56 protein-coding genes and 2 pseudogenes (1 of these 58 only partly in view) are annotated in these 56,160 nt (G+C 62.4%); 40 read left to right on the forward strand and 18 right to left on the reverse strand.

Annotated elements, in window-relative coordinates; translation table 11 throughout:
- Positions 1-396: ISAs1 family transposase (locus NKH98_RS15460; RefSeq protein ID WP_352899588.1), on the forward strand; the 396-nt coding region annotated here is incomplete at its 5' end.
- Positions 397-563: 167 nt separating this feature from the next.
- Here the strand turns inward: NKH98_RS15460 and NKH98_RS15465 are convergent.
- Positions 564-1,985 carry an MFS transporter gene (locus NKH98_RS15465; protein ID WP_352899591.1) on the reverse strand — a complete coding sequence of 474 codons (1,422 nt, stop codon included), beginning with the start codon at positions 1,983-1,985 and terminating at the stop codon, positions 564-566.
- Between the two features lie 292 nt (positions 1,986-2,277).
- On the opposite strand from NKH98_RS15465, the gene guaB reads away from it, so the two are divergent.
- Together guaB and NKH98_RS15475 are read left to right on the forward strand one after the other, a co-directional pair.
- Complete coding sequence (guaB, locus tag NKH98_RS15470) at positions 2,278-3,780, forward strand: IMP dehydrogenase (RefSeq protein WP_254817518.1); 1,503 nt, start codon at positions 2,278-2,280, stop codon at positions 3,778-3,780.
- Between the two features lie 31 nt (positions 3,781-3,811).
- Positions 3,812-4,351 carry a hypothetical protein gene (locus tag NKH98_RS15475; protein WP_352899798.1) on the forward strand — a complete coding sequence of 180 codons (540 nt, stop codon included), beginning with the start codon at positions 3,812-3,814 and terminating at the stop codon, positions 4,349-4,351.
- Positions 4,352-4,357: 6 nt separating this feature from the next.
- Here the strand turns inward: NKH98_RS15475 and rnd are convergent, their stop codons facing one another.
- Complete coding sequence (gene rnd, locus NKH98_RS15480) at positions 4,358-5,509, reverse strand: ribonuclease D (protein WP_352477130.1); 1,152 nt, start codon at positions 5,507-5,509, stop codon at positions 4,358-4,360.
- A gap of 73 nt (positions 5,510-5,582) precedes the next feature.
- The gene (locus NKH98_RS15485; protein ID WP_352649937.1) at positions 5,583-6,830 is read right to left on the reverse strand and encodes an MFS transporter; all 1,248 of its coding nucleotides are present in this window, start codon (positions 6,828-6,830) and stop codon (positions 5,583-5,585) included.
- A gap of 257 nt (positions 6,831-7,087) precedes the next feature.
- Between NKH98_RS15485 and NKH98_RS15490 the strand changes: the two genes are divergently transcribed.
- From NKH98_RS15490 to aspS, 4 genes are all read left to right on the forward strand, one after another.
- Entirely contained in the window at positions 7,088-8,356 is a 1,269-nt protein-coding gene (locus NKH98_RS15490) for an ABC transporter substrate-binding protein (RefSeq protein ID WP_352899595.1), read from the forward strand.
- 68 nt (positions 8,357-8,424) lie between these two features.
- On the forward strand, positions 8,425-9,297 hold the full coding sequence (locus tag NKH98_RS15495; protein ID WP_352899801.1) for a carbohydrate ABC transporter permease: 873 nt from the start codon (positions 8,425-8,427) through the stop codon (positions 9,295-9,297).
- A 19-nt stretch (positions 9,298-9,316) separates the two neighbouring features.
- Positions 9,317-10,141: a carbohydrate ABC transporter permease gene (locus NKH98_RS15500; RefSeq protein ID WP_352899598.1), complete on the forward strand. Its 825-nt coding sequence runs from the start codon at positions 9,317-9,319 to the stop codon at positions 10,139-10,141.
- Between the two features lie 214 nt (positions 10,142-10,355).
- Positions 10,356-12,146, forward strand: coding sequence for an aspartate--tRNA ligase (gene aspS, locus NKH98_RS15505; RefSeq protein ID WP_352899804.1), 1,791 nt, complete (start codon positions 10,356-10,358; stop codon positions 12,144-12,146).
- 77 nt (positions 12,147-12,223) lie between these two features.
- Here the strand turns inward: aspS and NKH98_RS15510 are convergent, their stop codons facing one another.
- Complete coding sequence (locus tag NKH98_RS15510; protein ID WP_352899601.1) at positions 12,224-13,417, reverse strand: aq_1923 C-terminal domain; 1,194 nt, start codon at positions 13,415-13,417, stop codon at positions 12,224-12,226.
- A gap of 369 nt (positions 13,418-13,786) precedes the next feature.
- On the opposite strand from NKH98_RS15510, the gene parC reads away from it, so the two are divergent.
- Both parC and NKH98_RS15520 read left to right on the forward strand, forming a co-directional pair.
- Complete coding sequence (gene parC, locus NKH98_RS15515; RefSeq protein WP_352899604.1) at positions 13,787-16,039, forward strand: DNA topoisomerase IV subunit A; 2,253 nt, start codon at positions 13,787-13,789, stop codon at positions 16,037-16,039.
- Positions 16,040-16,290: 251 nt separating this feature from the next.
- Complete coding sequence (locus NKH98_RS15520; RefSeq protein ID WP_352506529.1) at positions 16,291-17,511, forward strand: AI-2E family transporter; 1,221 nt, start codon at positions 16,291-16,293, stop codon at positions 17,509-17,511.
- Here the strand turns inward: NKH98_RS15520 and NKH98_RS15525 are convergent.
- From NKH98_RS15525 to NKH98_RS15535, 3 genes are all read right to left on the reverse strand, one after another.
- On the reverse strand, positions 17,499-18,395 hold the full coding sequence (locus NKH98_RS15525; RefSeq protein WP_352899607.1) for a DMT family transporter: 897 nt from the start codon (positions 18,393-18,395) through the stop codon (positions 17,499-17,501). The two genes, NKH98_RS15520 and NKH98_RS15525, sit on opposite strands and share 13 nt — an antisense overlap.
- A gap of 117 nt (positions 18,396-18,512) precedes the next feature.
- Positions 18,513-19,277, reverse strand: coding sequence for an arginyltransferase (locus tag NKH98_RS15530; protein ID WP_023717252.1), 765 nt, complete (start codon positions 19,275-19,277; stop codon positions 18,513-18,515).
- Between the two features lie 138 nt (positions 19,278-19,415).
- Complete coding sequence (locus NKH98_RS15535) at positions 19,416-19,886, reverse strand: RDD family protein (RefSeq protein WP_352649947.1); 471 nt, start codon at positions 19,884-19,886, stop codon at positions 19,416-19,418.
- A 211-nt stretch (positions 19,887-20,097) separates the two neighbouring features.
- Here NKH98_RS15535 and sthA point away from each other — a divergent pair, with 211 nt between their 5' ends.
- Positions 20,098-21,486: a Si-specific NAD(P)(+) transhydrogenase gene (sthA, locus tag NKH98_RS15540; RefSeq protein ID WP_352899611.1), complete on the forward strand. Its 1,389-nt coding sequence runs from the start codon at positions 20,098-20,100 to the stop codon at positions 21,484-21,486.
- A gap of 9 nt (positions 21,487-21,495) precedes the next feature.
- Here sthA and NKH98_RS15545 read toward each other — a convergent pair whose 3' ends face one another.
- On the reverse strand, positions 21,496-22,170 hold the full coding sequence (locus NKH98_RS15545) for an alpha/beta hydrolase (RefSeq protein WP_352899614.1): 675 nt from the start codon (positions 22,168-22,170) through the stop codon (positions 21,496-21,498).
- A gap of 205 nt (positions 22,171-22,375) precedes the next feature.
- Between NKH98_RS15545 and NKH98_RS15550 the strand changes: the two genes are divergently transcribed.
- Positions 22,376-23,551 (forward strand): OpgC family protein, encoded by a 1,176-nt coding sequence (locus tag NKH98_RS15550; RefSeq protein WP_352899617.1) that lies wholly within the window; start codon positions 22,376-22,378, stop codon positions 23,549-23,551.
- A 23-nt stretch (positions 23,552-23,574) separates the two neighbouring features.
- Here the strand turns inward: NKH98_RS15550 and NKH98_RS15555 are convergent, their stop codons facing one another.
- Positions 23,575-24,657, reverse strand: a complete 1,083-nt coding sequence (locus tag NKH98_RS15555; RefSeq protein ID WP_352899620.1) for a LacI family DNA-binding transcriptional regulator — start codon at positions 24,655-24,657, stop codon at positions 23,575-23,577.
- Positions 24,658-24,821: 164 nt separating this feature from the next.
- On the opposite strand from NKH98_RS15555, the gene NKH98_RS15560 reads away from it, so the two are divergent.
- Positions 24,822-24,965 (forward strand): hypothetical protein, encoded by a 144-nt coding sequence (locus tag NKH98_RS15560; protein WP_352899622.1) that lies wholly within the window; start codon positions 24,822-24,824, stop codon positions 24,963-24,965.
- Between the two features lie 62 nt (positions 24,966-25,027).
- A complete protein-coding gene (locus tag NKH98_RS15565) occupies positions 25,028-25,171 on the forward strand; it encodes a hypothetical protein (RefSeq protein ID WP_352649953.1) in 144 nt (47 codons plus the stop codon).
- A gap of 68 nt (positions 25,172-25,239) precedes the next feature.
- On the opposite strand, the pseudogene NKH98_RS15570 reads toward NKH98_RS15565, so the two are convergent.
- Both NKH98_RS15570 and NKH98_RS15575 read right to left on the reverse strand, forming a co-directional pair.
- A pseudogene (locus NKH98_RS15570) lies at positions 25,240-25,610 on the reverse strand (DUF423 domain-containing protein).
- A gap of 53 nt (positions 25,611-25,663) precedes the next feature.
- Positions 25,664-26,923, reverse strand: coding sequence for a multidrug efflux MFS transporter (locus tag NKH98_RS15575; protein ID WP_352899625.1), 1,260 nt, complete (start codon positions 26,921-26,923; stop codon positions 25,664-25,666).
- A gap of 181 nt (positions 26,924-27,104) precedes the next feature.
- On the opposite strand from NKH98_RS15575, the gene NKH98_RS15580 reads away from it, so the two are divergent.
- Positions 27,105-27,767: a GntR family transcriptional regulator gene (locus NKH98_RS15580; RefSeq protein ID WP_352899628.1), complete on the forward strand. Its 663-nt coding sequence runs from the start codon at positions 27,105-27,107 to the stop codon at positions 27,765-27,767.
- A gap of 96 nt (positions 27,768-27,863) precedes the next feature.
- Positions 27,864-28,121 (forward strand): DUF982 domain-containing protein, encoded by a 258-nt coding sequence (locus NKH98_RS15585; protein ID WP_023674477.1) that lies wholly within the window; start codon positions 27,864-27,866, stop codon positions 28,119-28,121.
- A gap of 51 nt (positions 28,122-28,172) precedes the next feature.
- Here NKH98_RS15585 and NKH98_RS15590 read toward each other — a convergent pair whose 3' ends face one another.
- Both NKH98_RS15590 and NKH98_RS15595 read right to left on the reverse strand, forming a co-directional pair.
- Positions 28,173-28,331 carry a hypothetical protein gene (locus NKH98_RS15590; RefSeq protein WP_254817539.1) on the reverse strand — a complete coding sequence of 53 codons (159 nt, stop codon included), beginning with the start codon at positions 28,329-28,331 and terminating at the stop codon, positions 28,173-28,175.
- A 120-nt stretch (positions 28,332-28,451) separates the two neighbouring features.
- Positions 28,452-29,495, reverse strand: a complete 1,044-nt coding sequence (locus tag NKH98_RS15595) for an aldo/keto reductase (protein WP_352899631.1) — start codon at positions 29,493-29,495, stop codon at positions 28,452-28,454.
- A 280-nt stretch (positions 29,496-29,775) separates the two neighbouring features.
- Between NKH98_RS15595 and NKH98_RS15600 the strand changes: the two are divergent.
- Positions 29,776-30,239, forward strand: a pseudogene (locus NKH98_RS15600) (hypothetical protein).
- Positions 30,240-30,284: 45 nt separating this feature from the next.
- On the opposite strand, the gene NKH98_RS15605 reads toward NKH98_RS15600, so the two are convergent.
- The 3 genes from NKH98_RS15605 to NKH98_RS15615 all read right to left on the reverse strand — a co-directional run bounded on the left by NKH98_RS15605 (position 30,285) and on the right by NKH98_RS15615 (position 33,393).
- Positions 30,285-30,932 carry a dihydrofolate reductase family protein gene (locus tag NKH98_RS15605; protein ID WP_352899634.1) on the reverse strand — a complete coding sequence of 216 codons (648 nt, stop codon included), beginning with the start codon at positions 30,930-30,932 and terminating at the stop codon, positions 30,285-30,287.
- A 516-nt stretch (positions 30,933-31,448) separates the two neighbouring features.
- Positions 31,449-32,480 (reverse strand): porphobilinogen synthase, encoded by a 1,032-nt coding sequence (hemB, locus tag NKH98_RS15610; RefSeq protein ID WP_254817543.1) that lies wholly within the window; start codon positions 32,478-32,480, stop codon positions 31,449-31,451.
- Between the two features lie 88 nt (positions 32,481-32,568).
- The gene (locus tag NKH98_RS15615; protein ID WP_352899638.1) at positions 32,569-33,393 is read right to left on the reverse strand and encodes a DUF8605 domain-containing protein; all 825 of its coding nucleotides are present in this window, start codon (positions 33,391-33,393) and stop codon (positions 32,569-32,571) included.
- A gap of 144 nt (positions 33,394-33,537) precedes the next feature.
- On the opposite strand from NKH98_RS15615, the gene NKH98_RS15620 reads away from it, so the two are divergent.
- The 17 genes from NKH98_RS15620 (at position 33,538) to NKH98_RS15700 (ending at position 48,489) form a co-directional block, all read left to right on the forward strand.
- Complete coding sequence (locus NKH98_RS15620) at positions 33,538-34,581, forward strand: enoyl-CoA hydratase/isomerase family protein (protein WP_352899641.1); 1,044 nt, start codon at positions 33,538-33,540, stop codon at positions 34,579-34,581.
- Positions 34,578-35,000: a DUF6163 family protein gene (locus NKH98_RS15625; RefSeq protein WP_352899643.1), complete on the forward strand. Its 423-nt coding sequence runs from the start codon at positions 34,578-34,580 to the stop codon at positions 34,998-35,000. The genes NKH98_RS15620 and NKH98_RS15625 overlap by 4 nt, the downstream gene beginning before the upstream one ends.
- A 202-nt stretch (positions 35,001-35,202) precedes the next feature.
- Positions 35,203-35,718: a transcriptional regulator LdtR gene (gene ldtR, locus NKH98_RS15630; protein WP_023674486.1), complete on the forward strand. Its 516-nt coding sequence runs from the start codon at positions 35,203-35,205 to the stop codon at positions 35,716-35,718.
- 352 nt (positions 35,719-36,070) lie between these two features.
- A complete protein-coding gene (locus NKH98_RS15635) occupies positions 36,071-37,324 on the forward strand; it encodes a L,D-transpeptidase family protein (protein WP_352689388.1) in 1,254 nt (417 codons plus the stop codon).
- 91 nt (positions 37,325-37,415) lie between these two features.
- Complete coding sequence (locus NKH98_RS15640; RefSeq protein ID WP_352899646.1) at positions 37,416-37,646, forward strand: hypothetical protein; 231 nt, start codon at positions 37,416-37,418, stop codon at positions 37,644-37,646.
- A 116-nt stretch (positions 37,647-37,762) separates the two neighbouring features.
- Positions 37,763-39,076, forward strand: coding sequence for a serine hydroxymethyltransferase (glyA, locus tag NKH98_RS15645; protein WP_254817549.1), 1,314 nt, complete (start codon positions 37,763-37,765; stop codon positions 39,074-39,076).
- A 69-nt stretch (positions 39,077-39,145) separates the two neighbouring features.
- Positions 39,146-39,724, forward strand: coding sequence for a hypothetical protein (locus NKH98_RS15650; RefSeq protein WP_352899649.1), 579 nt, complete (start codon positions 39,146-39,148; stop codon positions 39,722-39,724).
- A gap of 153 nt (positions 39,725-39,877) precedes the next feature.
- The gene (gene nrdR, locus NKH98_RS15655) at positions 39,878-40,387 is read left to right on the forward strand and encodes a transcriptional regulator NrdR (protein ID WP_023674492.1); all 510 of its coding nucleotides are present in this window, start codon (positions 39,878-39,880) and stop codon (positions 40,385-40,387) included.
- Between the two features lie 2 nt (positions 40,388-40,389).
- Positions 40,390-41,520 carry a bifunctional diaminohydroxyphosphoribosylaminopyrimidine deaminase/5-amino-6-(5-phosphoribosylamino)uracil reductase RibD gene (gene ribD, locus NKH98_RS15660; RefSeq protein WP_352899652.1) on the forward strand — a complete coding sequence of 377 codons (1,131 nt, stop codon included), beginning with the start codon at positions 40,390-40,392 and terminating at the stop codon, positions 41,518-41,520.
- Between the two features lie 30 nt (positions 41,521-41,550).
- A complete protein-coding gene (locus tag NKH98_RS15665; RefSeq protein WP_352899655.1) occupies positions 41,551-42,168 on the forward strand; it encodes a riboflavin synthase in 618 nt (205 codons plus the stop codon).
- Positions 42,169-42,298: 130 nt separating this feature from the next.
- On the forward strand, positions 42,299-42,793 hold the full coding sequence (gene ribH / locus NKH98_RS15670; RefSeq protein WP_352899658.1) for a 6,7-dimethyl-8-ribityllumazine synthase: 495 nt from the start codon (positions 42,299-42,301) through the stop codon (positions 42,791-42,793).
- A complete protein-coding gene (gene nusB, locus NKH98_RS15675; RefSeq protein WP_352899661.1) occupies positions 42,790-43,290 on the forward strand; it encodes a transcription antitermination factor NusB in 501 nt (166 codons plus the stop codon). Before ribH ends, nusB begins: the two co-directional genes overlap by 4 nt.
- Positions 43,287-44,504 (forward strand): MFS transporter, encoded by a 1,218-nt coding sequence (locus NKH98_RS15680; RefSeq protein WP_352899664.1) that lies wholly within the window; start codon positions 43,287-43,289, stop codon positions 44,502-44,504. The genes nusB and NKH98_RS15680 overlap by 4 nt, the downstream gene beginning before the upstream one ends.
- A 159-nt stretch (positions 44,505-44,663) precedes the next feature.
- The gene (osmF, locus tag NKH98_RS15685) at positions 44,664-45,575 is read left to right on the forward strand and encodes a glycine betaine ABC transporter substrate-binding protein OsmF (RefSeq protein WP_352477167.1); all 912 of its coding nucleotides are present in this window, start codon (positions 44,664-44,666) and stop codon (positions 45,573-45,575) included.
- A gap of 42 nt (positions 45,576-45,617) precedes the next feature.
- On the forward strand, positions 45,618-46,793 hold the full coding sequence (locus NKH98_RS15690; RefSeq protein WP_352899667.1) for an ABC transporter permease: 1,176 nt from the start codon (positions 45,618-45,620) through the stop codon (positions 46,791-46,793).
- The gene (locus NKH98_RS15695; RefSeq protein ID WP_352899671.1) at positions 46,790-47,728 is read left to right on the forward strand and encodes an ABC transporter ATP-binding protein; all 939 of its coding nucleotides are present in this window, start codon (positions 46,790-46,792) and stop codon (positions 47,726-47,728) included. The genes NKH98_RS15690 and NKH98_RS15695 overlap by 4 nt, the downstream gene beginning before the upstream one ends.
- Complete coding sequence (locus NKH98_RS15700) at positions 47,725-48,489, forward strand: ABC transporter permease (RefSeq protein ID WP_352477169.1); 765 nt, start codon at positions 47,725-47,727, stop codon at positions 48,487-48,489. The genes NKH98_RS15695 and NKH98_RS15700 overlap by 4 nt, the downstream gene beginning before the upstream one ends.
- Positions 48,490-48,513: 24 nt before the next feature.
- On the opposite strand, the gene NKH98_RS15705 is transcribed toward NKH98_RS15700, so the two are convergent.
- Positions 48,514-48,747, reverse strand: a complete 234-nt coding sequence (locus tag NKH98_RS15705; RefSeq protein ID WP_352899675.1) for a hypothetical protein — start codon at positions 48,745-48,747, stop codon at positions 48,514-48,516.
- Positions 48,748-48,826: 79 nt separating this feature from the next.
- Between NKH98_RS15705 and NKH98_RS15710 the strand changes: the two genes are divergently transcribed.
- Together NKH98_RS15710 and NKH98_RS15715 are read left to right on the forward strand one after the other, a co-directional pair.
- Positions 48,827-49,327, forward strand: a complete 501-nt coding sequence (locus tag NKH98_RS15710; protein WP_352881040.1) for a DUF2165 family protein — start codon at positions 48,827-48,829, stop codon at positions 49,325-49,327.
- Between the two features lie 253 nt (positions 49,328-49,580).
- A complete protein-coding gene (locus tag NKH98_RS15715) occupies positions 49,581-51,722 on the forward strand; it encodes a sodium-translocating pyrophosphatase (protein WP_352899678.1) in 2,142 nt (713 codons plus the stop codon).
- A gap of 128 nt (positions 51,723-51,850) precedes the next feature.
- Here the strand turns inward: NKH98_RS15715 and NKH98_RS15720 are convergent, their stop codons facing one another.
- Positions 51,851-52,384, reverse strand: a complete 534-nt coding sequence (locus NKH98_RS15720) for an outer membrane protein assembly factor BamE (protein ID WP_352477172.1) — start codon at positions 52,382-52,384, stop codon at positions 51,851-51,853.
- A 114-nt stretch (positions 52,385-52,498) separates the two neighbouring features.
- Here NKH98_RS15720 and NKH98_RS15725 point away from each other — a divergent pair, with 114 nt between their 5' ends.
- The 5 genes from NKH98_RS15725 to NKH98_RS15745 all read left to right on the forward strand — a co-directional run.
- A complete protein-coding gene (locus NKH98_RS15725) occupies positions 52,499-53,038 on the forward strand; it encodes a ubiquinol-cytochrome C chaperone family protein (protein ID WP_254817564.1) in 540 nt (179 codons plus the stop codon).
- A gap of 41 nt (positions 53,039-53,079) precedes the next feature.
- Positions 53,080-53,628 carry a YceD family protein gene (locus NKH98_RS15730; RefSeq protein WP_352899681.1) on the forward strand — a complete coding sequence of 183 codons (549 nt, stop codon included), beginning with the start codon at positions 53,080-53,082 and terminating at the stop codon, positions 53,626-53,628.
- Positions 53,629-53,751: 123 nt separating this feature from the next.
- On the forward strand, positions 53,752-54,822 hold the full coding sequence (gene plsX, locus NKH98_RS15735; RefSeq protein WP_254817566.1) for a phosphate acyltransferase PlsX: 1,071 nt from the start codon (positions 53,752-53,754) through the stop codon (positions 54,820-54,822).
- Positions 54,823-54,831: 9 nt separating this feature from the next.
- Complete coding sequence (locus NKH98_RS15740; protein ID WP_352477176.1) at positions 54,832-55,803, forward strand: beta-ketoacyl-ACP synthase III; 972 nt, start codon at positions 54,832-54,834, stop codon at positions 55,801-55,803.
- 104 nt (positions 55,804-55,907) lie between these two features.
- Positions 55,908-56,160, forward strand: the 5' portion of a protein-coding gene (locus NKH98_RS15745; protein WP_023717292.1) for an integration host factor subunit alpha. The gene runs 71 nt beyond the window's last position; the window shows 253 of its 324 coding nt (coding positions 1-253); it begins with the start codon at positions 55,908-55,910; its stop codon lies off the right edge, out of view.

Here is a 56,160-nt window from a genome sequence, read left to right on the forward strand (position 1 = left end):
AACGAGTGGCGGCAAGCCGAGATCGTGGCGGCGGCCGAGCCGCTGATGCCCGGCCACCTGGCCTTCATCCGCATCACCAGCCGACGCGATCAGGCTAGGCCGTTGATGCGCCTGTTCATGGCCTCCACGCTCATGTCGCCGCAACGGGCGCTCGACCTCACTAGAGCTCATTGGCAGATCGAGAACGGCCTGCATTGGATGCTTGATGTCCATCTCGATGAGGATCTCAGCCGTGCACGCAAGGATAATGCTCCCGCCAACACAGCCCTTCTCAATCGCCTCGCCAGAAACATCCTTCAGGCCGCCGATGCTGCCAAAGTCCCCATCAGCCATCGCATCAAGAAATGCGCCTGGAACGACGACTATCTCATCAATGCCATCACTCATATGCGATAGCCCTGCCCACGAGGGGGAGATTGGCAGCTTCGGCGCGCCGCCTAATCCTGTAACGCTGGAGATTGGCGAAAACCGACGTCACGTCCGATCTCCCCCCTCGTGGGGGAGATGGCCGGCAGGCCAGAGGGGGGCGCTGTCCCTCCGGCGTCCGTAAGCACGAGGAAAGGTCAACTCCCCGGCGGGCTCACCGGCTCCAGGGTCTTTGGCGGTGTCAGCCGGCCATGTCCAGACACGGCATTGCCGGCGTCCGGCGCCAGCCGCATGAACGACAGCGAGGCCGCCGCCGACACCGCCGCCACGATGAAGAAGGCGGTGTGAAAGTCGGCCAGCGTCAACGGGCCGCCATGGATCGTGGTCGACACTTCCAGGATGCCGCCGGCCAGCGCCACACCGAGCGCGATCGCCAACTGCTGGAACACCGCCGTGATCGGCGTCGCCTTGCTGGTGTCGGCGGCCGAAATCTCGGCGTAGGCAAGCGCGTTGATGCCGGTGAAGAACATCGAGCGGATGAAGCCCCCGGCGAGCAGCATGGCGAGGATCAGCCCATAGGGCGTGTCGGGTGTGAACAGGCCGTTGATGGCGATGGACGCGGCAGCGATGATCGAGCCTGAAATCAGCACCCGGCGGAAGCCGGCGACCCTGAAGATCAAGGCGGTAACGAATTTCATGCCTATGGCGCCGATTGCCGAGACGAAGGTGATCATGCCGGACTGGAACGGCGTCAGCCCGAAACCGATCTGGAACATCAGCGGCAAAAGAAAAGGTACGGCACCAATGCCGATGCGGAACAGTCCGCCGCCGAGCACCGACGAGCGGAACACCCGATTGCGAAACAGCTCGAGCGCCAGCAGCGGATTCTTGACGCGGCGCGCGTGCAGCAGGTAAAGCACCGCCGACGCCAGCCCGACGGCTACGGTGACAAAGCCGGCGGCGGGCGGCAGAGCCGGCAAGCTGACCACCGACAGGCCGAACACGATGCCCGATGCCGCCAACCCGCTCAGCACGAAACCGGTGAAATCGAGCGGCGGCGTCTGCGCGGCGTCGGTCTTTGGCAGGAAACGCGTGGCCAGCCAGATCCCGATCAGCCCGATCGGCACGTTGATCAGAAAAATCCAGTGCCAGGAAAAATAGGTCGTGATGAAGCCGCCTACCGGCGGGCCGACCAGCGGGCCGACCAGAGCCGGGACGGTCAGCCACGACATGGCGGCAACGAGTTCGCTTTTCGGCGTCGCGCGTACCAGCACCAGGCGTCCGACCGGCGTCATCATGGCGCCGCCAATGCCTTGCAGGAAGCGTGAGACCACGAAAGCCGGCAGCGAATTGGAAATGGCGCACGCGACCGAACCGACGATGAACACGGCGATCGCGGCACGGAAGACATTCTTGGCGCCGAAGCGGTCGGCCATCCAGCCGCTGATCGGAATGAAGATCGCCAGCGACACCAGATAGGCGGTCAGCGCCAGCTTGAGCGCGATCGGGCTGCTGTGGATGTCGATGGCGATCGCCGGCAACGATGTCGCAATGACGGTCGAATCCATGTTTTCCATGAAGAGAGCGACCGCCAGGATGAGCGGAATGGTGCGGTTCACGATGGATCCGACCTTGAAATGTGCGTCGCGATTGCTTGCCGGCCTTGGGGCCAAACCGATACGTAGGGCGGTTATCATGCCTTGGCCCGGATGTCGCATTAATTTGCCGTCACATTTGTGCGACCGCAAGTCGTGCAGCACCTGCGGCAAATGCAGCTTTGCCACTACACAACCATCGGCTTTTCAACGGCGACGGGACGTGTTACGAGCCAGCGCCAATCCTGAAAGGGAAGAAGACGAGTCGGCGCTGTCCATCAGGGCGAGCGCCTTTCCTGCATTCCGAGGGCTGGCCATGGCAAAAATCATCGAGACGTCCACCGGCGCATTGGCGCTGACCTTTGACGACGTGCTGCTGCAGCCGGGTCATTCCGAGGTCATGCCCGGAGAGACCGACATCCGCACCCGCATCGCCGGCGACATCGACCTCAACGTGCCGATCCTGTCGGCCGCCATGGACACGGTTACCGAGGCGCGGCTCGCCATCGCCATGGCCCAGGCCGGCGGCATCGGTGTCATCCACCGCAATTTCTCCCCGGCCGAACAGGCCGAGCAGGTGCGGCAGGTGAAGAAATTCGAATCCGGCATGGTGGTCAACCCGGTCACCATCGGTCCCGAGGCGACGCTTGCCGATGCGTTGGGCCTGATGCGCACCTACAGCATCTCGGGCATTCCGGTGGTCGAGAACGGCGGCGCCGGCGGCCACACGGTCGGCCGGCTCGTCGGCATCCTGACCAACCGCGACGTCCGCTTCGCGTCCGATCCGGCGCAAAAGGTCTATGAGCTGATGACCCGCGAGAACCTGATCACGGTCAAGGAGAACGTCGATCAGGACGAGGCCAAGCGGCTGCTCCATCAGCACCGCATCGAGAAGCTGGTTGTGGTCGATCGGGACGGCAATTGCGTCGGGCTGATCACGGTCAAGGACATCGAGAAGTCGCAGCTCAACCCGCACGCCACCAAGGATGCGCAGGGGCGCTTGCGCGCCGCCGCCGCCACCAGTGTCGGCGATGACGGTTTCGAGCGGGCCGAGCGCCTCATCGATGCCGGCGTCGACCTTCTGGTGATAGACACCGCGCACGGTCATTCGCAGCGTGTTCTGGATGCCGTGACGCGGGCCAAGAAGCTGTCCAACTCGGTTCGCATCCTGGCCGGCAACGTCGCCACCGCGGAAGGCACCTTGGCGCTTATCGATGCCGGCGCCGACGCGGTCAAGGTCGGCATCGGACCAGGCTCCATCTGCACCACCCGCATCGTCGCCGGCGTCGGCGTACCGCAGCTCTCGGCAATCATGTCGGCAGTCGAGACGGCGCAGAAATCGGGCGTTTCGGTTATTGCCGATGGCGGCATCAAATATTCGGGCGATCTCGCCAAGGCGCTGGCCGCCGGGGCCAGCGCGGCGATGATTGGCTCGCTGCTGGCCGGCACCGACGAGAGCCCCGGCGAGGTCTATCTGCATCAGGGCCGCTCCTTCAAAGCCTATCGCGGCATGGGTTCGGTCGGCGCGATGGCGCGCGGCTCCGCCGATCGTTATTTCCAGGCCGAGGTGCGCGACACGCTGAAACTGGTCCCGGAAGGCATCGAAGGGCAGGTGCCGTACAAAGGACCTGTGTCTGGCGTGCTGCACCAGCTTGCAGGCGGCCTGAAAGCCGCTATGGGTTATGTCGGTGGCCGCGACCTTGCCGATTTCCGCGAGCGCGCCACTTTTGTGCGGATATCCAATGCCGGACTTCGTGAAAGCCACGCCCATGACGTCACGATTACCCGCGAAAGCCCGAATTATCCTGGCGGAGCCTGACCGTCATGCGCCTTGGCGCAATCTGGCGGCAATGATCCTGCGGCTGTCGCGCCACGCGGCCGCACTCTGTGTCGCCACAGTGGCGGTTTTCATCATCATGACGGCGATGGAGTTCCTCTATTTTCGCCGATTGAGCGGCGGTCTGCCGTCGCTCGACATGCGCTATGCCGGTTTCACCCCCGATGAGGGCATGGCCTGGCTAACGGCTCTCGGTCGGCGCGGCAGCGAGATTATCCTCGTCTGGCATTACCTGACCTTCGACCTGCTGTTTCCGGCGCTGCTGTCGCTGACGATCGTCAGCCTGATCCTGGCCACGGGCCGGCGGCTGAAGAATTTCCGTGCACTGCCTGCGCAAACGCAGGCGACATTCGCAGCTGTGCTGGTGCTGCCCTACACGCTTGCCGACTATGCCCAGAACATCGCCGTGGCTCGTCTTTTGTCCGATTTTCTGTCGGCCAATCCGGATTCGCTATCCTTCGCCTCGGCGCTGATCGTCACCAAATTCGCCCTGCTGGCGATACCAGTGACCGTTATTGCGGCTTTTCATCTTGCTGGTCAGAGACAGCGCTGATCGAGACTATACCTCGAACACCGCGATCTTGCGCTTGTCGAACCTGATGGCGAGTTCGCCGCGCACCAGCTTGAGCGCGGCCTCGCCGAAAACGGCACGCCGCCAGCCTTGCAATGCCGGCACGTCGGCTTCCTCGCCCTCGGCAGCGATGCGGTCGATGTCGTCACTGGAGGCGAGTACCTTCGAGGCGACGCCTTCCCTTTCGGCAACGATCCGCAGCAGCACCTTCAGCAACTCCGCCGCGGCGCTCGACCCCTCCGGCGGCTGGAAGCTCTTCGGCAGCTTCGGCATCTCTTCCCTGGGCAGGGCAAGGGCAGCGTTGACTGCTCCAAGCAACGCCGTCGCCGTCGAAGAGCGTTCCCAGCCCTTCGGCGTGGTACGCAGCTTGCTCAGCGCCGCAGCGTCGCGCGGCGCCTGTTGCGCCACTTCGTAGATCGCATCGTCCTTGAGCACCCGGCCGCGTGGCACGTCGCGCTCGCGCGCTTCGCGTTCGCGCCAGGCGGCCACCGCCTGCACGATCGCCAGTTCCTGCGGCTTGCGCAGCCGCATTTTGAGCCGCTTCCAGGCATCCTCGGGATGCGGATCGTAGGTCTCGCGCGAGGTCAGCACGTCCATCTCCTCGTTCAGCCAGTGGGCGCGGTTTTCCCGCACCAGCTCGGCGCTGAGATGCTTGTAGACCTCGATCAGGTGGGTGACGTCGGCGAGCGCGTAGTCGAGCTGCTTTTCGGACAGCGGACGGTGGCGCCAGTCGGTGAAGCGCGAGGACTTGTCGAGCCGCGCGCCGGTGATGCGCTGCACCAGCTGGTCGTAGGAAACGCTGTCGCCGAAGCCGCAGACCATTGCCGCGACCTGGGTGTCGAACACCGGATGCGGCACCAGATCGCCGAGATGCACAATGATTTCGATGTCCTGCCGCGCCGCATGGAAGACTTTGACGATCGCCTCGTTGGCCATCAGCCTGAAGAACGGTTTCAGGTCGATGTCGGGTGACAGCGGATCAATCAGCGCCGTCACCCCGGGCGCTGCCATCTGGATCAGGCACAGGATCGGCCAGAAGGTCGTTTCGCGAATGAATTCGGTATCGACGGTGACGAATTCCGCCTTTTCGAAAGCGGCAATAACGGTCTCGAGTTCTTTCTGAGTGGTGATGACGTGCATCAAATCGCTTTTGGCAAGGGATAGGGTCTCTTTCAATTTCAGCCGCGCGCGCTTTCGTCAAGCGCAAGCACCTCTATCCAGGCTTTGCGGGTTCATCGGGATCGGCATTCCGCTTCGCCAACCGGGCAAAAACCGTAGACGTGCGCAACAGCGCCGTAAAACGGCTGCGATGGGTGGCCGGCACGGCGGAGCGCGCCTGCATCCGGTAAAGGATGACGGCCACGAAGATCGCATAGACGGTGGCGCTGAACACGAACAGCGCGCTCGGCCCGAAAAATTGCATCACCGTCGAGGCTGCGAACGGCCCGCCGATGGCGCCGAAGGAATAAAACAGCATCAAGGCAGCGTTGATCAGCACGAACTCGCCCTTGTCGGCGCGGTCGTTGGAATGCGCCGCCGACAGCGAATAGAGCGGCATGGCGAAGCAGCCGAAGATGAAGACGAGCAGGAAGTTGAGGAACGGGCTGCCGCCTGCCACGAATGCCAGGGCCAGTGCCGCCACCATCGCACAGCACGTCGTCATCAGCAGCACCGAGCGCCGGTCCCAGCGGTCGGAGAGATAGCCGAGCGGGTATTGGATTATAGCGCCGCCGAAAATGCCGACGCTGACGAAGGTGACGACGTCGGCGACAGACATGCCGATCTGCTCGGCATAGACCGGCGACAGGGTACGGAAGGCGCTGTTCGTGACGCCGACGGCGATACAGCCGAAGCAGCCGAGCGGCGAGATCCGCCAGACGCGCGCCAAATCGAGCTTGACCTCTTCGGGCGGGGCAGGATTGGAACGGTCGCCGAGCGACACCGGCACCAGCGAGAGCGTGATCATGATCGACATGATGGCGAAGATGGCAAAGCCGCCGGCGCCGAAGATCGGGATCAGGAACTGGGCGCCCGTCACCGAGCCGATGTCGACCATCCGGTAGATGGCAAGCACCCGCGCCCGGTCGGTGTTGGTGACGCCGGAATTCAGCCAGGCTTCCATGATTGTGAACAAGCCGGCGAAGCAGAACCCGCCGGCAAAGCGCACGGCGCACCACATCACCGGATCGATGACCAGCACCAGAAGCAGCGTCCCCGCCGAGGCGATCGCCGCCAGTGCCGAAAAGGCGCGCACATGGCCGACGGACTTCATGATGCGGGTAACGGCAAGGCAGCCAAGCAAAAAGCCGGCGAAATAGAACGTGCCCATCAGGCCAATCGACGAAGCGGGAAAACCCTCCTGCGCACCACGCAACGCAATCAAGGTGCTCTGCAGGCCGTTGCCGCCGAGCAGGATGCCGGCGGCGATCAGGAGCGGGATCAGCGGGCGGATGGAAGACATGAAGGAAAGCCTGTCGTTGATCCCTTCTTGAACCATCGCCTTCGCCAATACCAGCGGCAATTCCCGGCGGCGTTGGGGCCAGCCGGGGGCTGCCCGCGTGGCGCCGGACCCTCCGTGTTGGAACCAAGGCGTATCTTTGTAGTTCAGTGCTGGTGGGCGAATACGCGTCTTGTGAGCTGCCGGTGTGCGGAGACGGTGTTGGGCATCGATGTAGTTTCTGCTGCCCGGCCTGAAGCTCCAAAGGGAGGTCCGCCATCATGAAATTTCATTCCGCATTTGCGGCATTTGCCGTGGCCGCAGTTCTGGCGGCCGGGCCGGCGCGGGCTGTCGACCTCGCCATGGTGTCCGGCGATACCGGCAACGGCCAGAGAATCCTTCGCGAGATCCTCGATCAATACGAGAAGAAGACCGGCAACAAGGTTAGCGTCGTTCCGCTGCCTCCGTCGGCGACGGACCAGTTTGGCCAATACCGGCTCTGGCTCGCCGCCGGAAGCAGCGACGTCGATGTCTATCAAACGGACATCATCTGGGCCCCCCAGCTTGCAAGGCAGTTCATCGACCTGACCGAAGCGACCAAGGATGTCGTTGGCGCCCAGTTCCCATCGATCATCAAATCGCAGACCGTGGACGGTAAGCTCGTCGCCTTGCCGATATTCACCGACGCTCCGGCGCTCTACTACCGCAAGGATCTCCTCGACAAATACGGCGCCAGGGTCCCGGCCAACTGGGCTGAACTTGCCGATACCGCCAAGCTTGTCATGGACAAGGAGCGCGCGGCCGGCAACAAGGACATGTGGGGTTTCGTTTTCCAGGGCAACGCCTATGAGGGGCTGACCTGCGATGCACTCGAATGGGTGAAGTCGAACGGCGGCGGCCAGATTATCGAGCCGGATGGCACGATCTCCATCAACAATCCGCAAGCAGTTGCGGCGCTGGAAATGGCGAGGAGTTGGGTGGGAACCATCTCGCCGCCCGGCGTTCTGGCCTATCAGGAAGAAGAGTCGCGCGGAGTCTGGCAGACCGGCAACGCCGTCTTCATGCGCAACTGGCCCTACGCCTACGCGCTTGGCAACAGCGAAAGCTCCCCCATAAAAGGCAAGTTCGAGGTGACCACGCTGCCGCCGGGGTCGGGCGAGGGCGCCCGCCCGGCGGCAACGCTTGGCGGCTGGAATCTCGCGGTTTCCAAATATTCGAAGAACCCGGATGCAGCGATCGGGCTGGTCAAATGGATCGCCTCGCCTCAGATGCAGAAGTACCGCGCCTTGAAGGGGGCATATCTGCCGACCATCCAGGCACTCTATGACGATGCCGACATCGCCAGCGCCCAGCCGGTGATTCCGCGCTGGAAGGAAGTCGTCCTCAACGCGGTGCCGCGTCCCTCGGCCCAAGCCAAGAGCAGGTACAATGAGGCATCGAGCGAGTTCTGGACCGCCGTCCACAACACCATTTCCGGCGAGGGCACAGCCGCCAACAACCTTGCCGATCTGGAGTTCTCCTTGACCAGGCTCAAAGGCACCGCCTGGTGACCTCGCCGCGCTCAGGCTCGCTGCTGGCGCGTCAGCGTGCGCGCTCGGCATGGCTGCTGCTTGCCCCGATGCTCATAGTGCTCGCCGCCGTTGCCGGCTGGCCGTTGATGCGCACGATCTATTTCGGCTTCACCGATGCCTCGCTCGCCGACCTCGAAGCCCGCCGCTGGGTTGGCTTCGCCAACTATTTCTCCGTCGTGCAAATGCCGAGCGGCCGCGTCATCTACGACGGGCTGCTCGCCGATCCGGTCTGGTGGCGCGCTGTCTGGAACACCGTGCGCTTCGCGGTGATTTCGGTGACCTGCGAGACGGTGCTCGGCATGATCGTCGCGCTGGTGCTCAACACCAGGTTTCGCGGCCGCGGCATCGTGCGCGCCGCGATTCTAATCCCTTGGGCCATCCCGACGATCGTCTCGGCGAAAATGTGGCAGTGGATGCTCAACGACCAGTTCGGCATCATCAACGACGTCCTGCTCAAGCTCGGCCTGATCAGTACAAAAATCGCCTGGACCGCCAGCGCCCACACGGCGATGGTCGCCGTCCTCGTTGTCGATATCTGGAAAGCGACCCCGTTCATGGCGCTTCTCATTCTCGCCGGCCTGCAGATGCTTCCGCAAGAAATCTACGAGGTCGCCAAGCTCGACGGCGTCGGCGCGTGGAGAGTTTTCTGGAAGATCACCTTGCCGCTCATCCGACCGGCGTTGATGGTGGCCATGATCTTTCGCGGTCTCGATGCCCTGCGCATCTTCGATCTGATCTACGTGCTTACGCCAAACAACATACACACCAAGTCGATGTCGGTGTTTGCCCGCGAGAGCCTGTTTGAGTTCGACAAATTCGCTTCCGGTTCCGCCGCCTCGACGTTGCTCTTCCTTATCCTCGCCCTACTGACCATGCTCGTTCTTTGGCTCGGCCGGATAAGACTGGACAAGGACTATTGATCATGTGGGAGCACTGACCATGTGGATCGTCAAGCGCACGGCTTTCTACCTCCTCGTCGCCGTTATCGTTGTTGTCGCGGTGTTCCCGTTCTACTACGCCATCATCACCAGCCTGAAATCGGGGACGGCGCTCTTCCAGATCGACTATTGGCCGACGGCGATTACCTTTAGCAACTACAGGACCGTGTTCACCGAGGGGACCTTTTTGCGCAATCTCGTGAACTCGCTGTTCATCTCGAGCGCCGTCGTCTTCATTTCGCTGTTCCTCGGCATCACCGCTGCCTATGCGCTGGCGCGCATCCGCTTCAGAGGCCGTTCGGCACTGCTCCTCATCATCCTGTCCGTCTCGATGTTCCCGCAATTGGCGGTGCTTGCCGGGCTTTTCGAGCTAATCCGCATCTTCGGCCTCTACAATTCGCCGTTCGCGCTGATCTTGTCCTACATGATCTTCACCTTGCCGTTCACCGTCTGGGTGCTCACCGCCTTCGTTCGCGACCTGCCCATCGAACTGGAGGAAGCGGCGATCCTCGATGGCGCCACGCCCTGGATCATCATCAGCCGCGTCTTCCTGCCGCTGATGTGGCCGGCGCTGGCGACCACCGGGCTTCTCGCCTTCATCGGTGCTTGGAACGAGTTCCTGTTCGCCCTGACGTTTACCTCCAGCAACGAGCAGCGAACCGTGCCGGTGGCGATAGCGCTGCTCTCCGGCAGCTCGCAGTTCGAGATCCCGTGGGGCAACATCATGGCCGCATCGGTGATCGTCACCGTGCCGCTTGTCGTCCTCGTTCTCATCTTCCAGCGCAAGATCGTCTCCGGCCTCACGGCGGGCGGGGTGAAGGGATGAGTGCATAGTTGAACTGCCGGCACAGAGCAGCGAACTCAGATTGACGCCTCTGGCATAAATTGATGCCGGTGGGATAGGGGCGGGAAGAACGCGAACTCGACCCAGCCGCCGCTTGCCTTGACAAATGCACCCTCTCATGTGCTTTTCGCGCAAATTTTCAGGCTGGGCCATCATGCCTTGGCCGCAACCCAACATCCGGACCTTAAGAATGACAATGCATCGTTACCGCAGCCATACCTGTGCCCAATTGAGGAAGGCCGACGTCGGCTCGACCGTTCGCCTGTCGGGTTGGGTACATCGCGTGCGCGACCATGGCGGCCTGCTGTTCATCGATTTGCGCGACCATTACGGTCTGACCCAGATCGTCGCCGATCCGGATTCGCCTGCCTTCAAGATCGCGGAGACCTTGCGTGGCGAATGGGTCGTCCGCGTCGACGGCGAGGTCAAGGCGCGCCTCGCCGACACCGTGAACCCCAATTTGCCGACCGGCGAGATCGAGATTTTCGCGCGCGAGATCGAAGTGCTGTCGGCGGCCAGGGAATTGCCGCTGCCGGTCTTCGGCGAGCCGGACTATCCGGAGGACATCCGCCTCAAATACCGCTTCCTCGACCTGCGCCGCGACACGCTGCACAAGAACATCGTGGCGCGGACGAAAATCATCGCCGAGATGCGCAAGCTGATGGGCGAGGTCGGCTTCACCGAATTCTCGACGCCAATCCTGACCGCCTCATCGCCGGAAGGCGCGCGCGACTTCCTGGTGCCGTCGCGTATCCACCCCGGCACTTTCTATGCGCTGCCGCAGGCACCGCAGCAGTACAAGCAGCTGATCATGGTGTCCGGCTTCGACCGCTACTTCCAGATTGCGCCGTGCTTCCGTGACGAGGACCCGCGCGCCGACCGTCTGCCGGGTGAATTCTACCAGCTCGACGTGGAGATGAGCTTCGTCGAGCAGGAGGATGTGTTTACCACCATGGAGCCGGTGATCCGGGGGGTGTTCGAGACCTTTGCCGCCGGCAAGCCGGTGACGCAGAAGTTTCCGCGCATTGCCTATGATGTCGCCATGCGCAAATACGGCACCGACAAGCCGGACCTGCGCAACCCGATCGAGATGCAGGCCGTCTCGGATCATTTTCGCGAATCCGGCTTCAAGGTATTCGCCAACATCCTTGCCAACGATCCGAAGGCCGAGGTCTGGGCCATTCCGGCCAAAACCGGCGGGTCTCGCGCCTTCTGCGACCGCATGAACTCATGGGCGCAAGGCGAGGGCCAGCCCGGCCTCGGCTACATCTTCTGGCGCAAGGAGGGCGAGAAGCTCGAAGGCGCCGGGCCGCTGGCCAAGAACATCGGCGAGGAGCGCACCGAGGCGATCCGACAACAACTCGGCCTTGCCGATGGCGATGCCGCCTTCTTCGTCGCCGGCGATCCGAAGAAGTTCGTCTCCTTCGCGGGAGCGGCGCGGAGCCGCGCCGGCGAGGAGCTCAATCTTGTCGACCGCGACCGCTTCGAATTGTGCTGGATCGTCGACTTCCCGTTCTTCGAATGGAACGAGGAGGAGAAGAAGATCGACTTCGCGCACAATCCGTTCTCGATGCCGCAAGGTGGCATCGATGCGCTTAACGGCGAGGATCTGCTCGGAATCAAGGCATTCCAGTACGACATGGTCTGTAATGGTTTCGAGATCGCCTCAGGCGGCATCCGCAACCATCTGCCCGAAACCATGGTCAAGGCGTTCGAGACGATCGGGCTGGACCGCGAGACGGTCGAGGAGCGCTTCGGTGGCCTCTACCGCGCCTTCCAGTATGGCGCGCCGCCGCATGGCGGCATGGCGGCCGGCATCGACCGCGTCGTCATGCTTCTGGTCGGCGCGAGGAACCTGCGCGAAGTGACGATGTTCCCGATGAACCAGCAGGCCTATGATCTGTTGATGAACGCGCCGTCGGAGGCCAGCCCACAGCAGCTTCGCGAATTGTCGCTGCGCGTCGTGGCGACGAAGAAAGAGGTTTAGAAAACGCTCCGAACCGATGCTGCTGATTCATAAAAAAAGCCCGGCATCGCTGCCGGGCTTTTGCTTTGGGATCTCGGTCAGTCTTCGTTTGCCGTAACCGTCACGCCAAGCGTTTTCGGCAGGTCGAGCGGGTTGGACATGGCGCCCGCCATGATCAGCGCGAACGGCACCGCGGCCGGCGGCTCGGCCGAGACCTCGATGCTTTGCGGATCGTCGAGGAACTTGTTGACCGCGGCCGAAACCTGCGCCGTCAGTTCCGGATTGTTGAGCTGCGCCATGCCGAAGGGCACGATCGCCTTGGCCTGGTTGGCGATGTCCTTGCCGGACATGCCTTGCTGCTTGCCGGCATAATCGAGCACCTTTTTGGTCAGCGAATCGTCATCGAAGCGGATCGAGGCGCTGTTGAACGAAAGCTGCTGCAGCAGCCCGAGCATGGCCATACCTTGCGCCGAATTGTCGGCGCCTTCGGGCTGCGCCGCCATCTTTTTCTGCATCTCCTGCAGTGATTTGATGACGTCCAGCGTGTAGCCGCCGAGATCGAAGGTCATGCCGAGCGTACCTGCATTGTCGACCGATATTTCGTATTTCGACAAGTCCATCCTGCCGTCGGTAGGCTGCCAGGTGCCTTCCATCTCCAGATTGCCTGTTATGTTCTGGTAGCCGAGCGCGTTGATGACTTCCTTGGACTTCGGATCTTCGACCAGTGTCAGGTCGGCAGTGAATTTTTCCGTGGTGCCGGAAAACGCCATGGCCTTGCCGTCGGCCGGCGGCGTGATTGCGATGGCAAGCCCGTCCATCGAGAACGCAGTCTTGTCAGCCACTTTGACTGTCATGTTGTCGAGCTCGGCCGATTTGTACATCATCAGCGAGCCCAGCGGACCGGTTGCGCCTTCGGCCGGAACCGTCATGTCGTGGATGACGAAGGGGCTGAGATTGAGCGTGACGCCATCTTCGCTGTGCTCGAACGGCGACGTCGATACGGTCGCGATTTGATAGCCGCCATTGGCTTCGGTCACGCCTTCAAGCTTGACGTCGCCGATCTTGAGCGCCTCCTTTTCGGCCGCCGGTTTGACCGCTACGCCTTGCAGAACCATGCTGGAGGTGTCGCCGGTTACTCCGGTCCAGGAGAGGTCGACACCCTGGGCGGCGAGGGCAGCCTTCAGCCGGTCGGCGATCGCGGTATCCTGCGCGAATGCCGCATTCAGCGGCAGCGTCAGCAAAAAGGTCGAAAAAGCCAGTCTTTTAATAAGTGTCGAGTGTCTGATCGTCATCGAGAGCTCCCCTGAGAGTGTCCTGAAATTCTTTTCAAATCGTCGCGTCGTCACCATTCGGCGACGAACTGGACCGGAAAAAGGCGGGCCTCAGCACAATGATGGAAAATCGCGGCCAAAGGCAAACCCGATCCATCAGGCTTGCGATAGAAGCAGGATGTAACGGGTTGATGTTGGCCGGCGTCGCGACGCTTCCAATTCCTGTTGCATAATGGACGTCGCGCAAAGTGTGCTGCGGTTTTGCGATGACGACATGCATCAAAACAAGGACCTAAAGCGTCGCATGAGGCCGGTCGAACGCGACGCACTTTAGGAGGAGGCATACCGGTGCCTCTTGCCGCGAATCACCCGCTCGGCTAGTGGCAGCCCATGGGAAAAAGGCTTTTGCCGCCCGAGAGTGGCGGCGGCGACAATATCGAGCCCGTCGATCTGAAGAAGGCGCTGGAAGAGCGCTATCTCGCCTATGCGCTGTCGACCATCATGCACCGGGCGCTGCCGGACGTGCGCGACGGATTGAAGCCGGTGCATCGTCGCATCATGCATGCCATGCGCTTGTTACGGCTCAACCCCGACCAGGGTTTTGCCAAATGCGCCCGCATCGTCGGCGAGGTGATGGGCAAATTCCATCCGCATGGCGACCAGTCGATCTACGACGCGTTGGTGCGGTTGGCGCAGGATTTTTCGATGCGCTACCCGCTCGTCGACGGGCAGGGTAATTTTGGCAATATCGACGGCGATAACGCCGCCGCCATGCGCTACACCGAAGCGCGCATGACCGAAGTGTCGACGCTGCTTTTGGAAGGCATCACCGAAGACGCGGTCGATTTCCGCCCGACCTACAACGAGGAAGACGAGGAGCCGGCGGTGCTGCCCGGCGCCTTCCCGAATCTGCTCGCCAACGGCTCGTCCGGCATTGCCGTCGGTATGGCGACCTCGATTCCGCCGCACAATGCGGCCGAGCTTTGCGACGCCGCGCTTCACCTGATCGATCATCCGGATGCGCCCGTCACCAAGCTGATGGACTTCGTCCAGGGGCCGGATTTCCCGACCGGCGGCATCATCGTCGACAGCCGAGCCTCGATCCTCGAAGCCTACGAAACGGGTCGCGGTGGCTTTCGCGTCAGGGCGAAATGGAGCCAGGAGGATCAGGGCAGGGGCACCTGGAACGTTGTCGTCACCGAAATTCCCTATGGCGTCCAGAAGGCCAGGCTGATCGAAAAGATCGCCGAGCTCTTGATGGCACGCAAGCTGCCGCTGCTCGAGGATATCCGCGACGAGAGCGCTGAGGACATCCGCGTCGTGCTGGTGCCGAAGAGCCGCTCGGTCGATCCCGGCATCATGATGGAATCGCTGTTCAAGCTGACCGAGCTCGAAAGCCGCTTTCCGCTCAACATGAACGTGTTGTCGCGCGGCAAGGTGCCGAACGTGCTGTCGCTGAAAGGTGTGCTCAAGGAATGGCTGGAGCACCGCCGCGACGTCTTGATCCGCCGCTCCAAGCACCGCCTCGGCGAGATCGAGAGGCGGCTGGAGATCCTCGCCGGCTATTTGATCGCCTACCTCAACATCGACGAGGTGATCAGGATCATCCGCGAGGAGGACGAGCCCAAGCAGGTGATGATGGCCCGCTGGTCACTCACCGACACCCAGGCTGAAGCCATCCTCAACATGCGGCTGAGGGCGCTGCGCAAGCTCGAGGAATTCGAAATCCGCGAGGAATTCAATGGCCTGACCGGCGAGAAGAAGCAGATCGAGGCACTGCTTGCGTCCGACGCCAAGCAGTGGGCGACGATCAAGTGGGAAGTCGCCAACGTTCGCCAGAAATACGGGCCCGAGACCGACATCGGCAAACGCCGCACCGAGTTCGCCGACGCACCCGAGCATGACCTGACCGATATCGCCCACGCCATGATCGAGCGCGAGCCGGTCACCGTGGTCGTTTCGGAAAAGGGCTGGCTGAGGGCAATGAAAGGTCATCTGACCGACCACTCGGCCCTGACCTTCAAGGAAGGCGACAGCCTCAAGCTCGCCTTCCATGCCCAGACCACCGACAAGGTGCTGGTCTTCACCACCGGCGGCAAGTTCTACACGATCGGCGCCGACCGGCTGCCCGGCGGGCGTGGCCATGGCGAGCCGATCCGCATCATCGTCGACATGGACAACGACCAGGATATCGTCACCGCCTTCGTCCACGATCCCAAGCGCAAGCTGCTGCTGGTGTCGCATGACGGCAACGGTTTCATCGTGCCGGAAGAAGAAGTCGTCGCCAACACCCGCAAGGGCAAGCAGGTGATGAACGTCAAGGCGCCCGACGAAGCCCAGCGCTGCGTGAGCGTCGCGGGCGACCATCTCGCCATTGTCGGCGAGAATCGCAAGATGCTGGTGTTCCCGCTGGCCGAAATCCCGGAGATGGGGCGCGGCAAGGGCGTTCGTCTGCAGAAATACAAAGATGGCGGCGTCCTCGACCTCAAGACTTTCACGCTCGCAAACGGCCTGTCCTGGCAGGATTCGGCAGATCGCACCTTCACCAAATCGCGTGACGAGCTTGCCGAATGGATCGGCGCCCGCGCCTCGGCCGGCCGCATGGTGCCGAAGGGGTTCCCGCGCACAGGGAAATTTGGGTAGGCGCGCTTCTTCCTTCTCCCCTTGTGGGAGAAGGTGGCCTCGCGAAGCGAGGTCGGATGAGGGGTGTTCCAGAAAACACCGACGCCTCACTTCGCTGGAACACCCCTCAACCGTCTCGGCGCTGCGCGCCAATCCACCTTCTCCCACAGGGGGAGAAGGAAGAGGCGCCACTCAAACATTTGGACTATCGTCACGATTGCTGCACTATATCAGTGCATAAGCGACGCTATGGGCCAGGGAGAATTGGGCGCTTGAAGGAAGTCAGGATACAGAAGCCGGAGCGGCAGCAGCGCCTGTTTGGCCTGTCGACGCCGCTCAGGGCCGCTGTCATTCCGCCGCTGTCGGCGGCGCGCTGGCTCCTGGTGCTGATCGTTGCCGCTGGCGTTTACTTCTTCCACGGCTTCCTGTTTCCGGTCCTTGCCGCCCTGGTGATCGCCTTCGCCAGCTGGCCGCTCTATCGACGGCTGCTCGCCGGCGTCGGCGGCAACCGCACCATCGCGGCGACGCTTGCGATCTTGTTCATCCTGACCTTCCTGGTGGTGCCGATCGCGCTTGCCGGCACCTACGCCATCAATGAGGTGCGCGAATGGGTCAACTGGTCGATCGAGACCAACCGCTACGGTGCGCCGACGCCGCACTGGATCGCCACCATGCCCGTGGTGGGCGAATGGCTCAATGAACAATGGACGGTCAACGTTGGCCACCCTGGCGGCATCGGCGAACTGATCCAGCTGATCAGCGGCGCCAATATCGGCAGCATCTACCGCGGCGTGCTTGCCGCCGGCGGCAGCGCCTTCGGCCTTTTGCTGACGCTGCTGTTCATGATGATCGCGCTGTTCTTCGCCTATCGCGACGGCGAGCATTTCGCCGGACAGGTCGATCGCCTCGGCGAACGCATCCTGCCGGCCAGATGGGAACGGATCTCACGCGTGGTGCCGGCGACGATCTCCTCGACGGTGACCGGCATGACCGTTATCGCCATCGGGGAAGGGCTGGTGCTGGGCATCGCTTACTGGTTGGCCGGCGTGCCTTCGCCGGTGACGCTCGGCGCGCTGACCGGCATCATGGCGCTGATCCCCGGCGGCGCGCCCCTGTCCTTCACGCTGGTCTCGATCTATCTCGCCGCCAGCGGCTCGCCGATGGCTGGGCTGGCACTGTTCGTCTGGGGCGCGGTCGAACTCTTCGTCGTCGACAAGACATTGCGCCCAAAGCTGGTCGGCGGGCCGATAAAGCTGCCCTTCCTGCCAACCTTTTTCGGCCTGATCGGCGGCGTCAAGACGATGGGTTTTCTCGGCCTGTTCATAGGCCCGGTGCTGATGGCCCTGCTGGTCGCAATCTGGCGCGAATGGCTGCGCGAAGTGGAACTGACCGATGAGCTCGCTGCCGCCGAACCGGCGGAGCACGATGACGCGCCGCCGCAGATCGAAATTGTCGCCGAACGTGCCGCCGCGAAAAAGAATCAGGCCGGGTGACTGACGGCGAACGTGGCGCGGCGCTTGCGCCCCTCGTGCAACTGCCAGAGCGAATGGCCGATCAAGGTCATGATGAGGATTGCGCCGCCGATCAGGCTGTTGCGCGACGGTGTTTCGGCGAAGATCATCCACACCCAGACCGGCGCCAGCACGGTTTCTAACAGGTAGAACATCGCCACTTCCGGCCCGGAGATGTATTTCGGGCCGTTGGCGAGGCAGAAGAAAGAGATCGGCATGATGACGGCACCGTTGAAGACGATCCACCACGGCGCGTTGACGTGGAAACCCACCTTGGAAACCATCAGGGTGGCGACGGCCAGCGGCAGGACCACTCCGATCAGCGCCGTGAAACCCATATCCTTGCCGCTTGCGCGCGAGATAGTAATGGCCGCGGCGATCATGAAAGCCGAGCATAGCGCCATCAGGTCGCCGAAGAGATGTCCGGTTCCAACGGAATCGCCGACAATGATCGTCACGCCGGCGATCATCAGTGCCAGCGCTGCAAGCGTCAGGGGCCGTGGCCTCTCCTTCAGGAACAGCCATGACAAAAGGGCCGCGAACATGGTTGTGAACGCCAGGATGAAAACGAGGTTGGCGGTCGAGGTGCTGTAGACGCCGGTGATGAAGGCGATCGAGCCGAGCCCGTAGAGGGCGGCAACGATGAGCCCTGACCAGCCCGGGATAAGCTGCGGTGCCTTAGCACTCAGCGAGCGCCAGACGGCCCAGATGATGAGCGTGGCGACGAAGGTCGTGCCGGTGCGCAACAGCAGGATCGTCCATGCCTCGCCATCGGCGAGGCGGATCAGCGGAATGTCGACGGTCAGCGTCAGCCCGCCGATGGCGGTGATCAGAAGGCCTCTCTGGTGCTCGTTGTGGGAAGACATGCGGCAATTCTCGCGTAGGCTTGGAGGCGAAAAATTGACCTGCCCGGTTTTCCAGCCGATCGGCCGGAAGCCCAGCGGGCATCCTCCTCGAAACAATTTAAGAGTGAATACCGAAGTTCAGCGCGAAACCGCTTCGTGATTGTAGCGTTCCCAACCTTTCGGGCCGAGATGCTCCTGCGGCTGGAAGCGCATCTTATAATTCATCTTGCGCGAGCCGTTGACCCAGTAACCCAGGTAGACATGGGGCAGGCCCATCGCCCTGGCGCGGGCGATGTGGTCGAGGATCATGAAGGTGCCGAGCGACCGGTCCTCGAAGTCCGGGTTGAAGTAGGAATAGACCATCGACAGGCCATCGGCCATCTTGTCGGTGAGCGCCACAGCGATCAACTCGCCCTGGCCCTTGCCGGTGATGAAGCTGTCGGGTCCGCGGCGACGGTATTCGATGACCTTGGTGTCGACATGGGTATCCTCGACCATCATGGCGTAGTCGAGCACGGTCATGTCGGACATGCCCCCACGGCGGTGGCGGGCGTCGAGATAGCTGCGGAACAGCGAATACTGCTCGGTGGAGGGCTCGGCGTCGTGCATGGCGCCGACCAGATCCGAATTATGCTGTATGACGCGTTTCATGTTTCGGCTGGCGGTGAATTCCTGCGCCAGGATGCGTACCGACACACAGGCGCGGCAGGTCTCGCAAGCCGGCCTGTAAGCGATGTTCTGCGACCGCCTGAATCCACCCTGCGTCAGCAGATCGTTCATCTCCGGGGCCTTGTCGCCGACCAGGTGTGTGAACACCTTGCGCTCGAACTGGCCCTCGAGATAGGGACATGGCGAGGGCGCGGTCAGAAAGAACTGCGGCGACTGGGTCGGGTGCTGCGTCATCGAGCCTTGGAAACACTCCTGCGAATCGCTCTACCTTTGGCGCGGACGCCGAAAAATTCAACAGGATTGTGAAAGCCTGGTTGATTGGACGTCTTCACATTTGTGCGCAAAGGCTGCGGCCGCGCTTCAAAAGTCTGCTCAGCGGCCGCTGCGGCTGACGACGGTGCCGAGCAGCAGGTCGTGCAGCGTGCGCTTGCGATCGGAAAACAGGCTCACCAGTAGGACCAGCGGCGAAAGGATGACATTGCCGGCCCAAAACAGCACCGAATGCACGACGGCGGTCAGCCCGTCGATGGGGCTGCCGTCGAGTCGGTCGAGCCGGATGCCCATTATCTTCATGCCGGTGGTGGCCTGGTCTTTACTGCCGAGCGTGTTCCAGATGTAGAGGATGGCGACGGCCGGCACGAGAATGGAAAACAGCATCCAGCCGAGGCCGAGCGTCAACAGCCCGAACAGGAACACCAGGATCGCGAATGGAATGGTGAGCAGCGCCACGATGAAATAATCGATGACGAAGGCGAGAATGCGCCGCGTGCGCACGCCCTCATAGGCGCTGATATCTTCGAGCCTGTTGGTGATGATTTCGCCGTCGAGAACGCGAGCGTTCATGTCATTTCCTCGTAATCGAACCCGGGTTAATGCACGGGGCCGCTTGTTGATGAAATGGTGAAGGTTCGCGGCGGAATCAAGATCGAGCCGTCCACCATGTAGATGGTGACGGAGCACTTGGCGCCGTCTGTGACTTGTTGAATTTGTGGGGCGGATAGCGTTAGCTTGCTGCGGCGCAACAAAAAGCGCCAAGCCGAGGGGACGGGGCGACATGGACTACGACATGCTGGTCATCGGCAGCGGCCCATCCGGGCGCCGCGCCGCGGTGCAGTCGGCCAAGCTCGGCAAGTCGGTGCTGGTGGTCGACAGAGGCCGGCGCCTCGGCGGCGTGTCGGTGCATACCGGCACCATCCCGTCGAAGACGTTGCGCGAGACGGTGCTCAACCTCTCAGGCTGGCGCGAGCGCGGCTTTTACGGTCGCGGCTACCGGGTCAAGCAGGACATTTCGGTCGGCGATCTGGTCGAGCGCCTGCACAAGACGCTCGACCATGAGGTCGAGGTGCTGCAGCACCAGTTCATGCGCAACACGGTCAAGAGCGCACGTGCCGCGGCAAAATTCCTCGGCCCCAACAAGGTCAGCCTGACCACCGACACCGGCGACTACAGCGAGGTTGGCTTCGCCCATGCGCTGATCGCGGTCGGCACCCGGCCGCACCGGCCCCGCGACGTGCCGTTCGACAAGACACGGATCTTCGACAGCGACGAGATGCTGGAGCTCGACCGCCTGCCGCGCACGCTGACGGTGATCGGCGCCGGCGTCATCGGGGTCGAATATGCGACGATCTTTTCGGCGCTCGACGTGCCGGTGACGCTGGTCGAGCCGCGCAATACCATGTTGGATTTCGTCGACCGCGAGATCGTCGACGACTTCATCCATCAGATGCGCGACCGCGGCATGACCATCCGATTGGGCAGTGCCGTCAAGGCGATCGCCTCGAAACCCGATCATGCTGAGGTGACGCTGGCCGACGGCCGCACCATACGTTCCGAGATCGTGCTTTATGCCGCGGGACGCACCGGCAATGTCGGCAATTTGGGGCTCGACGCCGTCGGCATCGAGGCCGATTCGCGAGGCCGCATCAAGGTCGATCCACAGACCTTCCAGACAAGCGCGCCGAACATCTATGCCGCCGGCGACGTCATTGGTTTTCCGAGCCTGGCCTCGACTTCGATGGAGCAGGGCAGGGTGGCCGCCTGCCATGCCTTCGGCGTGCCCTTGCCGCCGCCGCCCGAAACCTTTCCCTACGGCATCTACGCCGTGCCGGAAATCTCCACCGTCGGCCAATCCGAGGAGCAGGTGCGCGAGAGTGGTGCAGCCTATGAGGTCGGCGTGGCGCGGTTTCGCGAGACCTCGCGCGGCCACATCATGGGCGTCAACACCGGCTTTCTGAAGCTTCTGTTTTCGATCGAAAAACGCCGTCTGCTCGGCGCCCATATCGTCGGCGAGGGCGCGACCGAGCTCATCCACATCGGCCAGGCGGTGATCAATCTCGGCGGCACTGTCGACTTCTTCGTCAACAACACCTTCAACTATCCGACGCTGGCCGAAGCCTACAAGATCGCCGGGCTGGACGCCTGGAACCGCATGGGGCGAGGCTAGCTTCGAGGCTTATCGATCTGACGCTGCAACGGCGACTGCAGGATCTGCCAGCCATCGCCTGACGATCTCGGCGTCCGGATTGCCGATTTCATGGCCGGAGGCGACGGTGTGGGCCTCGACTTTGGCGCCATGCCGGCTGAGCAGTCCGACCAGCGCGAGTGCGAAGGGCCGGTAAGTCAGGTCGTCGGCGCCGGATAAGATTACCACCCGTGCGTTGCTGAGATCCGCCGGCGGCACCTCGTCCAGAACCGGCATCGGGCGCAGCAAAGCGGCTTGGACGATGAGCCGCAGATGCAGCAGCATCACGCTTGAAACCAGGTTGGCGCCGTTGGAGTAGCCGATAAAGGAGGCTCGGGCGAGATCGAGGTCGTGGCGTTTGGCGGCCTTGGGGATGAAGTCAGCGAAAGCGTCCGCCTCTTTGCGGATGCTGTCCTGCTCGAATCGTATCGGCGAAATCCGCCTGAACCAGCGGAAACCGTCTTCCTGGGCGATCCGGCCACGCACCGCCACCAAGGTGGCGTGCGGCGAGACTTGGCGCCCCAGCGGCACCAGAGTCGTCTCGTCGACACCCGATCCATGCAGCAGAAAGAGGCACTCTCCGGTTGGTGCTGCGGGCCTGTAAACGCGGTAGAAAAATGGCAGGTCACGCCGCAAAAAGTCATCTTCCGGAGGTTTTTCGGACATAGTTGCATCCTTTTGTTTTCACGATGTTTTCATTCGTTTGCCGGCTTCAAAACGGAATATTTTCAAGCTCCGCGAAAGTTGATTGAACCGGGCGCATTTCAGTCCGTTTCTTTGCCGATATAATTCCCGCGGGAGGGATTCGAAGCAGTGTGCGCCGGGTGGTCGCATACCGCGCATGAACAACCAGCTTTAAGGCCTTTTATCGATGACCATGCCAGTTTCGCCGGAACGCGATACGCGTATTGACGTGTTCCGGGCACTCGCCCTCCTGACCATATTCATCGACCACGTGCCGGGCACAGTTTTCGAAACCCTGACCTACAAGAATTTCGGGTTTTCGGATGCGGCCGAGGCCTTCGTGCTGATCTCCGGCATGTCCGTCGCTCTCGCCTACGGCACCAAATTCCAGCCGGGAAACCGGCTGATTGCAACGCTGAAAATGTGGCGCCGCGCCGGCGTGCTCTATGTCACCCACATCGTCACGACGATGGTGGTCATGGCCATCTTCTGCGCAGCGGCGGTGTTTGCGAAACGGCCGGACCTTCTGACGCTGATCAACATCGAGCCGCTCGTCAGGAACCCGCCGCAAGTCCTGGTCGGTATCGTCACGCTCGGCCATCAGCTCGGTTACAACAACATACTGCCGGTCTATGCGGCGCTGCTGTTGATGGCGCCGGCCTTCCTGCTGTTCATCAGCTACAGGCCACTGGCCGCGCTTGCCGTGTCCGCAGCCCTTTGGCTGGTTGCCGGAATCTACCAGATCGCGCCGCCGAACTACCCGGAGCCCGGGTTCTGGTTCCTCAATCCGCTGTCATGGCAATTACTGTTCAATATCGGCATGGCCAGCGTGTTGCATGTGCGGCGCGGCGGCACCATCCCGGTCAATCGGTGGCTGGTCGGCGCGGCGGCCGCCTATGTGCTGACGGCGCTCGTCTGGGTGCATAGCCCGCTGTGGGGGCATGTGTCATGGCTCGACCTGCCGGTGGTGCTGACCGGTTTCGACAAGACGTTCCTGTCGTTGCCGCGGCTGCTGCACATCCTGGCGATGAGCTATCTGGTCGTCGCCTTGCCTTTCGTCTCGAACCTGTTCCGCACCGGCCGCGACAATCCGCTCGCCATATTGGGCAAACGCTCGCTGCCGGTTTTCATTGCCGGCACGGTGATTGCCATGGCGGCGCAGGTGATGAAGCTGATCAACCCGGGCGGCATTGCCTATGACAGTCTGCTGCTCGCCGCCGGCATCGCCATGCAGTTCGCGCTCGCCTTTTATCTGGAGTGGCTGTCCGCAATCGGCTGGTCCGGCAAGGGCAAGCCGGTCCGCAACGAGGCGTTGCCTGTTCGTCCATCCTTTGGCATCGGTCCCATGGCGGCAAATAGATAAGATTTGGTGCCGATCTGCCCCAATCAGCCTGTACTTAGCGGCGGTCCGGACGATTCCCTGACGACAAGTTCGACGTCGAGCGTTTCTCGCCGCACCGTGCCGTCGAAGTCGAGGATTCTTCGCGCTGCCCGGCGGCCGATCTCGGCGATCGGCTGGGCGATGGTGGTGAGCGGAGGCTCGCAAGTTGCGGCTTCAGGCACGCCGTCGAAGCCGACGACGGAAACATCGCGGGGAACCGCGATGCCCCGTGCGTTGAGCCACTCCAATGCCACCATTGCGATCCGGTCCGACATCGCCAGGATGGCGGTCGGCGGTTCCGCCAAGGCGAAGATGGTTTCAAGGCCAGCGCTTGTGCTCGCCTTATCGTTTTCGGTCTCGTAGACTGGCACCTTGGTGGTGTCGACACCAAACCGGGAAAGCTCTTCGAAATAGCCGAGGAGGCGATCACGGGTTCCGGTATAGGACGCCGTCCGGACCTGCTCGGGCGAGACAAGACCGGTGCTGTCGTCGGCGAAGGCCAGCGACAACACGGCGAAGCGGCGATGTCCAAGTTCCGCCAGATGGCGCGCCGCGAGCCGGCCGCCGGCAACATTGTCGATACTGATCGCGGAGACCGTGTCGTCCTGCGAGCCGAGCTCGAGCGCGACGAAGGGGAGCTTTCGTTCGCGCGTCAGCTCAACGAGACGCGGACCGCCCTCGATGCAGAACAGGATGAAGCCGTCCACGAGAGCGCTCTGGATATTCCAGGCAAGTTTTTCCTCGTTGCCAGCCGACACGAGGGCTATCCCCGCGCCGGTGGCGTCGCAGGCTTCCGAGATGCCGGCCATCATCACGCGGGCAAACGGGTCGTCGAAGAAGTAAGACAGCGGCTCGGTTGTGGCGACGCCGATCGCATTGACCTTGCCGGCACGCAGCAGGCGGCCCCTGGGATCCGGGCCGGCGTAGCCCAGGGCGTCGGCCGCCGCCTTGACCCGCTCGCGGACTTCCTCCCGCACGATTTCGGGACGGCTGAAGACATTGGAGGCAGTGCCGTGCGATACGCCGGCGGCCTTGGCGATGTCCGCCAGCCGGATGGGCCTCCTGCCGCCTTCGGTGAGTGATGCCATTTGTTTGTCTCCAGGACTCCTGTCCAACAGTATCGCCGATTACCTAACATCTTCCTTGGATCGATTCAAATTTTTGCTTGACATTTATGGTGTGACGCGTATTCTTGAATCGATCCAAGAGCGGTTTTTATCCGCAGATTGGATCGATACAAGAGGAGAGCACCATGCACCCCGTCAATTATCTGTTCGAGGACATTTACCGGAACGACTGGAGCATCCGCTCGGGCGCGGATGTCCGCAAAGGGCACGACAGGACCGGTCCGTGGATTCGCGACCTGCGTTTCCTCGTCGGGCGCAAGCGGAGCTGATCGGCGGCCTGTTTTTGTGCCTGCGGATTGGATCGATTCAAAAAGCTAGAGGACATTAAGCCATGCATCCGATCAAGCATCTGTTCGAAGACATCTATCGCAATTATTGGGGCATCTCGCCGGCCACCGAACGGCTGGAGCGACGGCGTATAGTCAAGACGCCCAAGCGCGACGGCCAAGTTCGGCCCGAACGTCCGCGAGACTGAGCTGGCAAGACGGAGCTCGTGGATCGAGCGCGGCTGGCGAAGAGCAGCGGCCGCCATTGGTTGCCGCATCAATGGCGGCGCGGGCGTACCAGCGCCGAGGCGGCCATCACGAGCCAGCCGCCGATGAGCAACGTGCCGCCGATCGGCGCCGACATCGGGAACAGCCGCGAGCCAAGGAAGTCGCGGGCCAAAAGATCTCCCGAGAAAAGCAGAAGCCCGACGAGAAGGATGAGGCTTCCGGTTCGCAGGATTCTATTGCCACCGAGCAGCCCGACGGTAAGGAAGACCGGCGCATGCATGAGCAGGAAGGATGCGGCCGTACCACGAAAGCGCCGCCGAGATGTGCCGCCGCCGCCGAAAGAGCCACGCCGGTTGCGCCGCATAGGCCGCCGGCAAAAATCAGAATGCGACTGCCCGCCGTCTGTTCAGCCATGCTCATTTCCACGCCTCCACGATTCCTGGCGACCGCCTGAGATAGTACGGCGAACCGTGTCAGGATTTGCCGGCTTCCGCCAGCATGGCGCGTTCGCGGCGCGACTGGACCAGCCAGTTATAGGCCGCTCCGCCCGCCATCAGCACGGATGTGCCGAGAAACACCGAGCGCATACCGAAATGGCCGCCAACGAAGCCGCCGAGCAACGGTCCGGCGACCTGCCCGACATATTGCGCCGAGATCGACAAGCCCAGCACATTGCCGCCGACGCCATCCGGCACATTGTGGCGGATGACGCTGGTGATGCAGGGCACAAGACCGCCAAGCGCCAGGCCCATCAGGAAACGCAGGCCGACGAGTTGCCAGCCCTGCGTAACGAAGGCCTGCGGGATCAGGAGCAGCGCCGAGACGGCGAGTGCGGCAACGATTACGTTCCAGTGGCCGATACGGTCGGCGAGCTTGCCGAGCCGCGACGCCGACAGGATGGCGCCGAGCGCTGCCGCGGACATGACGATGCCGGAGATCAGCGTGACCTGGCTCTGATCTTCGATGAGCTGTTGGACATAGACGGTGATGATCGGCTCGATCGACATGGTGGCAAAACTCAACAGCATGCCGGTCGCCAGCATGGCGACGACGGGGCGCTTGTCGGGAATCTGCGACCAGCCGCCTCTCGCGTTTTCTTGTGAGGCCGCCTTGACGGCAACCGGGCGAGGGGCCTCCTTGATCAGCAAGGTGGTTGCCAGAAACGCCAGGAAAATGACGCCGCCGGCGAGCAGGAAGGTGGCGCGGATTCCAATCAGCGGCGGCAGCGCGCCGCCGAGCAGCGGACCGACCAGGGCACCGGCGGTTATGCCGGCCGACAGCACGCCCAGCGCCCAGCCGGAGCGATCCTTCGGCGTCTGCATCGCAACCAGGATGGTCGAGCCCGAAGAATAGCCGCCGGCAAAGCCGATCAGTAGGCGCAGGAGCACCAATTGCCAGACGGTCTGCACCATGCCGGTCAGCGACATGCACAGCGCCATGCCGAAACTGGCACGCACCAGCATCAGTTTGCGGCCGTAGCGGTCGCCTAGCCGCCCCCACAGCGGTGCGACCAGCGCGGCAGCAAGGAAGGTTGCGCCGTAGGCAATGCCCGACCACTGGACGATCGCCGCGTGACCCTCGGCGCCCAACTGCTCGACGTAAAGCGGCAGGAAGGGCAACAGCAGCGTCATCGCTACAAGCGTGCTGAACGAGCCGGCAAAACACACGGCGAGATTGCGACGCCAGTGGACGTTGTGCGTGCCTTGCGTGGCGAGGGTGGCGTCTTGCGGCATGTCCTGTCCTCTCCGGCCGGCTTGGATGAAAACTTGTCGTGGATCCCATTTTGGTATACCGGATTGGTATCCCTCATGGACGCAAGGCTGGTCGCTGTCAATGCGGCCCCTGCAAAGTGATCGGCAACAAATGGCCGGTGAACAGAGAGCCAATGAACCGGCTCCAACAAACGGAACGCCAATGTCGCAGATGCAAAACGTCGAAAAGCAGCTTCGCGAGATGATCCTCGGGCTCGAGATCGGTCCGGGCGAGCGGCTGACGGAGCGCTGGGTCGAAAGCCGTTTCGGCGCCTCGCGTACGCCGGTCAGGGCGGCATTGCTGCGGCTCGAGACCGAAGGCCTGATCTGCCGAGACGGCCGCGGCTGGACGGTCTCGCCTATCAATCTTGCTGAGCTCGAGCAGATTGCCGTCTATCGCGAGGCGGTCGAGGTCGCGGCACTCAGAATAACTTGCACCTTGCAGGACAGAAGTGCCGTCGAAATCATCGAGGCGATGCTCGATTCTTGCGACGACAAGATGCCGCGCGAGGAATGGCATCGCGTCGGCATGGATTTTCATATCGAGCTGGCGCGACTGTCCGGCAACGAGTTCCTGTTCAGAGCGGTTCGCGACGCGATGACACGCCTGTCGCGCGCCCGCTGGCTCGAGGTTCGCGACGAGGCAGCACTTGGCCGTGCCTGGGCCGAACACCATGCCATTCTGTCGGCGGTGCGGGCCGGCGATGCCGATAGCGCCGCCCGCCTGCTTTCAGCCCACATCATTGGCAGCCGCGACCGGCTGGTGACCTCGCTGCGCAACGACCGGCGTGGCCTCCGCGCCAGGGGATTTGCCGTCGTCGCTTGAGTGAGGATCGGCTGCCATTGATCACGAAAAGGGCAGATGAGCGAAGAATGCTACTTTCGGTCTCGCTTCGCAAATGCCGATGGCGTAAGAGCGGCGATGGAAAACAACCGATTTGACACACCCGTGACCGTCAAGGGCGCGGCGGGAAGCAATCAGCTCTTGCGTACGGCCCGCGAGGCTTCCGACTACCTCCTCAACAATTGGCCCGGCAAGCGCAGTCCCAAGCACCGCGAAGCGCTGCAGGCCTGTCATGATGCGCTGGCCGGCGACAAGCCGGCCATGAACGCAAGACGGGCCTTCATTGCCGCAGCTCGTGAAGTGAACGTCTTCGTCAGCGACAAGGCGCCCGCCTGAGGCATAGCGGGATTTGACGGAGGCCCGGACCGCCTGACAGGCCGGGTGTCATCACTCGGCCGTTTCGGTTTTGGTTTGGGACTCGCTCTCGCCCTCGGGCTTCGATCGCTCCTTGGCTGCGACCTTGGCAGCCTGCTTTTCCGCCTTCTTGGCAGCCTTCTGCCGGTCGCGTTCCTTGCGCTCCTGACCGTAGTTCGGTGCTCGTGCCATATCGGTTCCTTTCATTGTGCTTGGCCTTTGCCTAGGAGCATTGGGCCGCAAACACAACACCGCAGAGCACGATCGGCTCCATATCTCGGCGCAGTCCGGGAGCCTGGCTTCAGGCTGTTTTCAGGCGCCATCGCGGTCGAGGACGAGATCGGCCGGACCGAACCGGTCCTTTGCGGTGAACTGCTGGTGCCAGTAGGGATAGAGCACGGGCGGCCTGCTGACCGCGTCGAGCCGTGTGCGCTCCTCATCGCCAAGCACCAGGCTTGCAGCGGCGATATTGTCTTTGAAATGCGCTTCGGTTCGTCCGCCGATCACCAACGAGCTGACGGCGGGCCGGCCGAGTAGCCAGGCAAGCGCCACTTGCGCTGCCGACACGCCGTGGTTCTTGCCGATATCGATCAGCGCGTCGACGATCCGCCACAGCCGGTCCTCGTCGCGGATCGGCGGTTCCGACCAGCCGCTGAGCTGGCGGGCGGTCGGCTGGTCACGGTGGTATTTGCCGGACAGCAACCCGCCGGCAAGCGGGCTCCAGACCAGCACGCCGAGCCCCTGGTCGACCGAGATCGGCAACAATTCATACTCGGCCTCGCGCGCTTCCAACGTGTAATGGATCTGCTGGGTGACGAAGCGCGGCTGGTGATGACGGTCACTGATCCCCAGCCCCTTCATCACTTGCCAGCCGGAATAATTGGAACAGCCGACATAACGGACCTTGCCCTGCGTGACCAGAGTGTCGAGCGCGGCGATAGTTTCCTCAAGCGGTGTCAGGCCATCCCACTCGTGCAGGAAATAGACGTCGATGACATCGGTCCTGAGGCGCTTCAGGCTCCTCTCGCATTCGCGGATCAGATGGTAGCGCGACAAGCCTTCATCGTTGGGGCCTTTGCCGATCCGCATGCGCGCCTTGGAGGCGATCAGCACGTCGCCCTTGCGCTTGCCTCCGAGCGCCTCGCCGATGATCTCTTCCGACACGCCGTTCGAATAGACGTTGGCGGTGTCGATGACATTGACGCCGGCATCGATGCAAAGGTCGATCATCCGGCGCGCCTCGTCGAGGTCGGTCTTGCCGACCGCCGAAAACGCGCCGCCGCCACCGAACGTCATGGTGCCCATGGTCAGCGTCGAAACCTTCAGCCCGGAACGGCCGAGAGTGCGGTATTCCATGTCGTATCCTCACGATTTATCGGGAAAGGGCGTTGCAAACGACAGCCCTCAATGAACCGGGCATTTGTAGGATAATTCGTTCCGCTTGTCGCCAGTTCCGCAGGGCAAGCTCGATCACATCTTTCCGATTGAACGCACAGCCAGCGCAGCAGTGGCTGCAATAAAAACCGTCATTGCCGGCCTATACTAATATCGGTTCAGCGCTTTGATTTCCGGCCGCCGGGCCGGGCGGCGGAGCGCCTGACAGCGGCCGGCAAGGGCTGTAAGCGGAGCAGCGCACATGACCGAGATAAAACAGAATTCCCCGGCCAGGGACTGGCTGGAAGCGGAACTCGCCGACACGCTCGACGAAGATTATGAGCTGGAAATCTCGGAGCCGGCGCCGTCGATAGAGATCGCCAAGATGCGCATCCGCCATCGATCGACCGCCCGCAGTATTTTCGCGATCTCATCACGCTGCAATCCGAATTGATCAAGCTGCAGTCCTGGGTCGCCTATCACAAGAAGAAGCTCGTCGTGGTCTTCGAGGGCCGCGACTCGGCGGGCAAGGGTGGCGCCCCGTGGTTCATCGTCGAGGGCAACGACAAGAAGCGGGCACGGCTGAACTGCATCGATCATCTCCTCAAGCAGATGCCTTATGAGGAGGTGCCGCACGAAGAGATCACACTGCCGGAGCGCGTCTTCAATCCCGAATACGAGCGCCAGGTACTGCCGCGCGAACTGTATGTGCCGGAGAAGTACTGACTAAAGCGGCGAGGAGGGCGCTGCTCTGTGGCGCCCTGCGACAAGCTAGGTACGCTCGATGATGACGTGCGTGGCTTTCGGCGTCGCGACCTGCTCGCTGCAGCGATAGCCGAGCTTGGGCATGTCGATGCCGGCAAAAAGGCTCTCGCCAGCGCCCAGCAGGACCGGTGAGATCGCCAGATGCATTTCGTCGATGAGCTTTTCCTTGAGATATTGCCGGATCGTAGAAACGCCACCACCCAACCGTACATCCTTGCCATCAGCCACTGCTTTCGCCTTCTGCAGCGCTGAGTGGATGCCGTCGGTCACGAAATAGAAGGTCGTGCCGCCCTCCATGACGATGGGATCACGCGAATGGTGCGTGAGCACGAAGACCGGCACATGGTAGGGCGGGTTGTCACCCCACCAGCCTTTCCAGCTGTCATCCGGCCATTCGCCGCGGATCGGCCCAAACATGTTGCGGCCGAGGATCCATGCGCCGACGTTTTCGAAGCTGCGTGCGGCGAACGCCTCGTCAGTGTCTGTGGTCCCGCCATCCTTGCCGAGGACCATCTTGCGGAAAGTGCGGGTGCCGAACATCCATCCGTGCAGGGCTTCCCCGCCAACACCCAGCGGGTTCTTCATGTCTTGGTCGGGACCTGCGCCGAAGCCGTCGATCGACAGGGTGAAAGCGCTGACGCGAAGTTTGGACATGAGAGCCTCCTCGATAACCAATTGTGATATGCAAGCAGTTATCGGGTTAGCTTAACTGATTGCATTTTGCAAGCGGTGTTTTTGGATCGCCGGCTAGCGATGAACGGCTGGGCCACAACCGCCAATCTCCCAACGCTGGCGATTGGCCATAACCAACCATCCCGTCGTCATCCTGGGGCGAAGCAAGGAGCGAAGCGACGCGGCGCAGACCCTAGGATCCATGCCGTGACATCGGCCGAAGAACACAGCGGCCCAGAACGACGAACCACGCGAATGGAGATCAAGAAGACCAATCCGGAATGGTTCGAACTTTTTCGGAGAACCGGATGGGTGCGCTCGGTTTTCGATCCGCCGGAGCACTGCCGCCAGGTCACGGCATGGATCCTGGGGTCTCCGCGACGGAGCTTCGCTCCTGCTCGCCCCAGGATGACGAGGGGGAGGGAGGATTCGGCCAATCCCGAAGGTTTACCACAGGCCCCCATCCCATGCACCAAAGTCCCAAAACGATGCGATCACCTATCCCTTCAGCATCGCCGCTACTTCGGGCGCAAAGTAGGTGAGAATCCCGTCGCAGCCGGCGCGCTTGAAGGCGAGCAGCGATTCCAGCATCGCCTTTTCGCCGTCGATCCAGCCATTGGCGGCGGCGGCCTTGATCATCGAATATTCGCCCGAGACCTGATAGGCGAAGGTTGGCATCTGCAACTCGTCCTTCAGCCGGCGGATGATGTCGAGATAGGGCAGGCCGGGCTTGACCATCAGCATGTCGGCGCCTTCGGCTAGATCCTGCTCGGCCTCGCGCACCGCTTCGTCGGAATTGGCGTGGTCGATGTAATAGGTCTTCTTGTCGCCCTTGAGCAGGCCGGCAGTGCCGACCGCCTCACGATAGGGGCCGTAAAAGGCGGATGCGAACTTGGTCGCATAGGACATGATCGCGACATCCTGAAAACCATTGGCGTCGAGCGCATCGCGGATGGCACCGATCCGACCGTCCATCATGTCCGAGGGGGCAATGATGTCGGCCCCCGCCGCCGCCTGGATGACGGCCGCCGCCGACACCTGCTCCACCGTTTCATCATTGACGATAATGCCCTCGCGCAAGATGCCGTCATGGCCATGCGATGTGAACGGGTCCAGCGCCGCGTCGGTGATGATGCCGATCTCCGGCACCGCCCGCTTGATGGCGCGGGTAGCGCGGTTGATGATGTTTTCGGGATCGAGGATGTGCGAACCAGTCTGATCGCGCAGGCCGAGCTCCACATTGGGGAAAGTGGCGATCGCCGGAATGCCAAGCTTGGCCGCGCGCTCAGCCTCCTTGACGGCGAGGTCGAGCGACAGGCGGAACACGCCGGGCATGGCGGCGATCGGTTCGCGCACTTGTCTGCCGTCGACGACGAAGATCGGCCAGATCAGATCGTCGACCGAGAGCCGGTTCTCCTGGACAAGGCGGCGCGACCAATCGGCCTTGCGCATGCGCCGCAGCCGCCGGCTGCCGGTGATCTCGTCGACGCTGCGCGCGCCGGCAGGCTTTGCAGGTGTGAATTTGTTCATCGCCAAAACTCCGGACCGGGCGGCTTTTACCACGAGCCTTCGCTGCTGACCAATGCGACACGATTGTGCCAGCGGTCCTGTTGGGCGGTTATTCTGGTTGACCATTGCCCGACAGGATCTGCGCAGCACCCCGCATGGCGACGCGGAATGCCTCGTCGAAGCTGACACCGCGCACTTGCCACTTATAAGCCTTGCCGTTCATGGCAAGCCGCCAATCGGCGATCCAGCCCAACTCCTTGTCGCTCCAGACCAGGCTGCCGGCGAGCGCCTGATCGGCACCGGCCTTTCGGGCAAGCTGGTCCAGCGTCGCCATATCGGCATGGCGCAGGGCCTGGTCGTCAAGCTTCGAGGCCGACAGCAGCGACGCTTCGGGAAACACAATCCGCATGACCAGCGGACCGGTGGCATTGACGAAGGATTCGTGCATCGCCGCCCTGCGCTGGTCGTCGGCAGTCAGCGCGAAATGCCTTGTGCCTTGCTCCGCCGCCAGAAAAATCGCCAGGCGTGGCCGCTCGGCAAGCCATGGCTTGCTGCCAAGCGCGGCAAGCACCGGATCGATGACGTCGGGCTTGTACAGGCAGGTGAGATCATGCGGCCGGTCGTGCGTGCCTTGTTCGTCATGGACCGGAATGCCTTCAAGGCGGTCGTGGTAGCGGAATTCGGCAACGAAGCTGCCGGCCTTGTCGCGCAGCGCCGCCATCTCAGGTTTTTTTGCCAGCCGCTGATCACCGGAGACACGGACCAGCACCGCATCCAAACATGTCTTGAAACCGAGCTGGCGATTGACCTCGCCCTGGCCGGTGACGATGGTCTGCGACTGGTAGAGACTATCCACGGTTTCGGCCGATACGGGAGGAGTGTTCACAGCGATCAGGCCGACCACAACAACAGCAAGGCGTGGCAACCAAGGCATGGTCCAACCTTCCAGTTCAAAGCGCCAGCATTAGCACCGGCTGCGGCCACGGGCCAGCAGGCGGGATTGGCGCTGCCATTGACGTGCCTATGCGCCACGCATTAGCACTTCACTCCCGGCGGGCGCGGGAGGGATTCTCTGGCGATGGATTTTGGCGGAGGCGACGAGATTCGCTTCGAAAGGTTGGGCAGGGCCGGCGTCGTCACGCTGACGCGGCCGCAGGCGCTCAATGCCGTAACCCACCGCATGGTCAAGGCGCTGGACAAGGCGCTGCGCAGCTGGGAACGCGACGATGGTGTCGACGTCGTCGTCGTCAAGGCCGAGGGAAGGGCATTTTCGGCGGGCGGCGACATCCTCCACATCTACGAAGCCGGCCGGGCTGGAAAACCGCCGGTCGAGTTCTTTGCCGACGAGTACCGGCTGAACGCCCGCATCGCCCGTTTCAACAAACCCTATGTCGCGCTGATCGACGGCATCGTCATGGGCGGCGGCGTCGGCATCTCCTTCCATGGCTCGCAGCGGGTGCTGACCGAGAACGCGCAATTTGCCATGCCAGAGGTCGGCATCGGCTTTTTCCCGGATGTCGGCGCCAGCCATCTGTTGCCGGATCTCGGCGGCAGCTTCGGCATGTATCTGGCGCTGACCGGCAACCGCATCCGCTATGGCGATGCTTTGTGGTCGGGCCTCGCCACCCATACGATCAAGGCGGAGGACCAGGCCGGCTTTCTCGACCGGCTGGCGGCAAGCGGCGACCCGGAATCGGTGCTGCGCGGCTGCTTCGTCCCGGCCAAACGCGAGACAGACAGGCCGACGCTGGAAGCCATCGCTCGGCATTTCGCGCAGCCGTCACTGGCCGATATGGTCGCCAGCCTGGAGCGGGCAGCCATCGCCGACGAGTTCGCGGCAAAGACGCTGGCCACCATCCGCACACGTTCACCGACCAGCCTGCATGTCGCGTGGCGCCAGATCAGCGCCGGGCAGACGTTGTCGATGAACGAGTGCATGAAAATGGAGTTCCGTATCCTCAACCGTATGCTTGTCGGGCACGACTTCTATGAAGGTATCCGCGCCGCCATCATCGATAAAGGCTCGACGCCGCAATGGCGGCCGGCAGGCATCGATGACGTCAGCGCCGCCGACGTCGATGCCTATTTCGCACCGCTCGGCGAACGGGAACTGAAGCTGTGAGCGAGGCCACCTCGAGACGCGTGGTGCTGCAGCCCTCGACGATCGAGGTCATGTTCGCCTGGTTCCAGCGCGTTATCGCCGGCTATTGTCTGCTGTTCGGCATCTTGTACTGGATCCGGCTGATCGGCGTTTACCCCGGTCAGTTGTGGCGGTTCGATCTGATGCCGGTGCACTGGCAGGTGGCGGCAGTGGTGCTGGCGGTGTTTTTTCCATTCGCTGCCGCCGGCCTGTGGATGCTGGCGTCCTGGGGGCCGGTGATCTGGTTCATCTGCGCGGTGACCGAGTGCGTCATGTATGCTGGCTTCCCCGACTTGTTCGGCCGCCGGCCGCTGATCGTCGCCTCGCACCTTGCGGTGGCGCTGCTCTACATAGTGTTCCGCGTGGTTATCTGGATCCAGAAGCGGCAAGCCCGGCGATAGCAATTCCGGCCAGGATCGTTGGCTAAATCTTTAGGTTAATCATCCTTGCTCGGGTGACCGTCCGTTAAGCCTCTTTCGAAACCCCTTACCGGTAAGCTCTTGTTAGCCTTGGCGTTTAAGTCGAATTTTATGAGTATTCGATAGTGTCGCGATCAAGGTGAAGAACAAAAAATCACCGGGCGACAAACGAGAGGCAAAGACAATGATCAATTCGCGTCCGGCGGCGAAGACCGCCAACGTATCCGATGACCGCCGCGAGGCGATCCGTTCGCTGTACATGGAATCGCTGCAGCTGGTCGAGCGGCTGCATCGCCGTCTGCTTGATGTGATCAAGGACGAATTCGACCGCAACGGTCGCTCCGACATCAACGCCATCCAGGCGCTGCTGCTGTTCAACATCGGCAATTCGGAGCTGACTGCTGGCGAACTGCGCTCGCGCGGCTATTATCTCGGCTCGAATGTCTCCTACAATCTAAAGAAGCTGGTCGATCTCGGCTTCATCAACCACCAGCGCTCGCGCATCGACCGCCGTTCGGTCCGTGTCTCGCTGACGCCGAAGGGCAACGAGGTGGCGGAAGTCGTCGCCGGCCTTTACGAACGCCATGTCGGCTCGATCGAGCAGGTCGGCGGCATCAACACGGAAGAGTTCAAGCAGATGAACCGCGCCCTGCAGCGGCTGGATCGGTTCTGGAACGATACCATCGCCTATCGGATGTAATCGCACCCGCCGCAGCAAGATCTGAAGCTGGACCACGGAAGTGCTGCCGCGGAGCAGACCAAAGACCGGTGCCGAAAAGCACCGGTCTTGCCGTTTCGTCAGGCCGGCCGATCCAAATTCGAGCAACAGCCACGTTGCCGCCATATTCGAATGGAACCGAAGATGCGGGTGATGCTGGGCCAAAGCCGTGCATTTGTCCTGTGCTCAAGTCACTTCCATGTGTTTTTACACCCATGTGTTTTTACACCGAAGTGATGCGGGCCATGGTTGGCTAATTGTTAAGAAGCCAACTCTAGAGTGCGGGCGAGACCGCCCGGTGGGTTGAATTGTAGCAAGAATGTCTGGACCATCCATGAGAACCAGCCGCCGTTTCTTCCTTTCAGGAGCCTCCGCGCTCGCAGCCGCAATGGTCGCCGGCCGCGCCAGTGCACAGGATGTGATCGGGGATATCCTGAAATCCTCGGCGCGTGGCAATTGGGACGACCAATTCGATGCGCGTGCCAGCGAAGGCGGCAAGGTTGCCTCGACGCTGCCGATCTTCAGCCTGCAGACGGTATCCTTCACCGAGCAGGCGATCATGCAGTATCAGAATATCGTCGCGCAAGGCGGCTGGGAGCAGGTTCCAGACACCAAGAAGCTGCAGCTTGGCGTCGAGGATCCCGATGTGGTGCCGCTGCGCAGGCGCTTGATGATATCGGGCGATCTGGCGCAGAGCGCCGGGCTCTCGGAAGCGTTCGATTCTTATGTCGACTCGGCGCTCAAGCGCTTCCAGTTGCGTCACGGCTTGCCGGCCGACGGAACCACCGGCAAATATACTTTCGCGGCAATGAACGTGTCGGCGCCGGTTCGGCTTGGTCAGCTGCAGACCAATCTGCAACGGCTGCGTGAGCGGGCCGGCACGCTTGGCAACCGCTATGTGCTGGTTGACATCCCGGCGGCGCAGATCGAGGCTGTCGAGAACGACCGCGTTGTGCTGCGCCACACCGCAATCGTCGGCAAGATCGATCGCCAGACGCCGATCGTCAATTCCAAGATCAACGAAATCATCGTCAATCCGTACTGGAACGCGCCGGTCTCGATCGTGCGCAAGGACATCATTCCGCTGATGCGGAAGGACCCCAACTATCTCAAGGATAGCCATATCCGCCTGTTCGCGCCGGACGGCAGCGAGGTCGACCCAATGACGGTCGACTGGTCGACCGACGATGCCGAAAAATATCGCTTCCGCCAGGATCCCGGTTCCGGCAACGCGATGGCCTCGGTCAAGATCAATTTCCCCAGCCCGGACGGCGTCTACATGCACGACACGCCGCAGCAGAGCCTGTTCGGCAAGCTGATGCGCTTCGATTCCTCTGGCTGCGTGCGCGTTCAGAACGTGCGCGACCTCGTCACCTGGATTCTGCGCGACACACCGGGCTGGGATCGCCAGCATTTCGAGGCGGCGATCAAGACCGGGGAGAACACGCCGGTGCAAGTCACCAACCCGGTGCCGGTCTATTTTCTCTACGTCTCGGCCTGGTCGACAGGGCCGGGCGTGGTGCAGTTCCGTGACGACATTTACGGCCTCGACGGAGCCAACGAGCTGCAGATCACATCCGCGCTCTAAACAGCTGAGTTCATTTGCAAAAGGCCGCCGGAAGGGCGGCCTTTTTCGTTGCCGGGTCTTTCGCGACAAGCTTCGCTGGGCCGATCGCCGGATGGGGCTGCGCTTCCTGTGGATCTGGGTCGGCGACATCGCGACGCGCGTCTCGGCGCGATTACACAAGCGCAAGGCCGAGCCGTTCGGACTGCGCGTCCGGATCGCCGGCTCTGTTGCCGGCGTGCGGCGCCATCACGCCGGCCAGATCAACGACCATACGATGCAGGCGCTGTTCACCGAGATCACGCTCACCGAAGCCCACCGGCCCTTCAGCAGGGCAAGGAAATAGAGGCCGCCGGTCTCTCTGGCGCAATCCGGCCAGCAAATTTCGCGCAGCAAACGTGGCGGGCCGAAAGCAACTGTGTTAATGGCGCGACAGACCCGGAACCTTGAGGATTTCAGCCCATGGCAACAGCAGCGGCAGTGTCGAACAAATTCGAATCCTTCTTCGAAACCACGCTTGCCGATGCCGACCCCGAGATTTTCGGCGCCATCCGCAACGAACTCGGCCGCCAGCGCCACGAGATCGAGCTGATTGCCTCGGAAAATATCGTCTCGCGTGCCGTGCTCGAGGCACAGGGGTCGATCATGACCAACAAATATGCCGAGGGCTATCCGGGCAAGCGCTACTATGGCGGCTGCCAGTTTGTCGATGTCGCCGAGGAACTGGCCATCGAACGTGCGAAAAAGCTGTTCGGCTGCAACTTCGCCAACGTCCAGCCGAATTCCGGCAGCCAGATGAACCAGGCGGTGTTCCTGGCGCTGCTGCAGCCTGGCGACACCTTCATGGGTCTCGACCTCAATTCCGGCGGGCACCTGACGCATGGCTCGCCGGTCAATATGAGCGGCAAATGGTTCAAGGTCGTCTCCTATGGCGTGCGCCGGGACGATCATCTGCTCGACATGGACGCGATCGAGAAGACTGCCCATGAGACCAGGCCGAAATTGATCCTGGCCGGCGGCACCGCCTATTCACGTGTCTGGGACTGGAAGCGTTTTCGCGAGATCGCCGATTCGATCGGCGCCTATCTGATGGTCGATATGGCTCATATCGCCGGACTGGTCGCCGGTGGCATGCATCCGTCGCCGCTGCCGCATGCCCATGTGGTCACCACCACGACGCACAAGTCGCTGCGCGGCCCGCGCGGCGGCATGATCCTGTGCAATGACGAGGACATTGCCAAGAAGATGAATTCGGCCGTCTTCCCCGGCCTGCAGGGCGGACCGCTGATGCATGTCATCGCCGCCAAGGCGGTGGCCCTGGGAGAGGCGCTGAAGCCAAGCTTCAAGGTCTATGCGGAGAGCGTCGTTGCCAATGCCAAGGCACTGGCCTCCAGCCTGCAGGAAACCGGTCTCGACATCGTCTCCGGCGGCACTGACAACCATCTGATGTTGGTCGACCTGCGCCCCAAGAACGCCACCGGCAAGCGCGCCGAGGCTGCCCTTGGCCGCGCCAACATCACCTGCAACAAGAACGGCATCCCCTTCGACCCGGAAAAGCCTTTCGTCACCTCGGGCGTTCGGCTTGGCACGCCGGCTGGCACCACGCGCGGCTTCGGCCAGGCTGAGTTCCGCGAGATCGGCAAGCTGATCGCCGAGGTGCTGGATGGACTGAAAGTCGCCAATTCCGACGATGGCAATGCGGCCGTCGAGGCAGTTGTGAAGACCAAGGTGGCGGCATTGACGGATCGTTTTCCGCTTTACCCGTATCTTGGTTGACCGACGCCGAGTGTCCTCCATGTGCGCGACAATCCCGGTGCGACAGCAAGGCACTTGCGGAGATGCTCAATGATGCAAACTTTCCGTTTCGCCGGCTTTGGCGCCTTGCTGGCATCGGTCATTTTGCAGCTGTCCGACCTCGCCTTGGCGCAGACCGAGCCGACGCCGGCAGCGCCAAGGACAGAGACCTTCGGCAGGTGGTCCACCACGATGGACGAGGTCAACACCGGTGAGGATGTGCGCAAGACCTGCGCCGCCTCGACCGTCTTTTTCGACGCTAACGGGACCAGCGGTACCCTTACGCTGGCCATCTCGAATGGCGACGTACTGCCACCGGGAGGCTATCCGAGCCTCATCATCGCCGTGAGAAACAGTGACTTGCCCAAAGGTGACAACGTCCCGGCGGTGTTTCGCGACGTTAACGACAAGATCAAGGCTGGTTTTCATCTTATCGCCGACGGACAGTGGATGATGGACAACAAACCCGAGACCACGCTTGCCATACTGCGTGCCATGCGCCGTACGAGCGCCCTTGATGTCAGCTTCGCCGACAAGCCGGTCGCGACCATATCGATGGACGGCTTCACCAAGGCCTATCGCTATCTCGGCACGTCCTGCGGCTTCCCGACCGGCGACGTCGCTCCCTGATTGGCGTATTGCCGTTCAACTGATTGCCACTCTCGCAATTTTCCTCGTGCCTCGCTATCTCTGAGGCGCGATCGGTCATCGGCCATACTTTGCCATCGTGGCAAAAACCTCTAAGCCTTTCGCTCCACGAGAATCGCGAACCGAAGGCCCTCCATGCGCTGTCCCTACTGTCAGTCCGAAGATACGCAGGTGAAGGATTCACGCCCCGCCGAAGACGGCGCGGCGATCCGCAGGCGGCGCGTCTGCCCCGATTGCGGCGGCCGTTTTACCACGTTCGAGCGGGTACAGCTGCGCGACCTTGTCGTAGTGAAGAAGTCTGGACGCAAGGTGCCGTTCGACCGCGACAAGCTGCTGCGCTCGGTCGAGATCGCGGTACGCAAGCGCAATGTCGATCCCGAGCGCATCGACCGGGCCGTGACCGGCATCGTGCGCCAGCTTGAAAGCTCGGGCGAGACCGAAGTGGCTTCTGGCGAAGTCGGCCGGCTGGTCATGGAGGCGCTTAAGTCGCTCGATGATGTCGCCTATGTGCGCTTTGCCTCCGTCTACCGCAATTTCCGCGAGGCCAAGGATTTCCACGACGTATTGGGCGAACTCAAAGGCGACGAGCTCAAAACCGACGAGCCCAGGGGCGAAGAGCTGAAGAGCGAAGAGGATGCCAGTTGAGCATGGCAGGGTCCGAACGCAGCACGGCTGAGCAAGAGCTCCTCGATCGCCGCTATATGGCGGCAGCCCTCAGGCTGTCGCGCAAGAATGCCGGCCGGACCTCGACCAATCCTTCCGTCGGCACGCTGATCGTGCGTGATGACGGCAACGGGCCGATGATCGTCGGCAGCGGCGTCACCGCCGTCGGCGGCCGGCCGCATGCCGAGACCGAGGCTTTGGCAGAGGCCGGCGAACTGGCGCGCGGCGCCACCGCCTATGTAACGCTGGAGCCCTGCGCCCATCACGGCCGCACGCCGCCTTGCGCCAATGCGCTGGTCAGTGCCGGCGTGGCGCGTGTGGTCGGCGCTGCCAGCGATCCAGACCCGCGTGTTTCCGGCAAGGGCTACGCAATCTTGCGTGCCGCTGGGGTCGAGGTGGTGGAAAAAGTGCTGGCGGCCGACGCCGCGGAGCAGATGGCCGGCTATTTGATTCGATCTCTCAAAAAACGCCCGGAAGTGATTCTGAAGCTTGCGCTTTCAAGCGACAACAAGATCGGCATGAGAGGCGAGGGACAAGTCTCCATCACCGGCGATATCGCCCGGCGCGAAGTCTATCTGATGCGGGCCGAAGCCGATGGCATATTGATCGGCATCGGCACGGCACTGGAGGACGATCCGGCGCTGACGGTTAGGCTTCCGGGACTGGAGAGCCGTTCGCCGGCGCGCATCGTGCTCGACCGTCAGATCAGGCTAGCCGAGACTTCGAAACTGGTCGCCGGCGTCGACCGCGTGCCGCTCTATATCGCTGCCTGCGCCGAGGCCGATCCGCACCGGCGCGCCGCGCTCGAACGCGTCGGCGTTCGCTTCATCGGCACTGAGACGTATGAAGGCGATATTGCGCTGCCGGAACTGCTCGAGGATCTGGCGGCGCTCGGTATGGCCAGCCTCCTGGTCGAGGGCGGCGCCAGGGTGGCCAAGGCGTTCCTCGATGAAAAACTGGTTGATCGTATCGTGCTGTTCCAGGGGCCGGACGCGATCGGCGAGGGCGGCATTGTATCGCCAATCGATGCCAACAATATCCCGCCGGGATTTCGCAAATTGCGCAGCATGCGTTTCGGCGAAGACACATATGCGGAATGGATAAGAGACATCTAGGACCGAACTGATGTTCACGGGGCCAAACTAATGTTCACTGGAATCATCACCGATGTCGGCACCGTCGCTGCCGTGAAGCCGCTCAGGGAAGGCGTCGGTTTGCGTATCGACACCGCCTACGATCCGCAGACCATTGCCATCGGCGCCTCGATTTCCTGTGGCGGCGTCTGCCTGACGGTAACGGGATTGCCGGAAGACGGCGCCAACGCACGGTGGTTCGAGGTCGAGGCCTGGGAAGAAGCACTCAGGCTGACGACCGCTATGGCCTGGAAATCCGGTACGAGGATCAATCTGGAGCGGGCGCTGAAGATCGGCGACGAACTCGGTGGCCACATTGTATCAGGCCATGTCGACGGCACGGCCGAAATCGTGGCCCGCAAGGAAGAGGGTGACGCCGTGCGCTTTACCCTGGAAGCACCGCGCGAGCTTGCCAAATTCATCGCCCCCAAGGGTTCCGTCGCACTCGACGGCACTTCGCTCACCGTCAACAAGGTCGAAGGCACCCGCTTCGACGTGCTGTTGATCCATCATTCGCTGACCGTCACCACCTGGGGCGAACGCCAGGTCGGCGACTGGGTCAATCTCGAGATCGACACCATGGCCCGCTACGCCGCGCGGCTGATGGAGGCGGCGAAGGAGGGGCTTTGAGGCGCTCGTCCATAAAGCCCATTCCCTGATGCGATCGCCGCCAGGTTGGCCTTGAAAGTTCCTTCGGCAATCTTCCGCTTGCGATCAAACCGGCTTCGGCCTAAGTCACCGGCGATCCCCGGAGACATCTATGGCAGGCACATCCCAACACGGCAAAGCGTTCATCCGTCCGAAGAAGAAGGCGCACCTTCTTGTCATCGAGGCGCGCTTTCACGACGGCCTTGCCGACGCGCTGCTCGAAGGCGCGACCAGCGCGCTCGACGAAGCGGGCGCGACATACGATGTCGTCACCGTTCCTGGCTCGCTCGAAATCCCCGCCGTGATTTCCTTCGCGCTCGACGGTGCCTCCGAAGGCGGGACGAACTATGACGGTTTCGTCGCCCTCGGCACAGTCATCCGCGGCGACACCTATCATTTCGAGATCGTCGCCAATGAATCCAGCCGTGCCCTGATGGACCTGTCCGTGCAGGATTCGGTCTGTATCGGCAACGGTATCCTGACCACCGAAAACGACGAACAGGCGTGGACACGGGCCATGCGTTCGGAAGGCGACAAGGGCGGCTTTGCGGCGCGTGCGGCGCTGACCATGATCGCTCTAAAGGAACAGCTGGGAGAGCGAACGTGAGCGAACCCGCTTCGCCCGGCCAGCCTGCGGTTCGCCATGCCAACAAGCGCGGTGCAGCCCGTCTGGCCGCTGTACAGGCGCTCTACCAGATGGACGTCGCCGGCAGCGGCGTGTTTGAGATCACCGCCGAATACGAGGCGTTCAGGCTCGGCAAGGAAGTCGACGGCGCGCTCTATCGCGAAGCCGATGCGCAATGGTTTCGCGCCATTCTTGCAGGCGTCGTCGAGCACCAGAAGACCATCGATCCGATCATCCGACAGGCACTGACCCAGGACTGGCCTCTGTCGAGGCTCGATTCCACATTGCGCGCCATATTGCGCGCCGGCGTCTACGAGCTGATGCAGCGCGAGGACGTGCCGGTGGCGGTCATCGTCTCCGAATATGTCGACATCGCCAAGGCATTTTACGAGGAAGACGAGCCGAAACTGGTCAATGCCGTGCTTGATCGCGTGTCGCGCCGGGTGCGTGGCGAGGGCCGCGGCAAGGACGCCTCATGACTGCCGTCGTCGCCGTTGAGGCGGGCAAGGAAGCGCGTCGCACCGCCTTCATCCTCGCAGCCTCGCAGGCGATCATCGGCTCGGCCGCCCCCATCGCCATTTCCATGGGCGGATTGGCCGGGCAGTATCTGCTCGACGCTGACAAGTCGCTGGCAACCGCGCCGATCACCGGCTTCAATGTCGGCGTGGCACTCGGTTCCCTGCCGGCCGCGGCGATCATCCGCCGGCTCGGCCAGCGCGACGGCTTCATGACCGGAACGGCGGTGACAGCGCTTGGCGGCCTGATCGCCACGCTGGCGCTGTTTCATCCCAGCTTCTGGCTGTTCGCTTTCGGCTTGGCCGTGATCGGGATCGGGGGCGCCTTCGTCCAGCAATTCCGCTTTGCCGCCGCCGACAATGCCCCGCCTGAATTCAAGGCGCGTGCCATCTCCTTCGTGCTGGCCGGCGGCATCGTCACCGCCATACTCGGGCCGCAGATCGTCATCTTCACCGGCGATCTGTTCTCGCCGGTGAAGTTTGCCGGCTCGTTTGCGTCCATCCTGGTGCTGGCGGCGGTCGGCGCCGCCATTCTCTCTTTGTTGCGTATCCCAGCCAAGGCAACCAAGAAGGTGGAAATTTCCGACAGCGACGCCAGGCCGCTCTCAGAAATCGTCACCAGGCCACGCTTCGTCGCGGCGTTGTTTTGCGCCATCGGCAGCTACGCACTGATGAGCTTCGTGATGACCGGCGCGCCGCTGGCCATGGTCGGCTGCGGCCTTTCGACCGACGACGCCACGCTCGGCATTTCCTGGCACGTCATGGCGATGTTCGCGCCGAGCTTCTTCACGGGGTCGCTGATCCATCGTTTTGGCGCGGAACGGATCGTGGCTATCGGCCTGGTACTGCTCATTGGCTGCGGCATAGTCGCGCTGTCGGGGTTGGCACTGTGGCAGTTCTGGACGACGCTGATCCTGCTCGGCCTTGGCTGGAACTTCAGCTTCATCGGTGCCACTGCCATGGTGGCCGACAGCTACCAGCCATCCGAAAAAGGCAAGGTCCAGGGGTTCCACGATTTCGTCCTGTTCGGCTCCGTCGCCTTCGCCTCGCTGATGTCGGGCGCGGTCTACAATGCCTGGGGCTGGGAGATGCTGAACTGGATGATTTTCCCGGTCGTCGCGCTGTGCTTCGTGGCACTGGGCGTGTTGAAGATGACGGGCTTGCGGGCGGCCAACTGACGTCACGCTGTCGGGACGTCGCGGCAGCGGATTCACTCACATCCGAACAAAATTATTGCGCCCATCCCCCCTCTTATGAAACCGTGTACCCCGACGGGGCATCGAAGCCATGCTCATATGCGGCAGCCGTATTCCGGTTCACAGCAAGGGATTTGTGAGATGTTTTCAATCAAGGTTCTGGCCGGCGCTGTACTAGCGCTCGGAATTACGTTTGCCTCGGCGAGTGCCCAGGTGGTGGTGTCGTCGAAGATCGACACCGAGGGCGGCGTGCTCGGCAATATCATCCAACTGGTGCTGAACGCCAATAATATCCAGACCACCGACCGTATCCAGCTCGGCGGCACGCCCGTGGTGCGCAAGGCGATTACAGCCGGCGAGATCGACATCTATCCGGAATACACCGGCAACGCCGCCTTCTTCTTCGAGAAGGCCGACGATCCGGTGTGGAAAGACGCCGCCAAGGCCTACGAGACTGCCAAGAAGCTCGACTACGACGCCAACAAGATCGTCTGGCTGTCACCGTCACCGGCCAACAACACCTGGGCGATCGCCCTGCGCAAGGAGGTCGCCGATACCAATAAGCTCGTCACCCTTTCCGACTTCGGCAAATATGTCTCGGGCGGCGGCAAGGTGGTGCTGGCGGCCTCCGCCGAGTTCGTCAATTCGGCGGCCGCGCTGCCCGCTTTCCAGAAGACCTATGGCTTCACGCTGAAGCCGGACCAGTTGATCACGCTGTCGGGCGGCGATACGGCGGCGACCATTGCCGCTGCGGCCAACCAGACCAACGGCGCCAACGCCGCCATGGTCTACGGCACCGACGGCGGCATCGCGCCCTCCGGCCTCGTCGTGCTTGAAGACGACAAGGGTGTGCAGCCGGTCTACCAGCCAGCGCCGATCATCCGCGAGGCGGTGCTGAAGGAGCATCCCGAAATCGAGACGCTGCTGAAGCCGGTCTTCGCCAAGCTCGATCTCGTCACGCTGCAGGAGTTGAATGGCCGCGTGCAGGTTGGCGGCGAGCCAGTCAAGGGCGTCGCTGAGGACTTTTTGAAAAAGAACGGCTTCCTGAAGTAAGGCGATTTCCGGCGCTCCGCTTCAGGTGCGCCGGATCGGCCGATGGGGGAGGGCGTGCGCATCCGGTTCGACAAGCTTGGCGTGGTCATCGCGGCGATATCGGCCTATGCGGCTTTCGCGGCGCCATTCGCCACCTTCCGCGCCAATCGCATCGTACCCGGCGAGGCGCGCTCGATCCTCGAATCTTTGCCCGCGGCGGTCGGTCCGCTATTGATGGCGATTGTTGTCGCAGCGGCGCTCATTGCGCTGCTGAAAACGCCGCTTGCTCTGCGCCTCGCCGCCAGTGTGGTTGCACTTGCGGCGCTGGCGCTGCTGATTGGCGTTGCCGGCAGCTTCCTGACGCCCGCCGGCAACACCTTCGCCCGTATCTCGCCGGCTTCGGGATTCTGGCTACTTATCTTCGCCTTCACCCTTCTGCTCGCCGACGTGCTTACAAGGCTGAACCTGTCGCCGCAGGCACGGGTCGGCGTGCTTATTGTCGCCGCAGCGGCAATCGGCCTGCTGCTCGTTTCGGGAAGCTGGAACAGCCTGTCGATCCTCAAGGAATATTTCAATCGCTCCGATAGTTTTTGGGCGGAAGGCTCCAAGCACGTGACGTTGGCGCTGGGTTCGCTGGCGGCTGCGGTGATTATCGGCCTGCCGCTCGGCATCCTCTGCCATCGCGTCGAGAAATTGCGGGCCGGCGTGCTCAACGTGCTGAACATCATCCAGACCATTCCTTCGATCGCGCTGTTCGGCCTCTTGATCGCGCCGCTCGGCTGGGTCGCTTCGCATGTGCCGGGTGCTGCCGCGCTCGGCATTCGCGGTATCGGCACAGCGCCGGCTTTCGTCGCCCTGTTCCTCTATTCGCTGCTGCCGGTGGTGGCCAATACCGTGGTCGGCCTTGCCGGTGTGCCGCGTGCCGCCAACGACGCAGCGCGCGGCATGGGCATGACCGACCGCCAGCGGCTGCTCGGCGTCGAGTTTCCGCTGGCCTTTCCAGTGATCCTCACCGGCATCCGCATCGTGCTGGTGCAGAATATCGGCCTCGCCACGATTGCCGCGTTGATCGGCGGCGGCGGCTTTGGCGTGTTCGTGTTCCAGGGCGTCGGTCAGACGGCGATGGACCTGGTGCTGCTCGGCGCCGTGCCGACGGTGGCGCTGGCCTTCGCCGCCGCCATCATCCTCGATGCAGTGATCGAAATGAGCGCCAGCAAGCGCAGGGTTGAAACGGCATGATCGAGATCGAAGGCATCACCAAGCGCTACGGCGAGACGACAGTCGTCAACGACGTGTCGATGGTAATCGAGCCGCGCAGCATCGCCGTCATCGTCGGCACCTCCGGCTCCGGCAAGACGACGCTGCTTCGCATGATAAACCGGCTGGTCGAGCCGACATCGGGCGTGATCAAGCTCGACGGCGTCGACAACCGCTCGGTGCCGGATTATGAGCTGCGCCGCAGCATAGGCTATGCCATCCAGGGCCACGGCCTGTTTCCGCATCGCACGGTGGCGCAGAACATCGCCACTGTGCCGGTATTGCTCGGCTGGGACGCCAACCGCATCAAGGCCCGCGTCGACGAACTGATGACGCTATACCAGCTCGACCCGCAAGACTACGGGCCACGCTATCCGCACGAGCTTTCCGGCGGCCAGCAGCAGCGCGTCGGCGTCGCTCGGGCGCTTGCCGCGGAACCCAACGTGCTGTTGATGGATGAGCCGTTCGGGGCGCTCGATCCGATTATCCGCAACAAGGCGCAGGAGGATCTGCTGGCAATCCAGAAGCGCTTCGGCACCACCATCATCCTGGTCACCCATGACATGGAAGAGGCCGTTCACATGGGCGACAAGATCGCCGTGATGGACGGCGGCAAAGTGGTGCAATATGCCGGGCCGGCCGAAATACTGGCGAGACCGGCCAGCGCGTTTGTCGAAACCCTGGTAGGTGCCAGCGAAAAACCGTTCCGGCTGTTGTCGCTTGGCCGGGTCCGCGACGCGGTGGAAAACGGCACCGCCGAAGGCGAGGCGATCCCCGGTGACGCCAGCCAGCGCGACGCGCTCGCCGAACTCCTGTGGTCGGGCCGCCCTGCGCTGCCGGTGACAGATACCGACGGCAAGCCGCTTGGCCGCGTCACGGTGGACGGACTAGTTAAGCGCGCGGCGAGACCGGCATGAAAGAGGCTGGCTTAAAGGCTTGGCTTCCATCACTGCTCAGGCTTGCCCTGGTGGTGCTGCTTATCGCCTTCGTCACCAATCCCGGCTGGTTCGAACCGCTGCTGAAGCCGCTGACAGAGAACAATGCGCCGGTAATCTACAATCAGGGCAGCCTGTTGACGCTGACGCTGCTGCATCTGCGGACCGTGCTGATCGCGACGGTTGCCGCGACGATCGTTGCGGTCGCGCTCGCCATTCTGGTCACCAGGCCAGCCGGCGCCGAATTCCTGCCGCTGTCGCGCAGCCTGGTCAATATAGGCCAGACCTTTCCACCGGTAGCGGTGCTGGCGCTTGCCGTGCCGGCGGTCGGCTTCGGCGAAAAGCCGACGCTGATTGCGCTGTTTCTCTATGGCCTGCTGCCGATCTTCGAGAACGCGCTGACCGGCCTGACCACGCTGCCGGCCAACGTCGTCGAGGCGGCGCGTGGCGCCGGCATGACTGGCTGGCAAAGGCTGGTCAAGGTCGAGCTGCCGCTCAGCGCGCCGATCATTCTCGGCGGTATCCGGCTATCGGTGGTGATCAGCCTTGCCACCGCGACCATCGGCTCGACAGTCGCGGCGAGGACATTGGGCGAGGTGATCATCGCCGGCCTACTGTCGAACAACCTCGCCTTCATCCTGCAGGGCGGCCTGATCGTCGCCGCCCTTGCCGTACTGATCTATGACGGGCTGTCGGCGATCGAGCGCTACACAGCGCGGCGCATGGGACGCGAGGCGGAGTAAGCCTCCGAGCGAGCTTCGTTCCGTTCAGCGGCCGATCGAACGCGCCGGATGATCAAGCGTCAGTTCGAGCGCCATACCCGTCCCGCTGGCGATCCAGCGGCGGCGGCTGACGGCGAAATCATGCTGTGTATCGGCTCTAACCACAGAGACCAAGTCGCCCACAGCGCAATCACTATCGAGATCGAGGGCTTCGACAGTCTCGGCAATGTCTTGCTTGCCGGCATAATGTCTTGCAATGGCTGTGAGTACGATGATCACTGGGCCACCCGTTGCGCGATCTTCGGGACTCGGCGATTGATGAGTGCGATGCCCCGATCTTTCAGCAGGAGTTCTTGCCATGACCGCGCGTTTCTCCAAGATCGTCATGTGTTTGTGTCTGGCGGCTTTCGCCTTCCTCGTCGCCTTTGGCAACATCACCGATTACGGCTCAAACTTCGCCTTTGTCCAGCATGTGCTGAGCATGGACACGACCTTTCCCGGCAACGCACTGATGTACCGCTCGATCACCAACCCGGCCTTGTGGACGGCAGGCTACTGGCTGATCATCCTTGGCGAGGCGCTGACCTGCCTGCTCTACCTGATCGCCGCCTGGCAACTTTGGCAGGCGCGCAACGCCAGCGGACAGGCTTTCAACGATGCCAAGAAGTTCGCCATCATTGCCGCCACAATGGGCTTTCTCGTTTGGTGTTTCGGTTTCATGGTCGTTGGCGGCGAGTGGTTTGCCATGTGGCAGTCTTCGACATGGAACGGTCAGGAGGCGGCGTTCAAATTCTACATGACCATGCTGGTGGTGCTGGTCTTCGTCGTCCAGCCGGATGGCGACCCGCGCAAAGCTTGACGGCCCTTCGTCGATTTCAATCGATCTAACCGGATGGCGGTGTCGACAGGCGCACTGCCGTCCAGCCTTTTGGACGAAACCCGGGATCTTTTGGGCGAAAGCCGGACAAGAACCGAACAATATCTTGACGTTCCGAGCCCTGTTTCGCATAAGCCGCTGCGAAGGGACGGATTCCGGTTGCGGAAAATTCGTCCCCTGTCTCAACGGCCCGGGGAGGGGTTCTTTTGGGCCACCAATCGAGGAAAATTCGGCAATGACCATAATTTCAGCTGTCATCGCCTGCGGTCTGCTTTCAGTCCTTTACGCCATCTGGGCGACACGTTCGGTTCTCGCGGCCGATCAGGGCAATGCACGCATGCAGGAAATTTCCGCGGCCATCCGCGAAGGCGCGCAGGCTTATCTGGCGCGCCAGTACACCACCATCGCCATCGTCGGCGTCGTGGTCCTGCTGCTCGCCTGGTGGCTGCTTTCGATTACCGCCGCCATCGGCTTCCTGATCGGCGCCGTTCTGTCGGGTGCCGCTGGCTTCATCGGCATGCACGTCTCGGTGCGGGCCAATGTGCGCACCGCGCAGGCGGCTTCCAACAGCCTCGCTGCCGGCCTCGAGATCGCCTTCAAGTCGGGCGCCATCACTGGCATGCTGGTTGCTGGCCTGGCCCTTCTCGGCGTCTCCATCTACTACCTGATCCTGACCCAGTTCATGGGTCTGCAGCCAAACGATCGCGTCGTCATCGACTCGCTTGTTTCGCTCGGCTTCGGCGCCTCGCTGATCTCGATCTTCGCCCGTCTCGGCGGCGGCATCTTCACCAAGGGAGCCGACGTTGGCGGGGATCTCGTCGGCAAGGTTGAAGCCGGCATTCCCGAAGACGATCCACGCAATCCCGCCACCATTGCCGACAATGTCGGCGACAATGTCGGCGATTGCGCCGGCATGGCGGCCGACCTGTTCGAGACCTATGCAGTGACTGTGGTCGCCACGATGGTCCTGGCCGCCATCTTCTTCGGTGGCACCGCCGTTCTCGGCGCGGCCATGCTCTATCCGCTGGCCATCTGCGGCGCCTGCATCCTCACCTCGATCGTCGGCACCTTCTTCGTCAAGCTTGGTTCCAGCGGCTCGATCATGGGCGCGCTCTACAAGGGCCTGATCGTCACCGGGCTGCTGTCAATTGTCGGCCTTGCCGTAGCCACTTCGGCATGTATCGGCTGGGGGGAGATCGGCACCGTCGCCGGCATGGCTATTACCGGCACGAACCTGTTCATCTGCGGTCTTGTCGGCCTTGCGGTGACCGGCCTCATCGTGGTGATCACCGAATATTATACCGGCACCAACAAGCGTCCGGTGAACTCCATCGCCCAGGCCTCGGTCACCGGTCACGGCACCAACGTCATCCAGGGCCTCGCGGTCTCGCTGGAAGCGACGGCGTTGCCGGCGATCGTCATCGTCGGCGGCATCATCTCGACGTACCAGCTTGCCGGCCTCTACGGCACGGCGATCGCGGTGACGACGATGCTCGGCCTCGCCGGCATGATCGTCGCGCTCGATGCCTTCGGCCCGGTTACCGACAATGCCGGTGGCATTGCCGAAATGGCCGGCCTGCCCAAGGAAGTGCGCCAGTCCACCGACGCGCTCGACGCGGTCGGCAACACCACCAAGGCGGTAACCAAGGGCTACGCTATCGGCTCGGCCGGCCTCGGCGCGCTGGTGCTGTTCGCGGCCTATTCTAACGACCTGAAGTTCTTTGCCGCCAATGGCGACAAATACCAGTACTTCCAGGGCATGGGCGACGTCTCCTTCGACCTCTCCAATCCTTACGTCGTCGCCGGCCTGATCTTCGGCGGCCTGATCCCGTATCTGTTCGGCGGCATCGCCATGACCGCCGTCGGCCGCGCCGCGGGCGCTATCGTCCAGGAGGTGCGCAAGCAGTTCCGCGAGGATCCGGGCATCATGGCCGGCACCTCGAAGCCGAACTATGCGCGCGCCGTCGACCTTCTGACCAAGGCAGCGATCCGGGAGATGATCGTTCCGTCATTGTTGCCGGTGCTGGCGCCGCTGGTCGTCTATTTCGGCGTCCTCCTGATCTCCGGTTCGAAGGCATCCGCCTTTGCCGCGCTCGGTGCCTCGCTGCTCGGTGTCATCGTCAACGGCCTTTTCGTCGCCATCTCGATGACCTCCGGCGGCGGTGCCTGGGACAACGCCAAGAAGTCGTTCGAAGATGGTTTTGTCGACAAGGACGGCGTCAAGCATATGAAGGGCTCCGAAGCGCACAAGGCTTCGGTGACCGGCGATACGGTCGGCGACCCCTACAAGGATACTGCCGGCCCGGCGGTCAACCCGGCGATCAAGATCACCAACATCGTCGCGCTGCTGTTGCTGGCCGTTCTCGCGCACGGCTAAGCTCGGTCGCTACGACCTTAAGACAAAAACCCGCGGGATCGCTCCCGCGGGTTTTTCATTGCCTGAGATGTGCCGCTTCCGGGGAGGGAAGTAAAAGGAAAGAAGGAGCCGACCTCCGCCGGAATGGATCAGGTGCCGCCGAGCGTGCTGCCGCCGCCGCCGCCGGGAATACCGGGCGCCAGCTTGCTGGCGCCATTTATGATCTGGCTGAGGAAGTTCTGGTCCTTGCCGCCGGTCGGCGTGGTGCGCGAGATGAAGTCGAACACTTTGCCGTCCTTCAACCCGTAATTGGCTATCTGCGTGACGCGCCCGTCATCGCCGAAATAGACTGCCAGTACATGCTGGTCGACCAGCCGCGGCTTGTCGAAGGCGACGTAGCGCTTGCGCGTCTGCGAAATGTAATAAAAGGCCTCGTTGTCGAAGGTCGCTTTCGTCGAGGGAGTGCCGAGCGCCAGCAGCACCTGTTCGCGGCTTGAGCCGACCGGCACCAGGTCGATCGCCTGCTGGTCGATGACGTAGCCTTGCGTCAGCGTCTCGCTCGGATTGAGATCGCCGATCATCTTGGACGAATTGCAGGCAGAAAGCGCCGCAGCGATCACCAGTAGCGAAACCGCACCGGCGGGCCTGGGCAGAAAAGTCGACTTGAATTTCAGCGCGCGCAACTACAACTCCATAAGCTGGCCGCAACTTGCGCTGGGCCGCAAAACCGGTAAACCAGCTTGCTTGCCGATGCAACAAGGCCACTTCAACAAACGGTCCCGGGAGACCACCCTCAAATGTTCCAGCGCCTCTTTGGCCGCGAACGACATGCCAACCGCGCCATCACCGAGGCGCTTTACGCACAAATCGTGGCGGCGGCGCGGCAAACGGTGTTTTATTCCGCCTGGAACGTGCCGGACACACCGCTCGGCCGCTTCGAGATGCTGTCGTTGCACATGTTCCTGTTCCAGCACCGGTTGCGCGGCGAGGGTGGTGCGGCGGCAGAGGTTGCGCAGGTGCTGATCGACGAGTTCTTCATGGATGTCGAACATTCGTTGCGGGAATTGGGCATTGGCGACGTCGGCGTGCCGAAGCGCATGCGGAAACTGGCGAAGATGTTCTACGGCCGCACCGCCGCCTATGACGATGCACTGCAACGAAATGACCATGATGCACTTGCCGCCGCCCTTGCCCGCAATGTCAGGCCCGATGCCGGCGCCTGGCCGCAAGCGTCGCAACTGGCACTCTATGCCGCCGATGCATCCAGGCAACTCACGGAACAGCCGACCGAATCGATTGTTTCCGGCACGGTGGTATTTCCAGTGGCCAACGCTTGAGCGGCGGCAGGCCGAATGAAGATGGCGAAGTGGAGGCGAAGATGAAACGTCCTGATATCCACAGCCCAGTGTCATTCCGGGCAAATGTCGCTCGGCTGCCGCAAAAGGGGCTGCCGGTGGTGATCGATGCCGACGCCGGGCAGCGCGCCCTGCTGGCCGCCGAGCACGAGCTGCTTTCGGTCGAAAACTACCGCGCCGAACTCCTGGTCGAGTCCTGGAAGCGCAACGGGGTGAAAGTCAGCGGCCATGTCGAGGCCGATGTAACGCAGGCCTGCATCGTCACCCTCGACCCGGTCAAGGCGCATATCGACGAGCCGGTCGAAGCGCTGTTCCTGCCGGAGCAATCCAAGCTCGGCCGGCAAGGTTTCGACGGCGGCGGTGAGATCCTACTCGACGCCGAAGGGCCGGACAGCCCGGAGACCTTTTCCGGCGACGCCATCGACGTCGGAGCGCTTGCCGAACAGTTCTTTGGCTTGGCGATCGATCCCTATCCGCGCAAGCCCGGTGTGTCGCTGGAGGCCGCCGGCGATGCCGAGCCTGTGGAGAATGAGTTCCAGCAAAAGCTCAGATCACTGTTGGGAAAATCCTGATAGCTGATCCAATTTGAGAAAAGTTGGTTGTGCGGCAGCCCAAAACCGTTATTTTCGCCGAACCTTCGCGAGCCCCGTACCTTGGCAAGCCCGCTGGCCAAGCAACCGTGAGATGAACACCGCGTGATCAGGATTTCCATCGATGCCATGGGCGGCGATCACGGGCCAAGCGTGGTCATCCCGGCGCTCATGACTGTCGCCACCCGCCGTCCGGATATACGCTTCGTCATTTATGGGCGCGAAGAAGCGGTACGGCCCGAACTCGCCAAATTCCCCAAGCTGGCGGACGTGAGCGAGTTCATCCACTGCGAGATCGCAGTCCGGATGGACGACAAGCCGAGCCAGGCGCTGCGCCATGGTCGCTGGAAATCATCGATGTGGAAGGCCGTCGAGGCGGTCAAGGCAGGCACTGCCGACGCCTGCATCTCAGCCGGCAATACCGGGGCGCTGATGGCAATGTCCAGGTTCTGCCTTCGCACCATGGCGACCATCGATCGCCCGGCAATCGCAGCACTCTGGCCGACATTGCGCGGCGAAAGCGTGGTGCTGGACGTCGGCGCCACTATCGGCGCGGATGCGCATCAACTGGTTGATTTTGCCATTCTGGGCACCGGCATGGCGCGCTCGGTTTTCGGCATCGAACGGCCCAGCGTCGGCCTGCTCAATGTCGGCGTCGAGGAGATCAAGGGTCAGGAGGAGGTCAAGGAGGCGGGCCGCATGCTTCGCGAGGCCAACATGGCCTCGATGAACTACCATGGCTTTGTCGAGGGTGACGATATCGGCAAGGGCAGTGTCGACGTCGTCGTTACCGAAGGATTTGCCGGCAACATCGCGCTGAAGACGGCGGAAGGCACGGTCAGGCAGATCGCCGGGTATCTGCGCGCGGCGATGAACCGCACGCTGATGGCCAGGATCGGCTATATCTTCGCGAAGACCGCCTTCAATCGCCTGCGCGAGAAGATGGATGTCGGCCGCTCCAATGGCGGCGTCTTCCTCGGGTTGAACGGCATCGTGGTGAAAAGCCATGGCGGGGCTGATTCGGATGGCTTTGCGGCGGCGATCGAGCTTGGCTACGACATGGTACGCAACAATCTGCTTGACCGCATCGAAGCCGATCTCGACCTGTTCCATGCCCGCAATCCGAATGCCCAGACAATCCGGAAATCCGACGTCGTCATCGACGCAAAGGAATAGGAAAGAGCATTGATCAGATCAGTCGTGCGCGGCACGGGCGCCGCGCTGCCCCGCCGCATTATGAAGAATGCCGATTTCGAAGGCATGGTCGAGACGTCGGACGAGTGGATCGTCCAGCGCACCGGTATTCGCCAGCGCCACATCGCGGCCGACGACGAGACGACGGCCTCGCTGGGCGAGGCGGCGGCGCGCGCAGCCCTCGACAGCGCCGGCCTGATGGCGGACGACATCGACCTGATCGTGCTGGCGACCTCGACGCCCAACAACACCTTTCCCGCGACCGCGGTCGAGATCCAGAACCGGCTCGGCATGCACCACGGTTTTGCCTTCGACCTGCAGGCGGTTTGCTCCGGCTTCGTCTATGCAGTGACGACCGCCGACCTCTATATCCGCGGCGGCTTGGCCAGACGGGTGCTGGTGATCGGCTCGGAAACATTTTCGCGCATTCTCGACTGGAACGACCGCTCGACCTGCGTTTTGTTCGGCGACGGCGCCGGCGCGATGGTGCTGGAAGCAGGCACGGGAGCAGGCGGCATCGCCGACCGAGGCGTTCTGGCGGCCAGCCTGCGCTCCGACGGCATCCACAAGGACAAGCTTTTCGTCGACGGTGGGCCGTCGACCACCGGAACGGTCGGGCACCTCAGGATGGAAGGCCGCGAAGTGTTCAAGCATGCGGTCGGCATGATCACCGACGTTATCGAGGCGACGTTCGCACAGGCCGGCATCAGCGCCGCCGATCTCGACTGGTTCGTGCCGCATCAAGCCAATAAACGAATTATTGACGCTTCGGCCAAAAAGCTCGGGATAGAGGAGCGGAAGGTGGTCGTGACCGTCGATCTGCACGGTAATACCTCCGCTGCTTCCGTGCCGCTGGCACTGTCCGCGGCCGTCGCCGACGGTCGCATCAAAAAGGGTGACCTGGTGCTGCTTGAGGCGATGGGCGGCGGCTTCACCTGGGGCGCCGTCCTGCTCCGCTGGTAAGTGCCGAACTATCGGGTTCGGGTCCTTGACCTTGACGGATCAATTACTTAGGTTCTGCCGTTGCTTGTATCGATTTATGTTTTTGAGCTGATGGGACGGTTCGTATGGGGGGAAAGACACTTACGCGCGCCGACCTCGCCGAAGCCGTTTACCGCAAGGTTGGGCTGTCGCGCACTGAATCGGCCGAGCTTGTCGAGGCGGTGCTGAATGAGATCTGCGAGGCGATCGTTCGCGGCGAGACGGTGAAGCTGTCGTCCTTCGCGACCTTCCACGTCCGCTCGAAAAACGAGCGCATCGGGCGCAATCCCAAGACCGGTGAGGAAGTGCCGATCCTGCCGCGCCGGGTGATGACCTTCA

The sequence above is a fragment of the Mesorhizobium sp. M0833 genome (assembly GCF_040319905.1).
GTDB lineage: Bacteria > Pseudomonadota > Alphaproteobacteria > Rhizobiales > Rhizobiaceae > Mesorhizobium.

Bases quoted from the DNA above. Each gene is read 5' to 3' on its own strand.
- guaB (WP_254817518.1), top strand. From the start codon at position 2,278: ATGGCAAAAATCATCGAGACGTCCACCGGCGCATTGGCGCTGACCTTT.
- NKH98_RS15475 (WP_352899798.1), top strand. From the start codon at position 3,812: ATGATCCTGCGGCTGTCGCGCCACGCGGCCGCACTCTGTGTCGCCACA.
- rnd (WP_352477130.1), bottom strand. From the start codon at position 5,509: ATGCACGTCATCACCACTCAGAAAGAACTCGAGACCGTTATTGCCGCT.
- NKH98_RS15485 (WP_352649937.1), bottom strand. From the start codon at position 6,830: ATGTCTTCCATCCGCCCGCTGATCCCGCTCCTGATCGCCGCCGGCATC.
- NKH98_RS15490 (WP_352899595.1), top strand. From the start codon at position 7,088: ATGAAATTTCATTCCGCATTTGCGGCATTTGCCGTGGCCGCAGTTCTG.
- NKH98_RS15495 (WP_352899801.1), top strand. From the start codon at position 8,425: ATGCTCATAGTGCTCGCCGCCGTTGCCGGCTGGCCGTTGATGCGCACG.
- NKH98_RS15500 (WP_352899598.1), top strand. From the start codon at position 9,317: ATGTGGATCGTCAAGCGCACGGCTTTCTACCTCCTCGTCGCCGTTATC.
- aspS (WP_352899804.1), top strand. From the start codon at position 10,356: ATGCATCGTTACCGCAGCCATACCTGTGCCCAATTGAGGAAGGCCGAC.
- NKH98_RS15510 (WP_352899601.1), bottom strand. From the start codon at position 13,417: ATGACGATCAGACACTCGACACTTATTAAAAGACTGGCTTTTTCGACC.
- parC (WP_352899604.1), top strand. From the start codon at position 13,787: ATGGGAAAAAGGCTTTTGCCGCCCGAGAGTGGCGGCGGCGACAATATC.
- NKH98_RS15525 (WP_352899607.1), bottom strand. From the start codon at position 18,395: ATGTCTTCCCACAACGAGCACCAGAGAGGCCTTCTGATCACCGCCATC.
- NKH98_RS15530 (WP_023717252.1), bottom strand. From the start codon at position 19,277: ATGACGCAGCACCCGACCCAGTCGCCGCAGTTCTTTCTGACCGCGCCC.
- NKH98_RS15535 (WP_352649947.1), bottom strand. From the start codon at position 19,886: ATGAACGCTCGCGTTCTCGACGGCGAAATCATCACCAACAGGCTCGAA.
- sthA (WP_352899611.1), top strand. From the start codon at position 20,098: ATGGACTACGACATGCTGGTCATCGGCAGCGGCCCATCCGGGCGCCGC.
- NKH98_RS15545 (WP_352899614.1), bottom strand. From the start codon at position 22,170: ATGTCCGAAAAACCTCCGGAAGATGACTTTTTGCGGCGTGACCTGCCA.
- NKH98_RS15550 (WP_352899617.1), top strand. From the start codon at position 22,376: ATGACCATGCCAGTTTCGCCGGAACGCGATACGCGTATTGACGTGTTC.
- NKH98_RS15555 (WP_352899620.1), bottom strand. From the start codon at position 24,657: ATGGCATCACTCACCGAAGGCGGCAGGAGGCCCATCCGGCTGGCGGAC.
- NKH98_RS15560 (WP_352899622.1), top strand. From the start codon at position 24,822: ATGCACCCCGTCAATTATCTGTTCGAGGACATTTACCGGAACGACTGG.
- NKH98_RS15565 (WP_352649953.1), top strand. From the start codon at position 25,028: ATGCATCCGATCAAGCATCTGTTCGAAGACATCTATCGCAATTATTGG.
- NKH98_RS15575 (WP_352899625.1), bottom strand. From the start codon at position 26,923: ATGCCGCAAGACGCCACCCTCGCCACGCAAGGCACGCACAACGTCCAC.
- NKH98_RS15580 (WP_352899628.1), top strand. From the start codon at position 27,105: ATGTCGCAGATGCAAAACGTCGAAAAGCAGCTTCGCGAGATGATCCTC.
- NKH98_RS15585 (WP_023674477.1), top strand. From the start codon at position 27,864: ATGGAAAACAACCGATTTGACACACCCGTGACCGTCAAGGGCGCGGCG.
- NKH98_RS15590 (WP_254817539.1), bottom strand. From the start codon at position 28,331: ATGGCACGAGCACCGAACTACGGTCAGGAGCGCAAGGAACGCGACCGG.
- NKH98_RS15595 (WP_352899631.1), bottom strand. From the start codon at position 29,495: ATGGAATACCGCACTCTCGGCCGTTCCGGGCTGAAGGTTTCGACGCTG.
- NKH98_RS15605 (WP_352899634.1), bottom strand. From the start codon at position 30,932: ATGTCCAAACTTCGCGTCAGCGCTTTCACCCTGTCGATCGACGGCTTC.
- hemB (WP_254817543.1), bottom strand. From the start codon at position 32,480: ATGAACAAATTCACACCTGCAAAGCCTGCCGGCGCGCGCAGCGTCGAC.
- NKH98_RS15615 (WP_352899638.1), bottom strand. From the start codon at position 33,393: ATGCCTTGGTTGCCACGCCTTGCTGTTGTTGTGGTCGGCCTGATCGCT.
- NKH98_RS15620 (WP_352899641.1), top strand. From the start codon at position 33,538: ATGGATTTTGGCGGAGGCGACGAGATTCGCTTCGAAAGGTTGGGCAGG.
- ldtR (WP_023674486.1), top strand. From the start codon at position 35,203: ATGATCAATTCGCGTCCGGCGGCGAAGACCGCCAACGTATCCGATGAC.
- NKH98_RS15635 (WP_352689388.1), top strand. From the start codon at position 36,071: ATGAGAACCAGCCGCCGTTTCTTCCTTTCAGGAGCCTCCGCGCTCGCA.
- NKH98_RS15640 (WP_352899646.1), top strand. From the start codon at position 37,416: ATGGGGCTGCGCTTCCTGTGGATCTGGGTCGGCGACATCGCGACGCGC.
- glyA (WP_254817549.1), top strand. From the start codon at position 37,763: ATGGCAACAGCAGCGGCAGTGTCGAACAAATTCGAATCCTTCTTCGAA.
- NKH98_RS15650 (WP_352899649.1), top strand. From the start codon at position 39,146: ATGATGCAAACTTTCCGTTTCGCCGGCTTTGGCGCCTTGCTGGCATCG.
- nrdR (WP_023674492.1), top strand. From the start codon at position 39,878: ATGCGCTGTCCCTACTGTCAGTCCGAAGATACGCAGGTGAAGGATTCA.
- ribD (WP_352899652.1), top strand. From the start codon at position 40,390: ATGGCAGGGTCCGAACGCAGCACGGCTGAGCAAGAGCTCCTCGATCGC.
- NKH98_RS15665 (WP_352899655.1), top strand. From the start codon at position 41,551: ATGTTCACTGGAATCATCACCGATGTCGGCACCGTCGCTGCCGTGAAG.
- ribH (WP_352899658.1), top strand. From the start codon at position 42,299: ATGGCAGGCACATCCCAACACGGCAAAGCGTTCATCCGTCCGAAGAAG.
- NKH98_RS15680 (WP_352899664.1), top strand. From the start codon at position 43,287: ATGACTGCCGTCGTCGCCGTTGAGGCGGGCAAGGAAGCGCGTCGCACC.
- osmF (WP_352477167.1), top strand. From the start codon at position 44,664: ATGTTTTCAATCAAGGTTCTGGCCGGCGCTGTACTAGCGCTCGGAATT.
- NKH98_RS15690 (WP_352899667.1), top strand. From the start codon at position 45,618: ATGGGGGAGGGCGTGCGCATCCGGTTCGACAAGCTTGGCGTGGTCATC.
- NKH98_RS15695 (WP_352899671.1), top strand. From the start codon at position 46,790: ATGATCGAGATCGAAGGCATCACCAAGCGCTACGGCGAGACGACAGTC.
- NKH98_RS15700 (WP_352477169.1), top strand. From the start codon at position 47,725: ATGAAAGAGGCTGGCTTAAAGGCTTGGCTTCCATCACTGCTCAGGCTT.
- NKH98_RS15710 (WP_352881040.1), top strand. From the start codon at position 48,827: ATGACCGCGCGTTTCTCCAAGATCGTCATGTGTTTGTGTCTGGCGGCT.
- NKH98_RS15715 (WP_352899678.1), top strand. From the start codon at position 49,581: ATGACCATAATTTCAGCTGTCATCGCCTGCGGTCTGCTTTCAGTCCTT.
- NKH98_RS15725 (WP_254817564.1), top strand. From the start codon at position 52,499: ATGTTCCAGCGCCTCTTTGGCCGCGAACGACATGCCAACCGCGCCATC.
- NKH98_RS15730 (WP_352899681.1), top strand. From the start codon at position 53,080: ATGAAACGTCCTGATATCCACAGCCCAGTGTCATTCCGGGCAAATGTC.